This is a genomic window from Exiguobacterium sp. UBA7533 (assembly GCF_002479335.1).
GTDB lineage: Bacteria > Bacillota > Bacilli > Exiguobacteriales > Exiguobacteriaceae > Exiguobacterium_A.
Window position 1 is genome coordinate 1 of record NZ_DLMP01000014.1, and the last position, 57,671, is coordinate 57,671.

The 57,671-nt window shown below is 48.3% G+C and carries 55 protein-coding genes and 1 riboswitch (1 of these 56 running past the window's edge); of the genes, 38 read left to right on the forward strand and 17 right to left on the reverse strand.

All coding sequences use genetic code 11. The annotated features are described in order from the left end of the window. Window positions 1-219: 219 nt before the first annotated feature. From B2U10_RS13005 to dnaA, 7 genes are all read right to left on the reverse strand, one after another. On the reverse strand, window positions 220-1,263 hold the full coding sequence (locus B2U10_RS13005; protein WP_290788160.1) for an HD-GYP domain-containing protein: 1,044 nt from the start codon (window positions 1,261-1,263) through the stop codon (window positions 220-222). A gap of 88 nt (window positions 1,264-1,351) precedes the next feature. Beyond that, window positions 1,352-3,964, reverse strand: a complete 2,613-nt coding sequence (gyrA, locus tag B2U10_RS13010; RefSeq protein ID WP_290788163.1) for a DNA gyrase subunit A — start codon at window positions 3,962-3,964, stop codon at window positions 1,352-1,354. A gap of 27 nt (window positions 3,965-3,991) precedes the next feature. Further along, entirely contained in the window at window positions 3,992-5,905 is a 1,914-nt protein-coding gene (gene gyrB, locus B2U10_RS13015; RefSeq protein WP_200864062.1) for a DNA topoisomerase (ATP-hydrolyzing) subunit B, read from the reverse strand. A gap of 10 nt (window positions 5,906-5,915) precedes the next feature. Beyond that, window positions 5,916-7,070 carry a DNA replication/repair protein RecF gene (recF, locus tag B2U10_RS13020; protein WP_035411720.1) on the reverse strand — a complete coding sequence of 385 codons (1,155 nt, stop codon included), beginning with the start codon at window positions 7,068-7,070 and terminating at the stop codon, window positions 5,916-5,918. A 1-nt stretch (window position 7,071) separates the two neighbouring features. After that, the gene (gene yaaA, locus B2U10_RS13025) at window positions 7,072-7,293 is read right to left on the reverse strand and encodes a S4 domain-containing protein YaaA (protein WP_023469865.1); all 222 of its coding nucleotides are present in this window, start codon (window positions 7,291-7,293) and stop codon (window positions 7,072-7,074) included. A gap of 162 nt (window positions 7,294-7,455) precedes the next feature. Then, the gene (gene dnaN, locus B2U10_RS13030) at window positions 7,456-8,589 is read right to left on the reverse strand and encodes a DNA polymerase III subunit beta (RefSeq protein WP_023469864.1); all 1,134 of its coding nucleotides are present in this window, start codon (window positions 8,587-8,589) and stop codon (window positions 7,456-7,458) included. Window positions 8,590-8,780: 191 nt separating this feature from the next. Then, window positions 8,781-10,172: a chromosomal replication initiator protein DnaA gene (gene dnaA, locus B2U10_RS13035; protein ID WP_056064610.1), complete on the reverse strand. Its 1,392-nt coding sequence runs from the start codon at window positions 10,170-10,172 to the stop codon at window positions 8,781-8,783. A 736-nt stretch (window positions 10,173-10,908) separates the two neighbouring features. On the opposite strand from dnaA, the gene rpmH reads away from it, so the two are divergent. The 8 genes from rpmH to B2U10_RS13075 all read left to right on the forward strand — a co-directional run bounded on the left by rpmH (window position 10,909) and on the right by B2U10_RS13075 (window position 18,389). Further along, window positions 10,909-11,043, forward strand: coding sequence for a 50S ribosomal protein L34 (rpmH, locus tag B2U10_RS13040; RefSeq protein WP_012371910.1), 135 nt, complete (start codon window positions 10,909-10,911; stop codon window positions 11,041-11,043). A gap of 166 nt (window positions 11,044-11,209) precedes the next feature. Beyond that, a complete protein-coding gene (gene rnpA, locus B2U10_RS13045) occupies window positions 11,210-11,560 on the forward strand; it encodes a ribonuclease P protein component (RefSeq protein ID WP_023469862.1) in 351 nt (116 codons plus the stop codon). 104 nt (window positions 11,561-11,664) lie between these two features. Next, window positions 11,665-12,519 (forward strand): membrane protein insertase YidC, encoded by an 855-nt coding sequence (gene yidC, locus B2U10_RS13050; RefSeq protein WP_290788166.1) that lies wholly within the window; start codon window positions 11,665-11,667, stop codon window positions 12,517-12,519. Window positions 12,520-12,666: 147 nt separating this feature from the next. Then, a complete protein-coding gene (mnmE, locus tag B2U10_RS13055) occupies window positions 12,667-14,049 on the forward strand; it encodes a tRNA uridine-5-carboxymethylaminomethyl(34) synthesis GTPase MnmE (RefSeq protein ID WP_056064613.1) in 1,383 nt (460 codons plus the stop codon). A gap of 43 nt (window positions 14,050-14,092) precedes the next feature. After that, on the forward strand, window positions 14,093-15,982 hold the full coding sequence (gene mnmG, locus B2U10_RS13060) for a tRNA uridine-5-carboxymethylaminomethyl(34) synthesis enzyme MnmG (RefSeq protein WP_056064617.1): 1,890 nt from the start codon (window positions 14,093-14,095) through the stop codon (window positions 15,980-15,982). 5 nt (window positions 15,983-15,987) lie between these two features. Then, entirely contained in the window at window positions 15,988-16,704 is a 717-nt protein-coding gene (rsmG, locus tag B2U10_RS13065) for a 16S rRNA (guanine(527)-N(7))-methyltransferase RsmG (RefSeq protein ID WP_056064620.1), read from the forward strand. A 48-nt stretch (window positions 16,705-16,752) separates the two neighbouring features. Then, window positions 16,753-17,586: a nucleoid occlusion protein gene (noc, locus tag B2U10_RS13070; RefSeq protein WP_290788171.1), complete on the forward strand. Its 834-nt coding sequence runs from the start codon at window positions 16,753-16,755 to the stop codon at window positions 17,584-17,586. A 38-nt stretch (window positions 17,587-17,624) separates the two neighbouring features. After that, window positions 17,625-18,389: a ParB/RepB/Spo0J family partition protein gene (locus B2U10_RS13075; RefSeq protein ID WP_035411733.1), complete on the forward strand. Its 765-nt coding sequence runs from the start codon at window positions 17,625-17,627 to the stop codon at window positions 18,387-18,389. Window positions 18,390-18,426: 37 nt separating this feature from the next. On the opposite strand, the gene yyaC is transcribed toward B2U10_RS13075, so the two are convergent. Next, the gene (yyaC, locus tag B2U10_RS13080) at window positions 18,427-19,044 is read right to left on the reverse strand and encodes a spore protease YyaC (protein WP_035412220.1); all 618 of its coding nucleotides are present in this window, start codon (window positions 19,042-19,044) and stop codon (window positions 18,427-18,429) included. A gap of 182 nt (window positions 19,045-19,226) precedes the next feature. On the opposite strand from yyaC, the gene B2U10_RS13085 reads away from it, so the two are divergent. The 19 genes from B2U10_RS13085 (at window position 19,227) to B2U10_RS13175 (ending at window position 36,903) form a co-directional block, all read left to right on the forward strand. After that, on the forward strand, window positions 19,227-20,156 hold the full coding sequence (locus B2U10_RS13085; RefSeq protein ID WP_056064622.1) for a mechanosensitive ion channel family protein: 930 nt from the start codon (window positions 19,227-19,229) through the stop codon (window positions 20,154-20,156). Further along, entirely contained in the window at window positions 20,128-20,316 is a 189-nt protein-coding gene (locus B2U10_RS13090; RefSeq protein WP_023469853.1) for a DUF951 domain-containing protein, read from the forward strand. The genes B2U10_RS13085 and B2U10_RS13090 overlap by 29 nt, the downstream gene beginning before the upstream one ends. A 229-nt stretch (window positions 20,317-20,545) precedes the next feature. Continuing rightward, window positions 20,546-21,646, forward strand: coding sequence for a redox-regulated ATPase YchF (gene ychF, locus B2U10_RS13095; RefSeq protein WP_290788176.1), 1,101 nt, complete (start codon window positions 20,546-20,548; stop codon window positions 21,644-21,646). A gap of 120 nt (window positions 21,647-21,766) precedes the next feature. Then, the gene (gene rpsF, locus B2U10_RS13100) at window positions 21,767-22,054 is read left to right on the forward strand and encodes a 30S ribosomal protein S6 (RefSeq protein ID WP_035411738.1); all 288 of its coding nucleotides are present in this window, start codon (window positions 21,767-21,769) and stop codon (window positions 22,052-22,054) included. 23 nt (window positions 22,055-22,077) lie between these two features. Then, window positions 22,078-22,596, forward strand: coding sequence for a single-stranded DNA-binding protein (gene ssb, locus B2U10_RS13105; RefSeq protein WP_023469850.1), 519 nt, complete (start codon window positions 22,078-22,080; stop codon window positions 22,594-22,596). 44 nt (window positions 22,597-22,640) lie between these two features. After that, window positions 22,641-22,871: a 30S ribosomal protein S18 gene (gene rpsR, locus B2U10_RS13110; RefSeq protein ID WP_023469849.1), complete on the forward strand. Its 231-nt coding sequence runs from the start codon at window positions 22,641-22,643 to the stop codon at window positions 22,869-22,871. A gap of 134 nt (window positions 22,872-23,005) precedes the next feature. Continuing rightward, the gene (locus B2U10_RS13115; protein ID WP_035411741.1) at window positions 23,006-24,991 is read left to right on the forward strand and encodes a DHH family phosphoesterase; all 1,986 of its coding nucleotides are present in this window, start codon (window positions 23,006-23,008) and stop codon (window positions 24,989-24,991) included. Next, the gene (rplI, locus tag B2U10_RS13120) at window positions 24,988-25,431 is read left to right on the forward strand and encodes a 50S ribosomal protein L9 (protein WP_023469847.1); all 444 of its coding nucleotides are present in this window, start codon (window positions 24,988-24,990) and stop codon (window positions 25,429-25,431) included. Before B2U10_RS13115 ends, rplI begins: the two co-directional genes overlap by 4 nt. A 19-nt stretch (window positions 25,432-25,450) precedes the next feature. Continuing rightward, entirely contained in the window at window positions 25,451-26,803 is a 1,353-nt protein-coding gene (gene dnaB, locus B2U10_RS13125) for a replicative DNA helicase (RefSeq protein ID WP_023469846.1), read from the forward strand. A gap of 211 nt (window positions 26,804-27,014) precedes the next feature. Beyond that, entirely contained in the window at window positions 27,015-28,307 is a 1,293-nt protein-coding gene (locus tag B2U10_RS13130; RefSeq protein WP_056064628.1) for an adenylosuccinate synthase, read from the forward strand. 225 nt (window positions 28,308-28,532) lie between these two features. Beyond that, window positions 28,533-29,240, forward strand: a complete 708-nt coding sequence (yycF, locus tag B2U10_RS13135; protein WP_023469844.1) for a response regulator YycF — start codon at window positions 28,533-28,535, stop codon at window positions 29,238-29,240. 2 nt (window positions 29,241-29,242) lie between these two features. After that, complete coding sequence (walK, locus tag B2U10_RS13140) at window positions 29,243-31,093, forward strand: cell wall metabolism sensor histidine kinase WalK (RefSeq protein WP_035411745.1); 1,851 nt, start codon at window positions 29,243-29,245, stop codon at window positions 31,091-31,093. Next, a complete protein-coding gene (gene yycH, locus B2U10_RS13145; protein ID WP_035411747.1) occupies window positions 31,090-32,406 on the forward strand; it encodes a two-component system activity regulator YycH in 1,317 nt (438 codons plus the stop codon). Before walK ends, yycH begins: the two co-directional genes overlap by 4 nt. Window positions 32,407-32,412: 6 nt before the next feature. After that, window positions 32,413-33,249, forward strand: coding sequence for a two-component system regulatory protein YycI (locus B2U10_RS13150; RefSeq protein ID WP_035411749.1), 837 nt, complete (start codon window positions 32,413-32,415; stop codon window positions 33,247-33,249). A 10-nt stretch (window positions 33,250-33,259) separates the two neighbouring features. After that, window positions 33,260-34,051, forward strand: a complete 792-nt coding sequence (locus B2U10_RS13155; RefSeq protein ID WP_290753792.1) for an MBL fold metallo-hydrolase — start codon at window positions 33,260-33,262, stop codon at window positions 34,049-34,051. A 106-nt stretch (window positions 34,052-34,157) separates the two neighbouring features. Next, window positions 34,158-35,447 (forward strand): S1C family serine protease, encoded by a 1,290-nt coding sequence (locus B2U10_RS13160; RefSeq protein ID WP_290788179.1) that lies wholly within the window; start codon window positions 34,158-34,160, stop codon window positions 35,445-35,447. Window positions 35,448-35,592: 145 nt separating this feature from the next. Beyond that, window positions 35,593-35,754, forward strand: coding sequence for a CxxH/CxxC protein (locus tag B2U10_RS13165; protein WP_069201504.1), 162 nt, complete (start codon window positions 35,593-35,595; stop codon window positions 35,752-35,754). Between the two features lie 72 nt (window positions 35,755-35,826). Further along, window positions 35,827-36,306, forward strand: a complete 480-nt coding sequence (rlmH, locus tag B2U10_RS13170) for a 23S rRNA (pseudouridine(1915)-N(3))-methyltransferase RlmH (protein ID WP_290788182.1) — start codon at window positions 35,827-35,829, stop codon at window positions 36,304-36,306. A 198-nt stretch (window positions 36,307-36,504) separates the two neighbouring features. Continuing rightward, complete coding sequence (locus B2U10_RS13175; RefSeq protein ID WP_414655328.1) at window positions 36,505-36,903, forward strand: GNAT family N-acetyltransferase; 399 nt, start codon at window positions 36,505-36,507, stop codon at window positions 36,901-36,903. 1 nt (window position 36,904) lies between these two features. Here B2U10_RS13175 and B2U10_RS13180 read toward each other — a convergent pair whose 3' ends face one another. From B2U10_RS13180 to B2U10_RS13195, 4 genes are all read right to left on the reverse strand, one after another. Then, window positions 36,905-37,279, reverse strand: a complete 375-nt coding sequence (locus B2U10_RS13180) for a hypothetical protein (RefSeq protein WP_035411757.1) — start codon at window positions 37,277-37,279, stop codon at window positions 36,905-36,907. A 27-nt stretch (window positions 37,280-37,306) separates the two neighbouring features. After that, window positions 37,307-37,459: a hypothetical protein gene (locus B2U10_RS13185; protein ID WP_155960200.1), complete on the reverse strand. Its 153-nt coding sequence runs from the start codon at window positions 37,457-37,459 to the stop codon at window positions 37,307-37,309. Between the two features lie 157 nt (window positions 37,460-37,616). Then, on the reverse strand, window positions 37,617-37,856 hold the full coding sequence (locus tag B2U10_RS13190; protein WP_290788190.1) for a hypothetical protein: 240 nt from the start codon (window positions 37,854-37,856) through the stop codon (window positions 37,617-37,619). Window positions 37,857-37,871: 15 nt separating this feature from the next. After that, a complete protein-coding gene (locus tag B2U10_RS13195) occupies window positions 37,872-38,492 on the reverse strand; it encodes an HNH endonuclease family protein (protein WP_414655331.1) in 621 nt (206 codons plus the stop codon). Between the two features lie 192 nt (window positions 38,493-38,684). On the opposite strand from B2U10_RS13195, the gene B2U10_RS13200 reads away from it, so the two are divergent. The 5 genes from B2U10_RS13200 (at window position 38,685) to B2U10_RS13220 (ending at window position 44,728) form a co-directional block, all read left to right on the forward strand. Further along, window positions 38,685-38,882 (forward strand): hypothetical protein, encoded by a 198-nt coding sequence (locus B2U10_RS13200; RefSeq protein ID WP_023469832.1) that lies wholly within the window; start codon window positions 38,685-38,687, stop codon window positions 38,880-38,882. A gap of 82 nt (window positions 38,883-38,964) precedes the next feature. Then, window positions 38,965-40,152 (forward strand): DUF4317 domain-containing protein, encoded by a 1,188-nt coding sequence (locus tag B2U10_RS13205; RefSeq protein WP_290788195.1) that lies wholly within the window; start codon window positions 38,965-38,967, stop codon window positions 40,150-40,152. Window positions 40,153-40,329: 177 nt separating this feature from the next. Next, complete coding sequence (locus B2U10_RS13210) at window positions 40,330-41,409, forward strand: alpha/beta hydrolase (RefSeq protein ID WP_290788198.1); 1,080 nt, start codon at window positions 40,330-40,332, stop codon at window positions 41,407-41,409. 15 nt (window positions 41,410-41,424) lie between these two features. Beyond that, window positions 41,425-44,184, forward strand: coding sequence for a glycoside hydrolase family 3 protein (locus B2U10_RS13215; RefSeq protein WP_414655329.1), 2,760 nt, complete (start codon window positions 41,425-41,427; stop codon window positions 44,182-44,184). A 31-nt stretch (window positions 44,185-44,215) separates the two neighbouring features. Continuing rightward, window positions 44,216-44,728 carry an SF0329 family protein gene (locus tag B2U10_RS13220; protein WP_056064664.1) on the forward strand — a complete coding sequence of 171 codons (513 nt, stop codon included), beginning with the start codon at window positions 44,216-44,218 and terminating at the stop codon, window positions 44,726-44,728. 45 nt (window positions 44,729-44,773) lie between these two features. Here the strand turns inward: B2U10_RS13220 and B2U10_RS13225 are convergent, their stop codons facing one another. Both B2U10_RS13225 and B2U10_RS13230 read right to left on the reverse strand, forming a co-directional pair. After that, entirely contained in the window at window positions 44,774-45,769 is a 996-nt protein-coding gene (locus B2U10_RS13225) for a tRNA dihydrouridine synthase (RefSeq protein WP_056064667.1), read from the reverse strand. Between the two features lie 107 nt (window positions 45,770-45,876). Then, complete coding sequence (locus B2U10_RS13230; RefSeq protein WP_290788205.1) at window positions 45,877-47,484, reverse strand: FMN-binding glutamate synthase family protein; 1,608 nt, start codon at window positions 47,482-47,484, stop codon at window positions 45,877-45,879. 153 nt (window positions 47,485-47,637) lie between these two features. Between B2U10_RS13230 and B2U10_RS13235 the strand changes: the two genes are divergently transcribed. The 4 genes from B2U10_RS13235 (at window position 47,638) to B2U10_RS13250 (ending at window position 52,067) form a co-directional block, all read left to right on the forward strand. Beyond that, window positions 47,638-48,132 (forward strand): LURP-one-related/scramblase family protein, encoded by a 495-nt coding sequence (locus B2U10_RS13235; RefSeq protein ID WP_290788208.1) that lies wholly within the window; start codon window positions 47,638-47,640, stop codon window positions 48,130-48,132. An 18-nt stretch (window positions 48,133-48,150) separates the two neighbouring features. Continuing rightward, window positions 48,151-48,672, forward strand: a complete 522-nt coding sequence (locus B2U10_RS13240; RefSeq protein ID WP_290788211.1) for an NUDIX hydrolase — start codon at window positions 48,151-48,153, stop codon at window positions 48,670-48,672. Window positions 48,673-48,963: 291 nt separating this feature from the next. Further along, the gene (locus tag B2U10_RS13245) at window positions 48,964-50,280 is read left to right on the forward strand and encodes a calcium-binding protein (RefSeq protein WP_290788213.1); all 1,317 of its coding nucleotides are present in this window, start codon (window positions 48,964-48,966) and stop codon (window positions 50,278-50,280) included. A gap of 181 nt (window positions 50,281-50,461) precedes the next feature. Next, a riboswitch (glycine riboswitch) is annotated at window positions 50,462-50,539 on the forward strand. Between the two features lie 160 nt (window positions 50,540-50,699). Further along, window positions 50,700-52,067 (forward strand): amino acid permease, encoded by a 1,368-nt coding sequence (locus B2U10_RS13250; protein WP_290788215.1) that lies wholly within the window; start codon window positions 50,700-50,702, stop codon window positions 52,065-52,067. A gap of 40 nt (window positions 52,068-52,107) precedes the next feature. Here the strand turns inward: B2U10_RS13250 and B2U10_RS13255 are convergent, their stop codons facing one another. Then, window positions 52,108-53,637, reverse strand: a complete 1,530-nt coding sequence (locus B2U10_RS13255) for a cryptochrome/photolyase family protein (RefSeq protein WP_290788217.1) — start codon at window positions 53,635-53,637, stop codon at window positions 52,108-52,110. A gap of 245 nt (window positions 53,638-53,882) precedes the next feature. Here B2U10_RS13255 and B2U10_RS13260 point away from each other — a divergent pair, with 245 nt between their 5' ends. Continuing rightward, a complete protein-coding gene (locus tag B2U10_RS13260) occupies window positions 53,883-55,376 on the forward strand; it encodes a malate:quinone oxidoreductase (protein ID WP_290788219.1) in 1,494 nt (497 codons plus the stop codon). 45 nt (window positions 55,377-55,421) lie between these two features. On the opposite strand, the gene B2U10_RS13265 is transcribed toward B2U10_RS13260, so the two are convergent. Then, window positions 55,422-55,964 (reverse strand): ECF transporter S component, encoded by a 543-nt coding sequence (locus B2U10_RS13265; protein ID WP_050678560.1) that lies wholly within the window; start codon window positions 55,962-55,964, stop codon window positions 55,422-55,424. A gap of 251 nt (window positions 55,965-56,215) precedes the next feature. Here B2U10_RS13265 and B2U10_RS13270 point away from each other — a divergent pair, with 251 nt between their 5' ends. Beyond that, a complete protein-coding gene (locus B2U10_RS13270) occupies window positions 56,216-56,785 on the forward strand; it encodes a hypothetical protein (protein WP_290788221.1) in 570 nt (189 codons plus the stop codon). A gap of 43 nt (window positions 56,786-56,828) precedes the next feature. Here B2U10_RS13270 and ahpF read toward each other — a convergent pair whose 3' ends face one another. Then, a protein-coding gene (gene ahpF / locus B2U10_RS13275) for an alkyl hydroperoxide reductase subunit F (RefSeq protein ID WP_023469816.1) crosses the window boundary here: on the reverse strand, window positions 56,829-57,671 show its 3' portion. The gene runs 687 nt beyond the window's last position; 843 of the gene's 1,530 nt are visible here — the last part of the coding sequence; its start codon lies off the right edge, out of view; the stop codon is at window positions 56,829-56,831.

Below are 57,671 nucleotides of genomic sequence, written 5' to 3' on the forward strand. Positions count from 1 at the left end.
TTGGCGACTCAATTAGAATACCAAGTCTGAAACAAGAAGTCAACAACTTTTTTTGAAATTGTTTTTTCGTTTGTTTCAAGCGCTTGTCTTTGTTAAGGACATGTAATAATATATCATGTGTTTTATTATTGCGCAACACTTATTTTAAAATTATTTTTAAAATCATGAACAAACCTCTTGAACCTTACGAATTCGGCTCAAGAGGCTATTTATTCCTTATCAATCCATCAATTGAATGATGCTATGCTGTCGTTCTTCCATTAAATCAACGACGATCCTTCTTCCCTGGTCTTCATAAGAAATGACGGGGCGATCAAAGACTGGATTCTTTTGAGCGATTGTTGCAATCTTCCCATTACTCATCAATACGCGATCACCGACTTCAATCGGTAGAAGTAACTGTCCAAGCAACAATACATATTTTGAACAATATTGCATCGGTCGCGCTTTTAAATGACGATATGCGTCAAACGGCGTATACGCTTCCCGGTATGGGCGCCAACTTGTCATTGCAGCAAAAACATCTGCTACAATGAACAATCGAGCATGATCTGCAATCTTATCACCTTTTACCTTTAGAGGATAACCAGATCCATCTAAACGTTCATGATGTTGAACAATCAAACGATTTACCGTGTCGGAGATAATCGTCTCCTTTTGCAAGACTTGATATGCCATTGCCGGGTGACGTTGAAAAATTTCCTGTTGCATCGCTTCATAACGTTTCGTGTGACGCCATTCCATGATCCGCGCTAGTCCGTAATCCGCAAAATAAGATGCCGTCCACAGCTCATGGATCATTTTCCGTTCTTTTCTGACTGCTTCAGCGAGCATCTGGGCAACTGCTCCTCGATAAATGGCATGTCGCACAGTGTAAGCTTCCGTTCCCCGTTCAAGGAAGAATGGCAGAACATCTTGTCTCGTAATTTGTTCCGGGACGGACTGTTTGACCCAACTCAAAGCTTCATACACATTTGGCTTCATCCCCTGTTCCCATGACATGAAGACTTTATTATAGGAGCGAATGAACTCTTCAAAAGGATGTTCTATCTGCGCAGCCACTGTTTCAATCTGTATCTTTTCACCTTCGACAAGATCAGGACGATCCTCGATGGTGACTTCTTTAATCAAAAACCGTTGGATTCGTCGTAACTCGTCGGTTCCAATTTTTTTCCCTGCTTCTACGATCGGATGATCTGTATGTAAGTAGATCGATTCGGTTAAACGATCCCCGATGCGTAATTGGTCACTTGCCACTCGCATATCGCTTCGTTCCTTTCTCTTCTTTCTATATATGTAGATAAAAGCAGCAGAGTGGTATCACTCTGCTGCTTCCTTACTAACGTCTTGCTTACTCTTCCACTTCTTCTGAAGCATCCGATTCGATTACATTCTCTTCTGATACAAGATCCGTATCTTCTTCCGTTTCATCGGTTTCTTCTCGTTTCAGTTTCGCAACCGTTGCAACACGGTCACCTTCTTCAATTCGAATGACCTTCACCCCTTGGGTGTTGCGGCCGACACGTGAAATGTATTGCGAGTCTGTCCGAATAACGATACCGCTCTCTGTCATGATCATGATGTCATCATCGACATCAACGATTCGCATGGCAACGATTTGACCGACGCGATCTGTTACCTTACTCGCGATCAATCCTTTCCCACCACGCGATTGACTACGGAACTCGGTCATCGGTGTTCGTTTACCGAATCCTTTTTCCGTAATAACCAGAACATCTTGTGCATCACGTGCAAGTTCCATCCCGACGACGAAATCGTCTGGGCGTAACGTCATCGCTTTGACACCACGAGCACCACGTCCCATCGAGCGGACATTCGTGATTGGGAAACGAATCGCTTTCCCGCTTGTTGAAACAGCAAAGACTTCATCATCCGTCGATGCAAGACGAACGGATGTCAATTCATCGTCTTCAAACAACCGAATCGCAATCAAACCATTTTTGTTGATCCGGGCATATGCGGACAACGGTGAACGTTTGACGCGTCCTTTACGTGTCATGAAGATCAATGATTTTTGCTCATCTTGAACGACTTCTTCCGTTTCGAGCGCTTCTTCCGTCTCTTCAATCTCTCCTTCAACCACCTCGACAGGTGCTTCAGTTGCTTGTTGCTCCTCAAGATAACGTTTGAAGTTGACTGGAATCATCGTCTCGACCTTTTCATCGCGTTCAATTTGGATGAGGTTGATGATCGGCACACCTTTTGATGTCCGGCTCATCTCCGGTACTTCGTATCCACGAATCCGGTAGACTTTCCCGCGGTTCGTAAAGAATAGAATCGTATCATGCGTCGAACAAGACAAGAGACGCGTAACGTAATCCTCGTCGTTCGTTCCGATTCCTTGAACGCCACGTCCACCGCGGCGCTGTGTCCGGTACGAATCCGTCGTCATCCGTTTGATATAACCACTGCTTGTCAACGTGATGATGATATCTTGTTCTGGAATCAAGTCTTCATCTTCGAATTCGATATGATCCATCCGGATTTCCGTCCGACGCTCGTCGTTGAAACGTTCCTTCAACTCCTCGAGTTCTGTCCGGATCAAATCAAGCAAGACTTCTTCACTCGCAAGGATGCGGTTCAGTTCTGCGATCAATTGCATGATTTCGTCATATTCTGCTTCAATTTTTTCCCGCTCAAGACCTGTCAGGCGTTGTAAGCGCATATCGAGAATCGCTTGTGATTGTTTCTCAGATAACGCAAAACGCTCCATCAACTGTTCACGTGCTGCGTCTGCTGTCCGGTTACCGCGAATGATTTGAATGACTTCATCCAAATGATCAAGCGCAATCCGTAGACCAGCGAGCAAGTGTTCACGTGCTTCTGCTTTTTCGAGATCGAACTGTGTCCGACGACGAACGATTTCTTTTTGATGCTCGAGGTAATGATAGAGCATTTCTTTAAGCGTCAATGTTTTCGGACGCCCTCCGACGATCGCAAGCATGTTGACACCAAACGTCGTTTGCATCGACGTCTGTTTATACAAGTTGTTTAAGATGACACTTGCATTCGCATCACGACGGACTTCCATGACGATGCGCATACCGCGACGATCTGACTCATCCCGTAAATCCGTAATGCCTTCGATTTTTTTCTCGCGGACGAGATCGGCAATCTTTTCAACGAGGCGGGCTTTGTTGACCTGATAAGGCAACTCCGTCACGATGATCCGTTCCCGGTCTTTTTTCGTCTGTTCGATTTCTGCTTTCGCACGGACGATGATCGAGCCACGTCCTGTTTCATATGCGCGACGAATCCCGCTACGACCAAGAATTTCACCAGCCGTTGGGAAATCAGGTCCCGGAATGTGCTGCATCAATTCTTGAATCGTGATTTCGGGATCGTGAGACAGTGCTAAGACACCATCGATGACCTCACCTAACTGGTGCGGCGGAATGTTTGTTGCCATCCCGACCGCGATCCCGCTCGAACCGTTGACGAGTAAGTTCGGGAAGCGCGACGGTAAGACTTCCGGTTCGCGTTCCGAACCATCGTAGTTATCTTTGAAGTCAACTGTGTTTTTGTTGATATCGCGAACGATTTCCATTGCGATTTTTGACATACGAGCTTCCGTATATCGCATCGCAGCCGCCGAGTCTCCATCGACCGAACCGAAGTTTCCGTGTCCATCGACGAGTTCATAACGATAGCTGAAATCTTGCGCCATGCGGACCATCGTGTCATAGACGGCAGAATCCCCGTGCGGGTGATACTTACCAATGACTTCCCCGACGATACGGGCAGACTTTTTATGTGGTTTATCGGCACGAATACCGAGGTCGTTCATCGCATAGAGAATCCGGCGGTGTCCGGGTTTTAAACCGTCCCGTACGTCCGGAAGAGCACGTGCGACGATGACGCTCATCGCGTAGTCCATGAAGGACGTACGCATCTCTTGACTGATATTAATATCCTTGATGATTCCGTGATTTTGTTCGGACATGCTTCTGGCCACCCTCTCTGTTCAGCGTTAAATATCCAGGTTCTTGACGTAATGTGCGTGGGATTGAATGAAGTCGCGTCGTGGTTCGACCTGATCTCCCATCAAGATATCGAAGACTTCATCCGCTTCGATCGCATCTTGAAGCTCAACACGCAACATTTGACGACCACTTGGATCCATCGTCGTTTCCCAAAGCTGCTCTGGATCCATCTCTCCAAGACCTTTATAGCGCTGAATATCGTACCGTGCGTTTTCAGGAAGCGCTGCAAGCGCCTCTGTCAATTCACGTTCGTTATGCACGTACGTGATGTTCTTCCCTTGTTTGATTCCGTATAGCGGTGGCTGAGCGATATAGACGTATCCATGCTCGACAAGCGGACGCATGTAACGGTAGAAGAACGTCAACAAGAGTGTCCGGATGTGGGCACCATCGACATCGGCATCGGTCATGATGATGACTTTGTGGTAGCGTGCCTTCTCGATATTGAACTCAGAACCAATACTTGTCCCGAGAGCCGTGATGATCGTCCGGATCTCATTGCTTCCAAGAATCTTATCAAGACGTGCTTTCTCAACGTTCAAGATTTTACCGCGAATCGGTAAGATTGCTTGGAAATGACGATCACGTCCGGATTTCGCAGAACCACCCGCTGAGTCACCCTCAACGATATACAATTCGGAAATCGACGCATCACGTGACGAACAGTCGGCCAGTTTACCTGGAAGCGAGCTGACTTCAAGAACACCTTTACGGCGTGTCAATTCACGTGCGCGTTTCGCTGCCATCCGGGCGCGCGACGCCATCATCCCTTTTTCGACGATTGCGCGTGCGTTCGTCGGATTTTCAAGCATGAATTGCTCAAATGCACCAGAGAAGAGCGAATCCGTGACCGTACGTGCGTCGGAGTTCCCGAGTTTCGTCTTCGTCTGTCCTTCGAACTGCGGGTTCGGGTGCTTGACAGAAACGATCGCTGTCATCCCTTCCCGTACGTCTTCACCGGACAGTGTACCGTCTGCATCCTTCATCAGACCGAACTTTTTCGCGTAATCATTGATGACGCGTGTCAAAGCTGTCTTGAAGCCGGTCTCGTGCGTACCACCCTCATGCGTCGGGATGTTGTTCGTGAACGAGTAGATATTTGACGCAAATCCATCGTTGTACTGAAGTGCAACTTCGACTTCGATGCCGTCTTTTGTGCCGTGTACGTAGACAGGTTCTGCGTGAACGACTTCTTTTGAACGGTTTAAGTGTTCGACGTAAGATTTAATCCCACCTTCATAGTGGAAACTACGCGTCATCGGCTCATCCGCACGATCGTCCGTGATGATGATCTTCAAGCCTTTGTTTAAGAAAGCAAGTTCCCGCAGGCGTGTCGCTAGCAAATCGTAGTCATACTCGAGCGTTTCTTGGAAAATCTCACCGTCTGGGAAGAAACGAATCGTCGTTCCGGTCTCTTCTGATGTTCCAATCACTTCAAGATCTTGTGCTGGTACACCGCGATGATACGCTTGGTAATACAACTTTTCATTCCGTTTGACGAATACTTCAAGTTTCGTCGACAGGGCGTTAACGACCGAGGCCCCAACACCGTGTAATCCACCCGATACTTTATATCCGCCACCGCCGAATTTACCACCGGCGTGGAGGACTGTCAGGATGACCTCAACGGCAGGACGACCCATTTTCTCTTGAATGTCGACTGGAATACCGCGTCCGTTATCCTCGACTAAGATCGAGTTCCCCGGTTCGATCGTGACTTTGATCGTGTCACAGTATCCTGCGAGCGCCTCATCGATCGAGTTATCGACAATCTCCCATACGAGGTGATGGAGACCTTTTGATGCCGTCGAGCCGATATACATCCCTGGACGTTTACGTACTGCTTCTAATCCTTCAAGAACTTGAATCTGATCGGCACCGTATCCTTGTTCCAATTCCATATCTTCATGATTACTCATCGGTTTTCTCACCTACTGTTTCTTTATATGATGTCTCTTCCAAATCGACCGTCCCTTGTTTCACGTGGAACAACTTCGCTTGGTTGATCGTTTCATGCGCAATCCCATCGACGCTTGTCGTCGTCAGGATCGTCTGGACCTTTTGTTGCATCGTATCGAGCAAATGTGTTTGACGATGATCATCAAGCTCGGATAAGACATCGTCGAGTAGAAGAAGTGGATACTCTCCGACTTCCTCGTGAATCAATTCGATCTCTGCAAGCTTTAACGAGAGAGCTGCTGTTCGTTGTTGTCCTTGTGAACCATATGTTTGGACGTTTCGTCCGTTGACTTCCATCTCAAAGTCATCGCGATGTGGTCCAAACAACGTAACTCCTCTTCGGATTTCATTTTCTTTTATTTTACCAAACTTCTGCGTGTAGGACGCAGTCATTCCTTCGACATCGAGTAATTCAGTGCCAAATGTGTCCGAACGATAGATGAGCGCGAGTTCTTCCTGTCCACGACTAATTCCGTCATGAATCGGTCGTGCCCACTTTTCGAGTTGGGCCATGAAATGATGGCGGCGCTGAACGATTTTAACGGCTAGCGTAATCATTTGCTCCGTCAAGATATCAAGGAAGGTCTCGTCTCCTCCCTTCATGGACAGTTGTTTCAGCAATGCGTTGCGCTGCTTCAACACTTTCAGATACTGACTCAATTCATGCAAATAGACCGGGCTAACTTGACCGATCTCCATATCGAGAAACCGTCGGCGGACTTGTGGACTGCCTTTGACGATATGCAAATCTTCCGGGGCGAATAAAACGATGTTCAGTGCCCCGACATAATCACTCAAGCGTCGTTGCTCTAGATGATTTAGTTTTGCTTTTTTCCCGCGACCCGAGATGACGATCTCCTGGACATGAGAACCTGTTCGTTTGACGACACGTCCTTCGACGCGCGCTGTCTCCTGGTCCCAACCAATCAGTTCCTTATCATGCGTCGTCCGGTGAGACTTCGCGAGAGCGAGAACATAGATCGCTTCCAATAAGTTCGTCTTCCCTTGTGCATTTTCACCAATCAGAACATTCGTCTTTTCGGAGAATGACAGTTCGAGTGCGTCATAGTTGCGATAATGACTGAGTCGGACTGAATCCAGCCGCACGTTAGTTACCCTCGTTCTTGATGATGAACTGACCGTAGTCTTCTACATCAATGATGTCTCCATCCCGTAATTTACGACCACGTCGCTGATCGACTTCGCCGTTGACTAGAATTGGCACCTCTGCTAAAAACGGTTTAGCTTGCCCTCCGCTTGAGATGATATCCGACAGTTTCAGGAACTGCCCTAATGTGACATATTCCGTTGTAATTCTGATTTCTTGCATGGATTGACTCCTCCTACCTACATATTATAAATGACGTACTCTTTATTGTACTAAATATTGAACGATTTAGCAAAATTCCCGAACGTATATACGCTATACGAAAAAGACGGGTCCGATGTCGAAACGATCGAACCCGTCTTGTCACGTGTTTTATGTTGATGCTTACGCCGTCCGGACTGGAAGAATCAGTTGCAAGACGTTATCTTGATCAACTGGATGCAAGATGAATGGACGAATCGAACCCGTGAACTGGATTTCGATATCTGTCGCGTCAAGCGCCTTTAAGGCATCCATCATGTACTTCGAGTTGAACGAGATTTTCAGTTCTTCCCCTTCAAGCGAAAGGATGCTGACTTGCTCCGAGACTTTCCCGACTTCTGGTGAATGCGAAGAGATCTCGACCGCTGTCGTTCCTTCAGCTGCAAACTTGATGACGTTGTTACGGTCCTCACGTGCGAGCAGTGACGCGCGATCGATCGCTTGGAGCAATTCTTTCGCGTTCATGCGGACAGCTGTCCGATACTCTTCTGGAATCAAACGTGATGTATCCGGATAGTTTCCGTCAAGTAGACGCGAGAAGAAGAGGACGTGTTTCATCTTGAACAAGATTTGTTGGTTCGTGATCGTAATATCCACATGACCATCCCCAAGTAACTTCGATAATTCATTTAAGCTCTTACCAGGAACGATGACGTTCTGGAACGAGATGTCCGTATCTGTCTCAAACTGAGCACGACGCAGGGCTAAACGGTGACTATCCGTTGAGACACACGTCAAGATGCCTTTGTCGGCTGAGAAGTTCACACCTGTGAGAACAGGACGTGTTTCTTGAACAGCGACAGCAAAGCTTGTTTGACGAATCATCGACCGTAAGAGATCAGCCGGTAAACGGAAACGTTGTCCCCCATCGACTTGTGGAAGACGTGGGAACTCATCTGGATCAAGACCGTTTAAATGAAATTCCGCTGTTCCTGACTGAATCCGTGTCATAAAGTTCGGTGAGACTTCAAGTGTCACTTCGTCTTTTGGCATCTTTTTGACGATATCGCCGAAGAAGCGGGCATTCAAGACGACACTACCAGCACGGTGGACCGTGACATAAGACGTTCCGTTCTCTTCTGCATAGATTGTCCGTTCAATCGAGATTTCTGTATCGCTTCCTGTCAGCGTCATGCCATCTCCATGAGCTTCGAGTTTGATCCCTGTCAGAATCGGAATTGTCGTGCGGGATGAGACCGCTTTGGCTACATCTTGTACTGCTTGAATTAAAGCTTCGCGTTGAATGGTGATATGCATATCGTCGTTAGACTCCTCTCGAAAATAATGGGCATGCGCCCATCATAACATAATAATATATTTTTTTAATAATAGTCTTAGGGGCTGTGGATAGTGTGGATAAGTCGGTGGATAACTTGATATAGAGCCAAAAACGGTGTGGATAAGTTGTGGATAACCACCCTACTTTATCCACATGTTTATCCACAGTTTTACGAATGCTTCAATTCATGTTTGATTTGTTCGATGACTTTTCCTGTTTCACCGTCTGATTTGATCAACATACTGATCTTTTCATGGGCATGGATGACGGTGGTATGGTCGCGTCCTCCAAATTCCTCCCCAATCTTCGGTAATGAGCTTTCCGTCATCTCACGCGAAAGATACATCGCGATTTGACGTGGAAAGGCAATCGATTTCGTCCGTTTCTTCGCCTTAAGATCATCAAACGGCAAGTTGAAATGCTTACTGACCGACTCCTGGATGTCACGAATTGTGACTTTACGCGGTTCGGCGACTGGCATGATGTTATGCAAGGCTTCTGCAGCGACATTTGGATCAATCGGTCGTCCGACGAGATTCGCATAAGCGATGACACGCGTCAACGCTCCTTCGAGCTCACGGATATTCGTATCAATCTGACTTGCGATGTAGAGCATGACTTCGTTTGAGACATCAAGCTGTTCAGCATTCGCCTTTTTCCGTAAGATTGCAATCCGTGTCTCGAGATCCGGTGGCGTGATGTCGGTAATCAATCCCCATTCAAAACGAGAACGGAGCCGATCTTCAAGCGTTGGAATCTCTTTTGGCGGTCGGTCACTCGAAATGATGATTTGTTTTTGGTCGTTATGCAGTGCATTAAATGTGTGGAAAAACTCTTCTTGCGTCTGTTCTTTGCCCGCAAGGAACTGGATGTCATCAATTAAGAGGACATCGATGTTACGGTATTTATTTCGAAACTCAACCGTCTTATTATCACGGATGGAGTTAATAAAGTCATTTGTAAAGCGTTCAGAAGAGACATAGGCAATCCGTGTCCCAAGATTTTGATCTTGAACGTACTGTCCGATGGCATGCATCAGATGGGTTTTGCCAAGACCAACGCCACCGTAGATGAAAAGCGGATTATATGCTTTAGCAGGTGCTTCAGCAACAGCCAGTGAAGCGGCGTGTGCAAAACGGTTCCCCGATCCGATGACAAATGTATCGAACGTGTACTTCTCATTTAATTGTCCAAGTTCACTCATCGTCAGTTCATCTGTCGGTTTGCGCGTGTTCAATGGACGTGATTTTGGAGCTGGTGTTGCTTCGATCCGTTCCTCTTCTTGTCGATCGAGCATTTTCTTCGCTTGTCCCTCTTCAATGAACTGAATATCGAGTCGGCTTCCGGTTACTTCCTCAACTGTGTCTTCAAGTAAAGATAAGTACTGGCGCTCAAGCCACGTCACCGTAAATGCAGCCGGTGCTGAAACGAGTAAAGTCGTTCCATTTAGCGTAACGCCTTCTGTGGACTTCAACCACATATCATAACTGGCTTTCGGTGTTCGTTCCTCTTCCTCAATCACAGATAAGACATTATGCCAAAGTTCGGCAGCGTTTTTCATAAATACCCCCCTTTTTTTATCAAGATAGAAAAAATTTGTACACAGGCTTATACACAGACAAAGTTAATGAAGAAACTCGACTTATCCCCATAACGTAAAAACTGTGGATAACGTTATCCACAGGAAGTTGAATCTGTGTATAAAGTTATCCACAGGGTGTGTATAACTTGTTTTGTCCTAAGCGATCAGGATCATGTTATGCACAATTAGTGTATCAAAAGAAATGAGCTCTGGCAATGGTTGGAATGATTTATCCACAAGTAAATTCAATCGTCCACAGGTAGTTACCCACAAGCTGTGGATAGTGTGGATAAATTGTGGATAAGAGGTGGATAACTTTTTGAAAGAGGAAGCGTTAAAAAAGAGTTATTCACAAAATACAAAAGAAGTGGAAAAAGGAAATCCAAAATCGAGGATTGACGTCGATTTTAAAAAATACTATCGTAGACAAAGTGAAGAGTTATCCACGGAAAGTGTGGATAATGTGGATAAGTCTGTGGATAGGTGGATAAGTCTATCAATCTGTTCTTTGTGATCCAGTCGCATTCTATTGTGTAATAGAGTTTGCATGCTGGAATCCTATCGCCTGTTTTTAAGAAACAAACCTTTACGCAAGACGAGAAATCTTCCGAACTTTCATTGACAATGCCACAATCAGTTTATATAATGTACAAGACTGCCTTAAAGTAGAAAATAACAATTGGTTATAAAGATCTTTTAAAGGAGGTGCAGACGAATGAAACCAACTTTCAACCCAAACAACCGTAAGCGTAAAAAAGTTCACGGATTCCGTGCGCGTATGGCTACGAAGAGTGGCCGCCGTATCTTGGCTGCTCGCCGTCTTAAGGGCCGCAAAGCCTTGACTGTCTAATGCATTGATGCATCCATCACTTCGGGCATGATCCGAGGTGATTTTTTTTTATGTTTTTTAGTGTGTTCGTGCTTTTGTCACATGCGCCCTATCGCGTCGCATGTTTATTCTATGATATGATGAGAGACGACGAATTTTCGTAGTGTCAGGATGGAGTGTGAATAAGGTGAAGAAGGAATACCGCGTCAAGAAAGACAAGGAGTTCCAAGCGGTGTTTACTAAAGGAGCCTCTGTCGCAAATCGGCAATTTGTCGTGTATGCCTTGAAAAAGGAGCAACAGACTCACTTTCGGGTTGGTTTATCCGTCAGCAAGAAAATCGGGAATGCCGTCGTCCGGAATCAGGTGAAACGGTATCTTCGGGAAGCATGCCAGCAGCATGAAGCCTCGATTGCCCCGAATTATGATTTGGTGATCATCGCGCGCAATCCGGCCGCTAAGATGACCGCGCAAGAAGTGGCTGACAGTCTCCGTCACGTCCTCAAACGTTCCGGTGTCTGGATGCGATCAAAAAAATGAATCGTAGCAATGCATCCTGTTGATTTGTACGGCGCTCCCTTTCCTTGCCTTACTATAGAAGAAGATGGCGTTCGACAAAGCGTAAACAATTTCTAGGAGGAATTATGAACAAGAGAACTAAGATTTGGTTAACTCTCGGGCTCATGTCTGTGCTCGCGATCGTGTTATCAGGTTGTGCACCGACGAACTATGGCGCACACGAAGAGATCACAGCAAATACTGATGGTTTTTGGAAACATTATTTTGTTTGGCCGATGGCGTGGTTGATTCGCGAAATTTCGCATCTTGTCGGAAATGATTTCGGAATCGGAATCATCATCACGACACTTCTCGTTCGTCTTGTCATCCTTCCGTTGATGATCAAACAAACGAAGAGTATGGGTGGAATGCAAGTCATTCAGCCTGAAATGGTGAAACTTCGTGAGAAATACAGTTCAAAAGACCAAGAGACGCAACAGAAATTGCAACAGGAAATGATGAAGCTTTACCAAGAGCATAACGTCAATCCGCTTGCTGGCTGTTTACCGATCTTGATCCAAATGCCGATCTTGATTGCGTTCTATAACGCCATCATCTATACACCAAGAATTTTTGAACACACATTCCTTTGGTTTAACCTCGGAAAACCGGATCCATTCTTCATCTTGCCGATCATGTCTGCGGTACTAACGTATCTACAGCAAAAGATCTCGATGGCAGGTCAAGAAGACAATCCACAAATGAAAATCATGCTCTACGTCTTCCCGATCATGATCTTCATCATGGGGGTCACACTCCCATCTGCCCTTTCTCTTTACTGGGTCGTCGGTTACATCTTCTCGATCATCGTCACGGTCGTCATCATGAAGCCAATGCGTGAAAAGATCAAAGTGCAGACGGAAGCAACACTTGCAGCAAAACGCGATAAGGAAGCGGCGCAAGCAGCTCCGGCTCCTAAAAAATCGAAAAAGAAACGCTAATACGTGAAGAGCGACGCTTTGTTTTGACAGAGTGTCGCTCTTTTTCTTTTGCGTCATTTCGTGTATAGTTGTTTCGTTATACCCATTGCAACGATTAAGGATTGAACACGTATAAAAAGACAGAAGAAAAACGAGGTGGAAGAACGGATGATGGAATTTGATACGATTGCCGCGATTTCGACGCCGATGGGAGAAGGGGCGATTGCGATCGTGCGCTTATCGGGTCCTGATGCAGTCGCTGTAGCCGACCGCGTCTATAAAGGAACCAACCGCTTGACGGAAGTACCAACCCATACGATTCATTACGGGAAATTGGTCGATCACGAGGCGGATCGTGTTGTTGATGAAGTAATGGTGAGTGTCATGCGCGCACCAAAGACGTTCACACGTGAAGATGTCATCGAATTGAATTGTCATGGAGGAGTCGTCGCGGTCAATCGTGTCCTCGAACTCATCCTCGCACAACCGGAAGTCCGATTAGCGGAACCAGGTGAATTCACGAAACGCGCGTTCTTGAACGGACGAATCGATTTGTCGCAGGCGGAAGCTGTCATGGATCTCATCCGCGCGAAGACGGATCGAGCGATGCATGTCGCCGTCAGTCAAATTGAAGGGCGTCTCTCAAAACTCGTCCAAGACTTACGTCAACAACTGTTGCAGACGATTGCTGCGATCGAAGTCAACATCGATTACCCGGAATATGACGCAGAAGAGATGACACAACAGATCGTCGAACGTGACGCTGGAGCTGTCCGCGCGATTCTGGCAGAGTTATTAACAACGGCACGCCAAGGAAAAATCCTTCGTGAAGGGTTATCCACAGCGATCATCGGTCGTCCGAACGTCGGTAAATCGTCTTTGCTCAACACATTGGTGCAAGAAGCGAAGGCCATCGTCACGGATATCGCGGGAACGACACGCGATACGATCGAGGAGTACGTCAATGTTCGTGGTGTACCACTAAAGTTGATTGATACGGCAGGAATTCGGGAGACGGAAGATATCGTCGAACGGATGGGTGTCGAAAAGTCGCGTCAGGCTTTAAAGACGGCCGATTTGATCTTACTTGTCCTAAACGGGAACGATGTCCTAACGGATGAGGACGTTTTGCTGTTTGAAGCGATTAAAGGGATGAACGCGATCATCATCGTCAACAAGAGTGACTTGGCGCAACAGATTGATTTGGTACGTGTCACGGAACTTGCCGATGGTCGACCAATCGTTACGACGTCCTTGCTCGAAGAAGCAGGGGTCAACGATCTTGAAGCGGCGATTGCGAGTCTGTTCTTTGAACAGGGTGTCGAGAGTCAAGATATGACGTACGTCTCGAATGCACGACATATCCAACTGATCAAACGCGCGAGTCAAATGATTGAAGATGCCCTCGGTGCAGCAGAAGCAGCGATGCCGATTGACATGGTACAGATCGATTTACGACGGGCATGGGACACGCTCGGCGAAATCAATGGAGATACAGCACAGGATAGTTTATTGGATCAGTTGTTTTCGCAGTTCTGTCTCGGGAAATAATTCGAGACGACTGCGTGTGGAATAAGAAGGAGGAACCAGTACTATGGCTTATCAAGCAGGTGAATTCGACGTCATCGTCGTCGGAGCCGGACATGCCGGCATCGAAGCCTCTCTTGCTGCGGCACGAATGGGCTCGAAAACGGTCATGTTGACAATGAATCCCGATATGGTCGGATTCATGTATTGCAACCCGTCGATCGGTGGTCCTGCAAAAGGGATCGTCGTCCGGGAAATCGATGCGCTCGGTGGTGAAATGGCACGCGCAATCGATGCAACGTATATTCAAATGAAAATGTTAAACACGTCAAAAGGACCTGCCGTGCGAGCATTACGGGCGCAGGCGGATAAATTCGAATACCAAAACCGGATGAAAAAAGCGCTTGAGGATGAGCCGAATTTGCTCTTACGTCAAGCGCTCGTCGAACGGTTATTGATTGACGATGAAGGACGTTGCGTTGGTGTCGTCACGAATACTGGAGCGGAATACCGAGCGAAAGCGGTCATCATCACGACAGGAACGTTCATGCGTGGGAAAATCATCATCGGTGAATTGTCGTACGAGAGTGGTCCGAACAATCAGATGCCATCGATCAATCTATCGAAACATCTTGAAGAACTTGGATTTGAGCTCGCACGTTTCAAGACAGGTACACCACCGCGAATCGACGGGAAAACGATCGATTACTCGAAGACGGAGATCCAACCAGGTGACGAAGTAGCGCTTCCGTTTAGTCATGAAACGACACAGATGATCACGGAACAAATTCCATGCTGGTTGACGTATACGACGGAGTATACGCATCAGTTGATCGATGCGAATCTACACCGTTCACCGATGTTCTCTGGGATGATTAAAGGGACAGGTCCCCGTTATTGCCCATCGATCGAAGATAAGGTCGTCCGGTTCAACGATAAACCGCGTCACCAAATCTTCCTTGAGCCAGAAGGTCGCGATACGGAAGAAGTCTACGTGCAAGGGTTATCGACAAGTTTACCGGAAGACGTTCAACACGATATTCTCCGCTCGATTCCTGGGCTTGAGAATTCAGAAATGATGCGTCCTGGTTATGCGATTGAATACGATGCTGTCGTTCCGACACAACTCTGGCCAACGCTCGAAACAAAACGTGTTCCTGGTTTATTCACAGCGGGTCAAATCAACGGAACAAGTGGTTATGAGGAAGCAGCGGGACAAGGGATCATGGCAGGAATCAATGCTGGACTACAAGTCCAAGGCAAAGAACCACTCATCTTGTCACGTTCACAAGGCTATATCGGTGTCATGATCGATGATCTCGTCACGAAAGGTACGAACGAACCGTACCGCCTCTTGACGTCACGTGCCGAGTACCGCTTGTTGCTCCGTCATGATAATGCGGATCTTCGTCTGTCGGAAATCGGACATGAACTCGGTTTGATCTCGGAAGAACGCCAAGCGAAGTTGCTCGACAAACAAGAGCAAATCCGTCTTGAGATGAAACGTCTTGAGAAGGTCGTCATCAAAGCGACACCGGCCGTGAATGCACAGCTAGAAGCGATTGGTGCATCGCCACTTAAGGAAGCCTTGCATGCGATCACGTTGCTGAAACGCCCGGAAATCACATATGCGATGATTGCGCAGATGACACCACCGGAAACACCATTGTCTGCAGAAGCAGCAGAACAAGTCGAAATCCAAGTCAAATATGCCGGCTACATCGATAAACAACTCGATCAAGTCGAAAAAATGATGCGGATGGAGCAAAAACGGATTCCGGATCGTCTCGATTACGATGCGATCAGTGGATTAGCGATTGAAGCGAAACAAAAACTAAACCAAGTGCGTCCGCTCTCGATCGGACAAGCATCCCGGATTTCAGGGGTTAATCCGTCTGATATCTCGATCTTGCTTGTCTATATCGAACAAGGCCAATACGCATTGACTGCGGAGTGAACGAGATGAACCAACAGCAATTCGTAACAGCATTGGCAGCACAGGGACTTGAGGTCTCAGAACATCAGTTGCATCAATTCAAGCGGTATTATGAACTGCTCGTCGAGTGGAATGAAAAGATGAACCTGACGGCGATTACCGATGAAGAAGATGTCTATTTAAAGCACTTCTATGACTCGATCACAGCAGCGTTCTATTTTGATTTCACGGCAGTCACGACGGTTTGTGATGTCGGAGCAGGTGCTGGGTTCCCGAGTCTGCCGATCAAAATCATGTTCCCGCACCTTCAAGTGACGATCGTCGATTCACTGAACAAACGAATCGGCTTCCTGAATCATTTAGCGACGGAACTTGGACTCGAAGGTGTCGCGTTCCATCATGGACGCGCAGAAGAGTTCGGTAAAAATAAACAATTCCGCGAACGATTTGACGTCGTGACCGCACGTGCGGTTGCCCGGATGTCCGTTCTCGCGGAATATTGCCTACCACTTGCGAAAGTCGGAGGACAATTCGTTGCCTTGAAGGCGGCGAAAGTCAGTGAAGAGCTTGAGGATGGTGCGATTGCCTTAAAAGTACTCGGTGGGAATTTACGGGAAAGTTTCCAGTTCCAATTGCCAGGCGAGGAAAGTGAGCGTAATATCGTTATTGTAGATAAAAAACGAACAACACCCGGGAAATATCCGCGTAAAGCGGGAACGCCTGCGAAAGATCCATTAAGCTAAACACCGTTTCACGTGAAACGATGACTGATAAAGGTGAGGTGCGCCAACGTGAGAAATGCAATTGCCAAACTGCTCGGTAAACCTGCTACGATCGAGCTTGACCCCCAAGAGACGGTTCAGGAATTACCATTGACAGAACTTGTCGCGAATCAGTTCCAACCACGGACTGTGTTTGACGGGGACCGAATTGAAGAACTAGCGGTTACGATCGAAGAGCACGGGTTACTCCAGCCGATCGTCGTTCGAAAACAAGGAACAGGGTACGAAATCATTGCCGGAGAACGACGGTACCGAGCAGTGCGCTCGCTTGGCTGGGAAACGATTCCTGCCATCGTCAAAGAGATGACGGACGAGACGACTGCTTCCCTGGCATTGATTGAAAATCTGCAACGCGAAGACTTGACACCAATCGAAGAAGCGGAAGCTTATGAGCGTTTGCTTGCATTACAAGACATCACGCAAGAAGTGTTAGCCCGTAAGCTCGGACGTAGTCAGTCGACGATTGCCAACAAATTACGTTTGCTCCGATTGCCAATGGATGTCCGGGAAGCATTGAAGCAACGGACAATCACGGAACGTCACGCCCGAGCGTTATTGCCACTTAAGGATGAAGCGTTACAAGTAACGGTACTCGCTGAAATTCTGGAACGGGAATGGAACGTCAAGGAGACGGAGCGCCGGGTGGAACGATTGATGACACCAAAGCCACCGAAGAAAAAACGTCATAAAAGCTTTGCACGAGATACACGAATCGCGTTAAACACCTTGCGGGATTCCGTCGATATGATCGAGCAGACTGGATTGACGATCGAAAAAGAAGAAGTCGATTGCGAAGAATATGTAGAGGTGCGAATTCGCATCGTGAAGGCACGTCCGGAATAAGCGGTCGTGCCTTCCGCTACGTTTAGGAGAGAAAGCACGTGAATGAATTACCTGTTCGGGCGATTCGCCCGAATCCGACTCAACCTCGGAAACGATTCAATGAAAAAGCATTAGAAGAGTTAGCCCAATCGCTCGTTCGTCACGGGATGATCCAACCGATCGTCGTCCGACCACGAGATGGCTATTACGAAATCATCGCCGGTGAACGGCGCTATCAGGCGGCGAGTCGCGCAGGATTCGAACGTGTACCGGTCCTTGTGATTGAAGCAGACGAGACACGCGTCATGGAGCTCGCCTTGATCGAAAACATCCAACGAGCAGACTTATCTGCAATTGAAGAAGCGATGGCATATGCGGAGATGATCGAGGAATTCGGCATTACGCAAGCAGAGCTTGCACAGCGTGTCGGGAAAAGTCGTTCGCACATTACGAACAGCCTTCGACTGTTACAGTTGCCATTGCTCGTTCAACAAGCGGTCATGGACGAACGGTTGTCGATGGGACATGCCCGCGCGCTCCTGTCGCTGAAACATCCAAAGAAGATCGAACAGATGGCAGAACGGGTCATGGCGGAGAACTGGAACGTCCGTCGGTTAGAGCAGGCGCTTCGGGAACGTAAGGAAGCCGCCCGTCCGCAACAAGCGACCGCTGTTCAATTCGTCGAGGAATCACTTCGCGAAAAATACGGGGCGACCGTTCGGATTAAACAAGGAAAACAAGCAGGGAAACTCGAGATCGATTTTATAGACGAAGACGACCTCAATCGGTTGCTCGACTTGTTGTTACCTGAATCGGATCACTAAAAAGAAGCGATCCGGGCGACGGTTCGCTTCTTTTTGCTTACATTGAACGCGGCGTGAAAGAAATCGTCGTCCGTGTGGATTCAGCGGAGAGTTTCGCATCAAGTAAGTGGAAGCTGTTCGCGACGAGTTCCGCTAGTTCATAAACAAGGTGTAACCGTGTGTTCTGGAGAATCATCATCTCCATAAATCCACTGACGTTGACGACAGCCTTAATGTTGAAGTCACCGACCGCAGGCAATTCTTTTTGGACGCCGGCGCCGGGTGCGAGTGGACCTTCCGAGAAAAAGACATGTCCGACACTTGAAAGGCGACCGAGACACGCATCGATCGCGATGACGAGTGGACGGTAATGGGTCGTTTGGATCGAGTGAATGGTTTCTGCGAGATTCAGTGCATGGACGGGTTTAGCGAGTGTACCGTAAACGTGAAGATGAGCAGGCGCTTGTTTCTCGAGGAATGTCCCAACGAGTGGACCGAGTGAGTCACCTGTCGAACGATCAGAACCAATGCAGACGAGTACGATCGGACGTTTTTCTTGGACGGCAGAGACTTGTTCGAATAATTGTTCAGCTAAGCGTTCTTTCGCGAACGGTTCCGTATATTCTAAAAAGAAAGAATAGGGCTTGGGCTCGTGCGAATGAAAGCGGAAGTTCATCGAAATCATCCTTTCTTCTCTTGATGTCGGTGTCGTGGTGGATTGGCAAGAGTGAAGGGTTCTTAGATGATTTTCCTTTCCCGGTTTTTCCAGAAATCTAACGTCAAAATCGGCTCTTTGGTTGAAACTCGATTAAAATCACGTATACTGTCGTAATAGAGAGAATAGGAAAGGATGAGAGAATGGCTACCAATCAAGATGTACAAGAATCCGTCGCCCAAGTCGATAAATTGATCAATCAAGTAATGGATGCGGATATGTGGATTCGTTTTGGGATGAAACTACTGATTGCGCTCATCATCATCGCGGCGTTCTATGTGTTGACGCGCGTTTTGACTGGGGCAGTCTCACGTCTCTTTACGATCAGGAAAATCAATGAACATGACTACTTGGCACAACGACAGAACGAGACGCTGTTGAAGTTGCTCCAAAATGCGATTCGTTACGTACTTGGAATCATCATGTTGTTGACAGTGCTTAGTCAGTTCGGAATCAACATCACCGGTCTCGTCGCCAGTGCCGGAATCGCTGGTCTCGCGATTTCGTTTGGTGCGAAGAACTTGGTGCAAGATATCATTACAGGAGCGTTCATCATCTTCGAACGTCAGTTTAAAGTCGGAGATTATGTACGCGTCGGTGTAATCGAAGGCGTCGTGACGGAACTTGGTATCCGGACGACAAAACTCAAAGGACTCAACGGGGAAATCCACATCATCCCGAACGGTCAGATTTTGCAAGTCACGAACTATTCGGTCGACAACAGTTTCGCACTCGTCGATGTCCAAGTCTCCTATGATGAGGATCTTGAACGCGTCGAACAAGTTCTGCATGAGATTGCAGACCGGACGACGAAGAAGTATGTCGATATGTTCGTCGAGCCGATTCAGATGCTCGGTGTTCAGACACTTGGTCCTTCAGAAGTCGTCTATCGTTTGATGGCAGAAGTACCACCGATGCAACATTTCCAAGCTGGTCGTCTGATCCGGAAGGAATTGAAGCAAGGACTCGAAGAAGAAAACATCAAGATCCCGTATCCACGGATGGTCATGATGAATCCAGAACAAAAGAATGGTGGACAGACGGATGATTCCAAAAACGTATCAACTCCATGATTATGTTGAGATGAAGAAGCAGCATCCATGTGGAACGAACCGATGGCAGATCATTCGGGTCGGCATGGATATCCGAATCAAATGCCAAGGTTGCGGGGCGAGCATTTTAATGCCACGTCGTGATTTTGATAAACGATTGAAAAAAGTCTTACCAGAGTGACGAAAAAGCGGATGTGATTCTCGTGATCACATCCGCTTTTTCGTTGTCTTTCATAAGCGAAGTGATTGTGTTCGATTAGAGCGTGATTAAAAAAGACGGTCGAGCTCCTTGCTTAAAAAAAATGAACTATCTATAATTGTGAAAGATGTGCTGACGTGGTGTAATCATTCTACCCACTGCGGCCGCTAGCACGGATTTCCTAGGAAATACCGAAAAGGAGGAATTCCAAGTGGGATTAACAGCAGGAATCGTTGGCTTACCAAACGTAGGAAAATCAACACTTTTTAACGCCATCACACAAGCAGGTGTCGAGGCAGCGAACTATCCGTTCGCAACGATCGACCCGAACGTCGGTGTCGTTGAAGTACCAGATGCACGTCTTCGGAAATTGACAGAACTCGTCAACCCGAAAAAGACGATCCCGACAGCATTCGAATTCACGGATATCGCCGGTATCGTAAAAGGTGCGTCTAAAGGGGAAGGGCTCGGAAATAAATTCCTCGCGAACATTCGTGAAGTAGATGCGATCTGTCAGGTCGTGCGTTGTTTCGTAGATGAAAACATCACACACGTGGCCGGAAAAGTCTCACCGATCGATGATATCGAGACGATCAACCTCGAATTGATCCTCGCAGATCTTGAGCAGGTCGAAAAACGGATGCAGCGTGTCCAAAAACAAGTCAAGTCGCGCGATAAAAACGCAGCGGCTGAGCTTGAAGCACTTGAAATCGTGCAAGCGTTGCTCGAAGATGAGAAACCAGCACGTCTCGCTGAATTGAACGAAGATCAAGCAGCACTCGTCAAACACTTCCAATTGTTGACGATGAAACCGATGCTTTACGTCGCGAATGTCGGCGAAGATGAAGTCGCAGATGCAGACAGCAATGAGAACGTGCGTCTCGTCCGTGAATTCGCAGCAAAAGAAGGCGCAGAAGTCATCGTCATCTGTGCTCGGATCGAAGAAGAAATTGCAGAGCTTGAGCCGGAAGAGCGTCAAGAGTTCCTCGTCGATCTCGGAATCGAAGAGTCGGGTCTTGATCAATTGATCCATGCGGCGTACAGCACGCTTGGTCTTGCGACATACTTCACAGCAGGTGAAAAAGAAGTACGCGCTTGGACGTTTAAAAAAGGCATGAAAGCTCCACAATGTGCGGGTGTCATCCACTCGGACTTCGAACGCGGATTCATCCGTGCAGAAGTCGTTTCGTACGAAGATCTAGCAGCTGCAGGTAACATGGCGACAGTCAAGGAACAAGGTCGTTACCGTTCAGAAGGTAAGGAATATGTCTTCCAAGACGGCGATGTCGTCACATTCCGCTTCAACGTCTAATCGAAAACGAATCGTTATTGCATAAAGCAAAATACTTTGGTAGTATTAACGAATGTGAGTAATGAATTATTGCTCCTTGCTCGAACATTCGAGCCGCCAGTCCAAGAGGAGGTGACAGATATGCGTAAATACGAAGTACTTTACATCATCCGTCCGGAACTTGATGAGGAAACACGCAAAGCAACAGTGGAGCGTTTTAACAAAGTCCTCACTGATAACGGTGGTACAGTTGATAAAACAACTGAAATGGGTAAACGTCGTTTCGCTTACGAAATCAATGATATGCGTGAAGGGTTCTACGTTCTTCTTAACGTGACTGCTGAACCAGCAGCTACAAAAGAACTTGACCGTCTCATGAAGATCAGTGACGATATCGTTCGCTTAATGATCACAAAAGACGAGAAATAAGCTGAAACAGGAGAGTGATTCTGATGATTAACCGCGTCGTTTTAGTCGGTCGGTTAACTCGTGACCCGGAAATGCGTTATACGCAGAGCGGGATTGCGGTAACGCGATTCACACTCGCATGTGACCGTCCTTTCACAGGGCAAGATGGGAAGCGAGAAGCTGATTTCATCGATTGCGTCGTTTGGCGCAAGCAAGCAGAGAACGTTGCTCAGTATTTGAAGAAAGGTAGTCTTGCTGGTGTAGAGGGTCGCCTCCAGATTAGCAGCTACGACGATAAAGAAGGGCAACGCCGTTACCGTGCGGAAGTCGTCGCTGATAGCGTCCGCTTCCTTGAGTCACGTAACGCGAGCCGTTCTTCGGATGGTAGCGAAGGCTACGCTTCATCAACTGGTGGAAACGGGAATGCTGCAGGATGGGGTTCACAGCAACAGCAGAACAACTCTTCCTCGCCAGCACCCGCTTCATCGAATTCGGGCTTCGGCGCTGATCCGTTCAGCGGCGGTAGTTCGATCGACCTTTCAGACGACGATCTCCCGTTCTAAGGAAATCGTCCTGAAAAATCCAAGTTAAAAAGGAGGTTAATCACATGGCACGTCGTCCAGGTGGAAAACGTCGTCGTAAAGTATGTTACTTCACGTCGAACCACATCACTCATATCGATTATAAAGACGTAGAACTTCTCAAACGTTTCATTTCGGAACGCGGTAAGATTCTTCCACGTCGTGTGACTGGTACTTCAGCGAAATACCAACGTCCACTTACAATCGCAATCAAACGCGCACGTCAAATGGCTTTAATTCCATACGTGGCTGACTGATTTCGTAGCACCATCCTCAAGCGTGAGGGTGGTGCTTTTTTTCGCTTCTCTTTCATCCCCTCCTGCTTTTCGGTTATAATAAACAAGTTACTAAAAATTTTAATTAACCCTATAGAGCATATAAGGAGGACACGATGGAGTCAGGTCAACAAGTATCACCGGAACGCGAACGACGTATCGTTCGCTTCATTCCGTATCTATTAATCGTCGGTCTGCTTCTCGTCGTCGCTGTCCGCGAACCGGTCATCTCTGCCATCGGAGCCGTCGTGACTGCCCTCCTCTTCGGATTGCACCTATTTGAAGAACGTCGTGCACGCAGGGCATGGGAGACGTACGTCGCCGGAATCTCGATGCAAGTCGAGGAGACAGGACAAGATGCGTTGACGAACATGCCAATCGGGATTTTGTTATACGATGAGGAAACGCTTGTCACCTGGTTCAATGATCCGATGCGGGATATCTTTGATGATGTAGCAATGGGACAGACGCTCAATGAGCTCGATCCCTTATTCATCGAAATGGTCGCGACGAATGAGGATCAAGCGACGCTTGAAATCGGCGATGCCGTGTATCGTGTCTTTTCGAATCATGAGAACCGGACCTTTTACCTGTTCGATATGACGGAAGAAGCACAAGTTGAACAACAACTCGTCGATAATCAGACGGTCATCGGTGTCATCTATCTCGATAACTACGATGAGATGACACAAGGCATCGAGGATCAGTTACGCAGTGAACTGAACAGCCGGGTCACGCAGTTGTTGAATCACTGGGCAGCGGAACACGGGACGTATATCAAGCGGACCGCGTCCGATCGGTATTTCATCGTTACGACAGAAGAGAATCTACGGATTCTCGAACGATCGAAGTTTACGATTCTGGATACGGTTCGGGAAGAGACGAGTCAACGCGGCGTCCAGTTGACGTTATCCATCGGAATTGGTTGCGGAAGTGACCCGATTCCGGCGCTTGGTCAGATGGCTCAGTCGAGTCTCGATCTTGCGCTGGGACGAGGAGGCGACCAAGTCGTCATCAAGCGGGACGGGAAGGTCCGCTTTTACGGCGGCAAGACGAATCCGACGGAAAAACGGACGCGCGTCCGGGCCCGGGTCATCGCTAACTCGCTTCGTGACTTAATGCAGGAATCGAGCCGTGTCCTGATCATGGGTCACAAAAATCCAGACATGGATGCACTCGGATCAGCAATTGGCATTTTGAAGCTTGCGGAAATGAACGATAAGGAAGCACATATCGTCTTACCACCGGAAGAAATCGGACGCGGGATTCGCCGGATGATGGATGAGATTGCCGAAGTACCACAACTCGAGACACGATTCGTCAATGCGTTTCAAGCTGATCAATTGATCGACGATCAGACGTTACTCGTCGTCGTCGATACACACAAACCATCGCTTGTTGTCGTACCGGCCTTGCTCGATCGATTCGAGCATATGGTCGTGATTGATCATCATCGTCGGGGCGAAGATTTCATCGAAGATGCGGTTCTCGTGTATCTTGAGCCGTATGCTTCTTCGACATCAGAGCTCGTCACCGAGCTGATCGAGTACCAACCGACGAATCAGAAACTGGCGATGCTTGAAGCGACGGCGTTACTCGCTGGGATCATCGTCGATACGAAAGGCTTTGCCCTGCGGACCGGTTCTCGGACGTTCGATGCCGCATCCTATTTACGCTCACAAGGTGCTGACACAGTACTCGTACAAGAGTTTCTCAGTCAGGATCTTGAGACGTACGTCGAGCAGTCACATATCCTCGAGCGATCCGAAGTCTATACGGAAGGGATGGCGATTGCGACAGCAGAGCCAGGCGTCATTCACGATCAAGTCTTGATCGCGCAAGCAGCCGATCAATTGTTATCGCTTCGAGGCATTCGCGCCGCTTTCGTCATCGCGGAACTTCAAGATGGACGAACGGCGATTAGCGCCCGTTCGCTTGGGGATGTCAACGTTCAGTTGATCATGGAGACGCTCGGTGGCGGCGGTCACTTGACGAACGCGGCGACACAGATGTCAGAATCAGTCGTCACCGTGGCGGATGCGTTGCGTAAAGCAATCGATCAATATTTAGAAGATGAGACAAAAGGAGAGGAATCAGAATGAAGGTTATTTTCTTACAGGATGTAAAAGGACAAGGGAAAGCAGGAGACGTCAAAGACGTGGCCGATGCTTATGCAAATAACGTACTCTTCAAGAAAAAGTTGGCGCGCCCTGCGACGACTGGCAACTTGAAGCAACATGAAGCACACGAACGTAAAGCAGCAGAAGAAGCGAAACAAAACTTGCTTGACGCGCAAGCGTTAAAAGAAAAAATCGAAAAAGAGACGATCGTCGTCTCGACGAAAGCCGGTGAAGGCGGTCGTGTCTTCGGATCAGTCACAAGTAAACAGATTGCAGAAGCACTTAAAAGCATGGGTTACAAGATCGATAAACGCAAAATCGAGCTCGAGCACCCGATCAAGGCACTTGGCTTTACGAAGGTACCATTGAAGTTACACAACGAAGTGACAGCGACACTGAACGTTCAGGTCAAAGAGGCGTGAGTAGAAAAGGGGACCGGTGATGAGTGAAGTCATGCAAAATATGCCTCCCCAAAGCATCGAGGCAGAACAAGCCGTCCTAGGGGCGATCATGATTGATGCGGATCGTTTGATCAGTGCATCGGAACGTCTGTTACCGCAGGACTTTTACCGTGCCTCTCACCAACGGATCTTTGAAGCGATGCTCGTGCTGTCCGACCGAGGCGAAGCGATCGACCTCGTTACGGTGACAGCCGAGCTCAGTACGCTCGGGATTCTAGATGAGATTGGTGGTCTACCCTATCTAGCGGAACTGGCAGAAGGGGTACCAACTGCAGCCAACATCAATTATTACGTCAACGTCGTTGACCAGAAGTCGACGCTCCGGCGTCTCATTCGGACGGCAGGCGAGATCGTCACTGATGGATACGAACGGCAAAATGAGGTCGATGTCCTGCTGAACGAGGCAGAACGGAAGATTCTCGAAGTATCACAAGGAAAAGGAAGCGCGAGCTTCATCCCGATCTCGGACGTCTTGACGAGTGCCTATGCAACGATTGATAAATTGCATAAGCAAAGCGGCGAGACGACGGGGATTCCGACCGGTTTCCAAGATCTCGATAAGATGACGGCCGGCTTCCAGCGCAACGATTTAATCATCGTCGCAGCACGTCCGTCGGTCGGGAAGACCGCGTTCGCCTTGAACATCTCGCAAAACGTCGCGACACGCGCTGATGAGAACGTCGCCATCTTCAGTCTTGAGATGGGTGCCGAACAGCTCGTCATGCGGATGCTCTGTGCCGAAGGAAACGTCGACGCGCAGCGTCTGCGGACGGGTCAACTCGAAGAAGAGGACTGGGGGAAGTTATCGCTTGCGATGAGTAACTTGTCTCAAGCCGGTATCTACATCGACGATACACCAGGTATTCGGGTCAATGATATCCGGGCGAAATGCCGTCGTTTGAAGCAAGAGCATGGTCTTGGGATGATCATGATCGATTACTTGCAGTTGATTCAAGGGAATGGTCGCTCTAGCGACAACCGTCAACAAGAGGTTTCGGAAATTTCCCGTTCCTTGAAATCACTCGCGCGTGAACTTGAAGTCCCCGTCATCGCCTTATCGCAGCTCTCGCGTGGGGTGGAGAGTCGTCAAGATAAGCGACCGATGATGTCGGATATCCGGGAATCGGGAGCGATCGAGCAAGATGCCGATATCGTCGCCTTCTTGTACCGTGATGATTACTACAATAAAGAAACGGAAGATGCGAATACGATTGAGATCATCATCGCGAAACAGCGGAATGGTCCAACCGGTACCGTCAAGCTCGCCTTCCGAAAAGAATTCAACAAGTTCGTGGATCTCGAGCCAAGCAACTCGTACGCGCCACCTGCTTAATCCAAGCTACGTCTTGCCCTCGATGAATCGGAGGCAAAACGTAGCTTTTTTTATTTTCACCTAAAGATTCTCAGTTTATTCACTAAAAACGATAATTAAACGAACGAAAGAGAATTGTAACAATTAATTGTTCGGTATTTGGTTGACTTCTTTTTTTTATCGCGTTACACTTAGTCGTGGTTTTGAATCGTACGTGGAGGTGGATGATAAGATGTCATCAGTAGTAGTAGTCGGAACACAGTGGGGCGACGAAGGAAAAGGGAAAATCACCGATTTTCTTTCAAAACAAGCTGACGTCGTAGCACGTTATCAAGGTGGAGACAATGCAGGACATACGATCGTATTCAATAACGAGACGTACAAATTGCACTTGATCCCATCAGGTATTTTTTACTCGGATAAGAAATGTGTCATCGGGAACGGTCTTGTCGTCAACCCGAAATCACTCGTCAAGGAATTGAAGTATCTGCACGATCGTGGTGTTTCAACGGATAACTTGTTAATTTCGAATCGGGCGCATGTCATCTTGCCGTATCATCAGTTGCAGGATCAGTTAGAAGAAGAAGCGAAGGGCGACGCAAAAGTCGGAACGACGCTAAAAGGGATTGGACCGTGCTACATGGATAAAGCCGCACGAATCGGAATCCGGATGGCAGACTTACTCGACAAAGAAACGTTTGCTGAGAAGTTAAAGATCGTTCTCGACCAAAAGAACCGCATGTTCACGAAGATGTATGACGCTGAACCAATCGCGTTCGACGATATCTTCGAAGAGTACTATGCATATGGACAAGAGTTCGCGAAATATGTCTGTGATACATCCGTCGTCGTCAACGATAGCCTTGATCACGGTGAAAAAGTGTTGTTTGAAGGCGCACAAGGTGTCTTACTCGACCTTGACCACGGAACGTATCCGTTCGTTACATCATCGAACGCATCAGCTGGCGGTGTTGCATCAGGTGTTGGTGTCGGTCCAGCCCGAATTGACCACGTCGTCGGTGTTTGTAAAGCGTACACGTCACGTGTCGGTGACGGTCCGTTCCCAACGGAATTGTTTGATGATATCGGTCATCAAATCCGTGAAGTCGGTCGTGAATACGGGACGACGACAGGACGTCCGCGTCGTGTTGGTTGGTTCGACTCTGTCGTCGTTCGCCACTCGCGCCGTACAAGTGGGTTGACGGATCTTTCGCTCAACTCGATCGACGTTCTGACAGGACTCGAAACGTTGAAGATCTGTACATCGTACGAATTCAATGGTAAACAGATCGATGAGTACCCAGCAAGCTTCCGTGATCTTGAAGCATGTGTCCCAGTTTACGAAGAGCTTCCAGGCTGGAAAGAGGACATCACAGGTGTCCGTCGCTTTGAAGATCTACCGTTGAACGCACAGAACTACGTCAAGCGGATCGCGGATCTGACAGGTATCTCGCTCGTCACGTTCTCGGTCGGACCGGGTCGTGAACAGACCGTCGTCTTGCGTGATCTCTACGAAGAAGCATAAGTCTCAATAGCCTCTTGCCTCCTGCAAGAGGCTGTTTTTTGTGCGAAATGGTTCACAAACGGAAGCAAAAACAGGTATACTGAATACAGTGTTTCACGTGGAACCTCTCCCGTGAGACGACGAACAGTAGAGCGAGTGGCGCCGGGAGTTTCCGTCGCCACCTTTCTATATGCCGAAAAAACAGGTAAAATAGATTGAATAGAAATTTTTAAGGGGGCACACCCAGTGACGGAACGTAAAATTCTAGTCGTCGATGACGAGTTACCGATTGCAGATATACTCAAGTTTAAATTAGAAAAAGAAGGCTACCAGGTCGCGATCGCAAACGACGGCGTGGAGGCATTAGAAAAATTCGAGGAGTTCAAACCGGATTTGATGTTACTTGATATCATGCTCCCGTTGATGGACGGGATGGAGGTCTGCCGGGAAGTCCGGAAGACGTCGAAGATTCCAATCATCATGCTGACAGCAAAGGATTCTGAAATTGATACGGTACTTGGTCTTGAGCTTGGTGCGAATGATTACGTGACGAAGCCATTCAGCTCACGTGAGTTACTCGCCCGCGTTAAAGTCCACTTGCGTAATACGAGTCCGGAAGCTACACCACAACCGGTTGGACCAGGTCCACTCAAAGTCGGAGAACTGTATATCGATACGAATTCGCATACAGTGACGCGTAAGGATCAAAAGATCGAGCTGACGCAACGTGAGTTCGAATTGTTGCATTACCTCGCGAAAAACATTGGTCAAGTCATGACGCGTGAGCATTTGTTGCAGACGGTCTGGGGCTATGACTACTTTGGTGACGTCCGGACAGTCGACGTGACAGTGCGCCGTCTTCGTGAAAAAGTCGAAGATAACCCAAGTACGCCGGTCTATATCATGACGCGTCGTGGGGTCGGCTACTATCTCCAAGACGGGGAGAATGAATAACGATGTTAAAAGGAACGAACTTCTTTAAATCCATCCAATGGAAGCTTGTCGTCATCTATGCCTTATTGATTTTAGTGGCGATGCAGGTCATTGGTGTCTACTTCGTTCGTTCCCTTGAAAAGCAGTACATTACGAACTTCTCGAAGTCGGTCGAGGACCGGGCAGGTCTTGTCGCCTATAACGTCGGGAAGGAATTCGATAAAACAGGCGATGATGAAGCCTCCAAACGGCAGTTGTCCCAATCATTAGGGCAACTGCTGTCTGAGTTTAGTAATGGCTCCACCTCAAGGAACGACATCCTCGAAGTCCAGATTATCGATCAGGACTCGATCATCCAAGCGACATCGGATGACGAGAACCAGTCGGCGGTCGGTCAACGGGCGACGAATTCACTGATTAAAAAAGCGCAGGCAACGAGCTCGACCCGGACGGACACCGTACTCGATCCGGAATCAGAAGATAAGATCCGGATCTTTGCCGTACCCGTCACCTCGGAACGAGACGGTGTGACGACCGGGATGATTTATGTCCGTGCCTCGATGGAGTCGATCTATTCGCAGATGCAACAGGTCACGCGGATTTTGGCGACCGGAACAGTCATCGCCCTCGTCATCACGTCGATTCTCGGAGTCTTGCTGTCGCGGACGATCACGCGTCCGATTTCGGATATGCGGCGTCAAGCGATCGAGATGCGACGCGGGAACTTCTCGCGGAAGGTTAAAGTCTATTCGGATGATGAGATCGGGCAACTCGCTCGTTCGTTCAATGAATTGACGGATGAGCTGCTCGAAGCGAACGCGACGACGGAAGCCGAACGGCGGAAGTTGACGAGTGTCCTTGAGAACATGACCGACGGCGTGATTGCGACGGACCGGACGCTGCGCGTCATTTTGATGAATGATCAAGCGAAGGATATCGTCGGCGCTGACGATGCGAGCGTCGTCGGAACGAACTTGAAGGACCTACTGGCACTCGGTGACGATTTCATGATTCCGGAAGACGGCACGATGCCACCGCGTCTGCTCGATTTCAGTAGTGAGGACGAACTGTTCCTCGTCCGGGCATTCTTCTCGCCCGTCAAGAAACACAGTGGACCGATTACCGGGATGATCGTCGTCCTACATGACGTCACGGAACAGGAGCAGGTCGAACAGGATCGACGTGAATTCGTCGCGAACGTCAGTCACGAGCTCCGGACACCACTGACGACGATGCGCAGCTACCTCGAAGCCTTGGCAGAAGGCGCCTATCAGGATGAGGAACTCGCACCGCGTTTCCTTGAGACGACACAAAATGAGACGGAGCGGATGATCCGCCTCGTCACCGATCTTTTACAGCTGTCGAAGATGGACAGTAAGGAATACAAGATGAACAAGGTCCGCTTCGATTACATTCAGTTCTTGAATGAGATTCTCGATCGCCATGACATGACGAAGCCGGAACGGATTCGTTTCCGTCGTAAGATCATGAAGCGGAAAGTCTATATCCGTGGGGATCAGGATAAATTGATTCAGGTCGCAGATAACATCCTGACGAACGCGATCAAATACTCACCGGAAGGCGGAACAATAACCGTCCGGACGATGCTCCGGGCAAAACGGATCGTCATCAGCATCAAGGATGAAGGTGTCGGAATCCCGAAAGCGAATCTCCAAAAAATCTTCGAACGCTTCTATCGTGTCGATAAAGCCCGTGCCCGTAAAATCGGCGGAACCGGTCTTGGTCTGTCGATTGCGAAAGACGTCGTTTCGGCTCACGGTGGCGACATCTGGGCAGAAAGCGAATGGGGACGCGGTACGACGATTTACTTCACGCTTCCGTATGAGGTGATCGAAGAGGTGGATGCCGGATGAAGAAACAACACTGGAGTTCGCTGTTACTCGTCCTGCTCGTCGCCGGTTCGATCGCTCAGACAGCGATGCTCTGGACCTATCATCCAAGCAGTGAATCGATCGAGCGGGAACAAGTCTCGTTCAACGAGATCGATGCCTCAAAGACGATTGAAAGCAACCAGCTGATTAATCCGGAATTACTTGTCTATTCGGATCAGGAAGGGACGTACCAAACGCAAATCATCGGGCGGACCTTCCTCAACCGGATCGGTGCATCGTTCAATATCGGGGTCCTTGTCCTGACGGATAAAGCAAAGAACATCCCGGTCGGCGAGCGGAGCGTCGAGATGATTTTTCCGACACCGATCAGCGCAACGATGCTTGAGGAGTTACTCGGAGAAAAACAGATCGCGTTCTCAGAACCGATCAAACGGCTCTATCTCCTCGATTACGATGGTCCGATTCTCCGTCTTGAGTCGGCGACGGGGCGCCTAAAGGACTTTAAACTCGTCGGCGATGAGACGGTTCTGAAACGACTGTTCGCGTACGATAAGAAAAAACCGATGACGCGCGTCGAACTCAAAGGGGGCGATTATACGTATGTCGCGAGTGGTACGACACGGCTGGAACAAGTCTTCGTCTATGACGAGGTCGGGCAATCGCCGCAACCACTCGATCGCATCCGGAGTGCCTTCTTTGCCGAAAATTCGAACGTCCAGCAAATCAAGAGTCGCGATGATCTCGACGTCTTGACGGATGGCGTCAGCGTCTCGACGTACGACCGAAACTACAATGTCTATCGCTTCAACACGTTATCGCCGAACACCCAAAGCTCGACCGTTGATTACAGCACGCTCGTTAGCTACGTCAACATTCATGGAGGCTGGCTTGATCAAGAGACACAACGGAGTGGTTTCCGCTATTACTTCGATCAGATGAGTAAGAAGGGCGAGGAACAGACGGCGACGTTCCGGTTGTACTTGAACCGGTATCCGGTGTTCGGGGAGAGCGGTCCGTTGCTCGAACAGACGAAGTTCGATCTCGCGACACTGAAAATCATGTATGAAGAAAATCAAGTCCGGTCGCTCAGCCGCAGCATGCTTCGAGCAAAGCGGAAGTTGATCCTTCGGGAAGAGACGGTGCCGGCTGTCGAAACGGTTCTTGAACGTCTAAGACGCGCCGATCTCTTAAAAGAAATCAGTGGGATCCGGGTCGGATATGAGATGACGTATAAAATTTCAACGAGCCGCTACGCTGTCTTTGAGCCGACGTGGTTCATCAAGGTCGATGGGGTTTGGCAATCGATCAATCAAGCTGTCGGGAATGAGGGGTGAGGACGAATGGACTGGAGTAAAGCGAAGACCTTATTGATGCTGACCTTTTTGATCCTGAACGTCTACCTTGCCATTCAATTGATGGACCGGATGGTCGAGCCGCGGATCGTCGCGACGAGTGCGACCGGGAAATCGATCTTGAAGGATCGTCACATCGATGAGAAGAAACTGCAACCGGTCACGCGAGACATTGGTTATTTGACGGCTGAAGTCGATGCGCGGACGCTGGCACCACTTGCGAGTTCACCGATTCAAGATGCAGTCGCCTCCGTCAAGAATGATGTCGAGTGGTCGGTCCGGTTGACGAAACCGTATCGACTCGAAACGAAGACGATGCGGGATTCCGCTTCATCGTTCGTTCAAGCGTCAGTTCGGTATGGTGCCGAATATACATTTTGGAAGTATGATAGTAAGTATCAGGAGATGACATTCGTTCAGACGTATAAGGGACAGCCGCTCTATTCGACACCACAGCAGTCGCGTGAGGACGATGCGATGATCGGACCATCCCTGCTCGTCTTGCAACTCAACGATGCGAAGGAAATCGTCAGCTATAAGCAACGCCACTTGAACAAGGTCGTCCGGCAAGCACAGGATGTGACGTTGTTATCGGCAAGTGAAGCGATCGTCCAGTTGTCGGAGCAAGGTTTGTTCCCGGCATCGAAGCGATTGACGAGTCATAAACTCGGGTATTTCTGTCTCGTCACGGAAGGCACGGAATCCGTTCAAATCCTGCCGCCGACGTGGCAAATCGAACTCGACAACGAGGAAGTCTACTTTGTCAATGCAATTGATGGCGGTGTCCAAACCGTTGAACGATTGGATACAGTCTCAGAGAAATGAGGAATGCACGATGAGCCTACACTACAGCGTCATGGCCAGTGGCTCGACGGGGAACGCCCTCTATATCGAAAGTGAACAGACCCGTTTGCTCGTCGACGCCGGACTGACCGGCAAGGCGATGCTCGCCTTGTTCGACCAGATCGACCGGTCGCCGCAAGGCATCGATGGTCTGTTCGTCACCCATGAACACTCCGACCATATCAAAGGCGTCGGCATCATGGCACGCAAGTACAATATCCCGCTCTATGCGAATGAAAAGACGTGGGCGGCGATGGAAGCGAAGATTGGTAAGATCGACCCGGCGCTGAAGTTCCTCTGGGAAGTCGGCGAGGTCAAGCAGTTCGGTGACATCGAAGTCGAATCATTCAACGTCAGTCATGATGCAGCGGATCCGATGTTCTTCCAGTTCGCGCATGAAGGAAAACGATTGGCACACATCACCGATACCGGATACGTCTCGGACCGGATGAAAGGTGTCATTCGGGGCGCCGATGCCTATATCTTCGAAGCGAACCACGATATCGGTATGCTCCAGATGGGACATTACCCGTGGAGCGTCAAACGACGGATCCTCGGGGATTACGGACACGTCTCGAACGAGGACGCCGCAATCGCGATGAGTGAGGTCCTTGATGACCGGACGAAACGCATCCACATGGCCCACTTGAGCAAGGACAACAACATGAAGGAACTCGCCCGGATGAGTGTCTCCCAGACGCTCGCGAGCCGTGACGTCGATCTGAGTAAGATTCAGCTTCTCGACACGGATCCGGTCATTCCGACACCGCTCCTAAAGCTTTGATTATGGGAAATTACTGAATATGCTCAAAAGACCCCCACATTTGGCTCACTTGCCACGTGATGGGGGTATACTTGTGTAAAGAGAGTCATAAAGGAGGCGTATGTCGATGGATCGACCCGAAGAACCACGGAACGAATCCGAACGATACGAACAGTCATCCGATGAGAGCGGCTTCCCGCCCCGTCAACCGGCAACGAGCGAACCGGTCAGCCCTTATCGTGAACCATATGAAGAACAACCAGAACCACCGCGTCGTCGTGGTGCCGGAAAAGCCTTTTTCGTCGGTCTGATCGGCGGAATCGTCGGAGCCTTATTGATCGCCCTCGTCGCGTGGCCGTTCGTCCGCGATGAGATGACGAGTCCGACTCCGGTTTCGTCGACGACAGCGGAACAGACTGCGACACAGACGACAGAGGATGAAGCCGACATCGTCGGTGCGGTCGGTAAGACGAAGGAAGCCGTCGTGAGCGTGACGAACCTTCAGAGCTCGTTCCAAGGAACCGATCAGGAAACGGGTGCAGGGTCCGGCGTCATCTATAAAAAAGACGGCAATAAAGCCTACGTCGTTACGAACTACCACGTCGTTGAAGGCGCGAGCCGCTTGTCTGTGACGTTATCCGACGGAACAGCACTCGAGGCAAAAGTCCTCGGCGAAGATCCGACGTACGATTTAGCGGTCCTGTCGATTGATTCATCGAAAGTGACACAAGTCGCAAAACTGGGGGATTCGGATACGTTACGTGCCGGTGAAACGGTGCTTGCGATCGGAAACCCACTCGGAATCTTCGCGAACTCCGTCACGCGCGGTGTCATCAGTGCGCAGGAACGGACGGTTCCAGTTGATACGAACAAAGATGGACAGCAAGACTTCAATACGGAAGTCATCCAAACCGATGCAGCGATCAACCCGGGGAACTCGGGTGGAGCGCTCATCAATACAGCCGGTCAATTGATCGGGATCAACTCGATGAAGATTGCGGAAGCAAGTGTCGAAGGAGTCGGATTTGCGATTCCAATCAACGAAGCGTTACCAATCATGCGTGATCTCGAGCAAAACGGTGAAGTCGTTCGTCCACAGCTCGGTATTCAGATCCGTGACGTGCAGGAATTCCCAAGCGGATACCGCGAAGATCGGTTGAAATTGCCGAATGATGTCACGAAAGGAATCGTCGTCGTTGGTCTAACACGTAACAGCGGAGCCGAAAAAGCGGGAATGAAGGCAAACGATGTCATCGTCGAGATCAACGGAAAAGCAATCGCATCGTTCGCTGATCTGAAAAGTGTTCTCTACCGGGATGCAAAAGTTGGTGAAACGGTCAAAGTCACGTTCTACCGGGGCGGTGAAAAACAGACAGCAGATGTGAAGTTGTCGGCCCAGTCACAAACCGTTCAGTAAGGTATAACCTGAAAAAACCATCCACAGGTCCGACCTGTGGATGGTTTTTTTAAGTAAGGAACCTGCGGCTTTTCCGGTCAGGAAGGTTGATATTTGTTATACTGGAAGCGGATAAATGTGGATAAGTGAAAGGAGGAGACCACCTGTGGATAAGTACGTCTGCTTAGAACATGTCGAGCTCGCACTTGACGAAATCGTAGATGAAACAGAACAATACCCGATTCTCGATCAGCTAAATCCAGAAAAAAACATCACCTGTGAATACTGCGAGGCACCGGCAACATATCTTGTGTCAAGCAAAAAATAAATATCAACATGTGGATTTGTGGATAACTCTGTGGATAACTCCTGAATTTTCTGTCAGAAAGCGAGAAAAAAGATGCAAATTACCATCATTACGGTCGGAAAGCTAAAAGAGAAGTATTTGAAGCAAGGCATCGCCGAATATACGAAGCGTCTCGGCGCCTACTGTTCGATCCAAGAAATCGAGGTCGCGGACGAAAAGGCACCGGAGCAGTTGAGTGAAGCGGAGATGGCGCAAGTAAAGAAAAAAGAGGGCGAACGGATTTTAGCGAAGATTGGACCGGACGTTCATGTCCTTGCACTTGCTATTGAAGGAAAACAACGGACGAGTGAACAGTTCGCAAAAGAACTCGATCAACTCGCGACATACGGCAAGAGCAAAATTGCTTTCGTCATTGGTGGATCACTCGGTCTTACACCAGAAGTGATGCAGCGTGCGAACGATACAATCTCCTTCTCAAAGATGACATTTCCGCATCAATTGATGAAGATGATCCTTTGTGAACAGATTTATCGCGCGTACCGGATTAATCGGAATGAGCCTTATCATAAATAAACAGTATTTAGATGACCGCCTTAAGTGTAGTAACTGATACTCGAGGTGGTCTTTTTTAAATAATAAGATTAACCCTTATATCACAATTAACATAATAAATATAAATGAAAGGTATACATAATGGTTATTCAGATTATAGAACAGAAAACACGTAGTCAGATTAAAGACTTTTTTACTGTGCACTGGGGCAGTTCACAAATGGTAACGTCAACAGGTGTTCATGATTGCAGTCTGTTGGATGGATTTTATGTTACGAATGATGATTATGAAATCATTGGACTAATCACCTATCATATTACTTCACAGACGTGCGAAATCATTTCACTGGATAGTCTTGAAGAAAATAAAGGAATCGGTTCACAATTGATGCAAATGGTAGAAGAAAAGGCAACACAGCAACAATGCAACTTGCTGACACTCGTTACGACAAACGACAATGAACGTGCGATACGTTTCTATCAACATCGGAAATACACAGTATCGCAGGTGATTCCAAATGCCGTGGGCCTTGCACGCAAAATAAAACCGGAAATCCCGTTATACAATGAAAAGGGAATTCCGATTAAAGACGAAATCGTCTTCATAAAACAGCTATAAGTTATCCATTCGTTGTTGATGTTAGAACTTCTAAATAATCCTTTTCGCTCTTGAATTGATCGTTCACAATCAAATCTGGTGAAATCAAATAGTTTCCGGCATATTCCTCATGCTTAATTTTGAAATAGTATGTCTTAGGTGCGAGTATACTTTTTGATCGATGAATCTGCTCTCGTGATAGTGGCGTCCAATCTGATTGATCTTGTGAATTAGTGAAAGAGACAATAATCGATTGATCAGCTTGAATCAATACCACGAGGTCTTTTTCTTGTAAACGCGATGGATTGACGTGGGCTAGGATCGGGTCGGCAGACTTGGCGATAAAACCTCCAATAATGGAGTGTGACTGCTGTTCCTTGATGAACTGTTGAATCATAGTTGTCCTCCTAACTAGATTTATGGATTACTCTGACTTTGCTTTCGTGATGATACCGATACCACAACCAAATAGCATGATGATGCCCGTAACGAGTAATGCAGGCACGTGACCCTCTAATGCCATGTATAGACCTGCACCACTTAAAATGACGCCAGTTGGAATCAAAACGTTTCGCATGACTTATGCCTCCCGAAAGAATAATGATGTTGTTTTCACTATACCGGATAAGTAGTCAGATAAGTGCATACGATTTAGTAAATAATGACAATCTGATTTTGAATATGCAAAACGAAAACAGACGCCGCCCACTAACTTGGACAGCGTCTGTTTTTCATTATGTTCGCTCTAGTACATTGACGAGCATCTGATGGATGACGTCATGATCCCGAACGTCATGGACACGATAACTTCCGGGTAACGTATAGACGTCTATCGCTCCGACATAAGCAATCTTCAGTTCCAACGTTCCATCCTCCTGACAGGTCGTCCGGAGTTCGAGTTCACCGCTGATGACACCGACTTCTTGCGTCATCACGCCATGCATGGCGGTAAAGGTAGAGGTTTTCGTTTCCATCGAATCGACTCCTTTTTAGTATGTACATGTGTTCAACATCGTTTGTAAGGCTGTTTTTTCACTCGACTGTAAGCTGAGGTTCCAGCGGCTCTTCGTATTGATCCACATTTTTGAGTAAGCACAGCTCGCACCTGCCCGTGTCGGCTTCCATGTCGACGGATCCTGGTCCCCTTTTGAACGGTTCGAGCTTGCGGAGACAGCGATCAATTGCGGACCTGTCAAATCGTTTGCGAATGCTTGACGTGTCGTCGTCGTCCAACTGCTTGCTCCTGAGCGCCATGCTTCGGCAAGCGGTACGACGTGATCGATGTCGAGGTCAGATGGATTCGTGAATGTCAGTCCGTCATAGTAACTATACCAAGAACCGGATGTGACGGGGCACGATCCGACATATGAATCGGCGTCACGTTTTAAGACGACTTGTCGTGTATCACAGCCGCCTCCTTGACTGCTCCAGTGCGGGAACAAATCACGCGAATAACCGGTCATGCTGCCTTCTGTTTTAACAGTTAGGGCATCGAGTTGAGACTGGGCCGTCGCTTTCGAAGAGATACCTGAGGGGAGTGCAGAAACGGATGTCGTATCGAACTGGAAAGCGGTCAGGTAGACGAGTGCAGTGATGACGATGGACTTGATGGCTTTGAACACGTGTCATTCCTCCTATGTATGAGACGAGATGATGTGAAGACACCCTTCACAATTTTTAGTATGGCATCACTCATTTAGGAAAAAATGAATATCGTGTAAATGTTATTAAAATTAAACTTTTGTCATTATATAGAAGGGTCTGATGTTAGGATTTAGGTGGAGAAGAAAGGAGACTACATCATGAACGAACGAATTAGAGGATGGTTGATCGTGTTCGGCGTATTTTTAGTCGTAAGTGGCACGTTGACGGAAGCGCAACGTTATTTCAACACAAAAGAACTAGATAATTGCATCGCGCAAGCTCGCGCTGCCCACCAAGAATATGAATATGAGATCGTTAATCCTGTCACACGCGCGTATTCATTCCGTGCGCATTGATTTTCTAAAAGATGTCTGGTCATCTCGCATATGGTACGCTTTTCAGGAAGCAGGATTTTAATGATTCGAGGAGCTGGTATGCATGAATAAAAAAGACATCGCCGACATCCGTCGTCACTTCAAGATGGATGCCGATTTACTAAAAATCCATGAAATCTACAACGTCTATATCCGAAAAGAGACGAGCGAAATCTATCATGAGGAAGCCCGACCGTTTCCGTTGCTTGATCCGGAACAACAGGAGCTGTTCCTTGCGAACTTCAAGAAGGTACTAGGTGGAAAACTCGACGTCAAGCTGTTCGAGGTCAAGTTCACGCATCCGGAAGAAGGGGAGACGGGTCATACGCAACAGCTGCTCTACGAAGGACTGTATGCGGAAGAGCCGGAGGACTGGGTCGAGCAGATGCAGACGATGGCGCTGAAGATGGTTCAGGACGTCCAGTACGAGAACGACCTCGTCGTCACGTTCATTCGCGGACAATACTATAAAACGACGAAGCGCCAAGCGGATGAGACGGAGATCGATCCGAATGACGACGTTTATACGACGCCGTTCATCCTCGGTAGCCTTAATTTAACGGAGTTACCGAAACAATCACTCGTCTTTGATTTCGTCGAACGGGAATTCAAGTCGAACTTATTCATCAATCCGGTCATCAAACTGGCGTCGCCAATCGGTGGATTCCTCTTCCCGACCTTCACCGACAATGCAGCAGACGTCAATCATGTCTTGTATGCGGCGGGCAAACCGAATAAACCAGATTTCGGCTTCCTTGAACACGTCTTGAACGGTCAACCAATCGTTACGGCAGATGAGGATAAAGCGATCTTCGAGGAAATCGTCAAATCGGTCGTCGGTGAATCGATGGATACGAAGACGTTAGCCGGTGTCTATGAAAACATCAACCAGTTGATCGTCGTCGAAGAGGATCAGGGTGAGGAAGAAGTACCAATGCTCGACGTTCAGGAAGTCGAACGTGTCCTCAAGGCAAGTGGTGTAGAAGACGTCAGCACGGAGCAGGTCGAACGGGCGTTCAAGACGGTCGTCGACGACCCGACATACGAGATGAAGGCGAGTAACATCGTCCCGAACTATGAAGCGAAATCGATTAAAATCAATACGAAGGTCGCGAACATCGCAATCAGTCCGCAAGACTTGAAGTACGTCAAACAAGTCAACTATCAAGGGAAACGATGCCTGTTGATCGAGGTCGAGGAAGACACGGTCATCGATGGCTTTACGATCGTTTCACAAGAACAATTACGATGAGGATCAGCGCAGGCGACTGCGCTGATTTTTTTTAGATGAAACATTTGCTTCTCCTGTCAAAGACAGGTATATTGTGATGTAAGCGGTCTCTTTTTTGAAAAAGAGGCATTCGAAATTTTTTTAGCGGTTATCGAAAGCGCTTTCGATAACGGTTTAACCAGAAAGGAAGCGATCCATTTGTCTACCGCCTCGATGCAAGATTTACTGCGAACGTTACGAAATCGTTCATCCATCCATCAAGACGGACTCGAAATCGTCGATAAGCCGATTCCCGACGTCTCGACTCCAGGGACACTCGATCCGCGTGTCCGTGAGGTCGTCCTCACGCAGCGTCCATCGGTCTCGATTCCAGAAGGGGCGTCGCCAGTCGAACTGGCACGTGCCGGCATGGGCTGGGACAACGAAGACGTGTCGACACGGCAGATTTCAACGGACGTCCTCGCGATCCCAAGACCCGGTACCACGATCGAAGCACGGCTGTATCGTCCGGAAGCGGCGCGTCCGCTCCCGCTCGTCGTCTATTTCCATGGCGGTGGTTTTTTCGGTGGCACGCTCGAGACGGTCGAGAACCCCTGTAAGGCATTAGCCGATAAAGGGAACGTCGCCGTCTTGTCGGTCGGCTACCGATTGGCGCCAGAGCATCCGTTTCCGACAGGACTTGAAGATTGTCATGCATCGATCGATTGGGCAGTCGAACACGCTGATCGACTTGGGATTGATCCAGGCGCAATCGCGGTTGCCGGTGATAGTGCCGGTGGGAACTTGGCGACGGTCTGTTGTTTGCTCGACCGCGAGCGTCCGACGCCGTATATCCGCTATCAAGTCTTGTATTATCCAGTCGTCAATGTCGGTGAACATCCGAATCCGGAATATGACTGGACGCTTGAAGCGTATGATCGACAAACGGAATCGCAGTTACTCGAAAGGATCATTCTCTCACTTCAAGATGAAGAAGGTATCCTCGAGCAATGGTACGTTCAAGCAAGTGATTCGACGGATCGACGAATCTCACCGTTGTTCGCGACGCTCGACGATCTACCAGAGGCACTCGTCATTACGGGAGAGTTTGATTACTTACGTCTCGAAGGAGAAGCGTACGCGAAAAAGCTCGCGCGCGCTGGCGTCAAGACCCGTTATCTCCACTACCGCGGGATGGAACATGCCTTTCTTGATAAACTCGGTCTGTATCCGCAAGCCGAAGACAGCTTAGACGAAATCGCGAAGGACTTAAAACGACTCTTTTCTCAAACTAACTAACAAAGGTGGATGACGATGACATACACACTCGATTGGCAAGCCTATACAAAACTCGCACGACAAACCGTCGCGGAAGGGGCGGTCCTCTTACACAATGATGGTGTGCTCCCGTTGCAACCTGCATCGACGGTCGCTGTCTTCGGACGTAATCAGTTCAACTACTATAAAAGTGGTACAGGATCAGGCGGAATGGTCAACGTTACGAACGTCGTCAGTCCGCTCGATATGCTACGCGAAGACGTGACGCTGAATGCGGACGTCCTCAAGGCGTACGAGACATGGCTTGAAGACCATCCGTTTGACCAAGGTGAAGGCTGGGCAGCCGAACCGTGGTCGCAAGAAGAGATGCCGCTTGACGCGACACTCGTTCAGCAAGCAGCGCTTGACTCCGATGTTGCCTTGATCATGATTGGTCGTACGGCTGGGGAAGACCGCGACAATACAGCGGATCCAGGGAGTTATTTTTTAACGGAGACGGAACAGGAGATGCTCCGACTCGTGACGACACACTTCAAACAGACCGTCGTCGTCTTGAACGTCGGGAATATCATCGATATGCGCTGGGTCGAAGAGACGACGCCAAGTGCTGTCCTCTACGCGTGGCAAGGAGGAATGGAAGGCGGAACTGGACTGAGTGATCTTTTGCTCGGCCGCGTCTCGCCGTCTGGGAAACTACCGGATACGATTGTTCGTTCACTCGATGATTATCCGTCGACACCATACTTCGGTCATGCTGATCGCGCGTTGTATCAAGAAGACATCTATGTCGGGTACCGTTACTTCGAGACGTTCGCACCGGAAGCGGTCTTGTATCCGTTCGGGTACGGATTATCGTACACGTCGTTCGACCTGACGACAGACGTGACGACGTCAGCTGACGCCTGGACGGTGACGGCGACGGTGACGAATACCGGTCAGACGAGCGGGAAGGAAGTCGTACAAGGTTATCTCGAGAAACCACAAGGACAACTTGGAAACCCGACGCGTCAACTCGTTACGTTCGGCAAGACAAAAGAACTTGCACCAGGCGAGCAAGAATCTCTCACACTCGTCGTACCGTTCGCCTCGTTCGCGAGTTATGACGATAGTGGCGTTACCGGGCATAAGTCGTCTTATGTCGTCGAACCTGGCACGTATCAGCTCTATCTCGGAACGGACGTCCGGTCGGCGGTTCCAGTCGCAAGCCATTCCGTCGAGACGCTTGACGTCACGGACGTCTTAACGGAGAACATGGCACCGGTGACGGCGTTTGAACGCATCAAACCGCAAGCGACCGAAACGGGATATACGGTGACGTATGAAGCAACACCACTGCGGACGATCGATCCGGAACAGCGCCGTCAACAGGAGCGTCCTGTTGAACGGACGCAGACGGAAGATGCCGGTTGGAAGTTACGCGACGTCAAAGAAGAGCGTGTCACGCTTGAGACGTTCCTCGATCAATTGACGGATGCGGATCTCGCGGCAATCGTCCGGGGGGAAGGGATGAACTCACCGCGCGTCACACCGGGAACGGCGGGCGCCTTCGGTGGCGTGACGACAGAACTCGAAGCACTCGGCATTCCAGCAGGCTGCTGCGCGGATGGTCCGTCCGGAATCCGGATGGACATCGGGACGAAAGCCTTCTCGTTACCGAACGGAACATTGATTGCCTCGACGTTCAACACAACATTGATTGCCGATCTATTTGAGATGACAGGTCTTGAGTTACGGAAGAACGAGATTGATACGTTGCTTGGACCCGGGATGAACCTCCACCGTCATCCACTCAACGGACGGAACTTCGAGTATTTCTCAGAAGATTCGTATCTGAGTGGAAAAATGGCCGTGGCACAGCTCGACGGGATGCAACGGGTTGGTGTGACGGGAACGTTGAAGCACTTCAGTGCCAACAACCAAGAGTTCCACCGGCATGATCTGGATTCGATCGTATCAGAACGGGCGTTACGTGAGTTGTACTTGAAAGGGTTCGAGATGGCAGTTAAGGAAGGGAAAGCATACTCGATCATGACGACGTACGGTGCCGTCAATGGCATCTGGACTGCCGGCTTATATGATCAGAACACACGCATCTTGCGCGATGAGTGGGGCTTTGATGGAATCGTCATGACCGACTGGTGGGCGAAAATCAACGCCGAAGGAACGGAAGCAAACCGGCAGCAAACGGCGACGATGGTCCGTTCGCAAAACGATCTCTATATGGTCGTCGGCGAACCGGGAACGAATCCGTTCGAGGATGATACATTGACGGCTCTCGCAGACGGAACACTTCGACGTTCCGAGTTACTGCGGAGTGTTGCGAACATCTGTCAATTCTTACTCCGGTCACCGGTCATGGATCGCGTGATGGGAACGGCGTCACCTGTCGAGGTCCTCGGGGCACCGATCGAAGAAGAGACGCTCGAAGATCAAGCCGTCTCGCACCAACGCCTCGTCAGTGGGGATGCCTTCCCGTTAACGGACGTCACGACGACGACAGGAAGTAGTCATGTCTTCGCTGTCACGGCGGAAGAGACAGGGGTGTATCAGGTCACGTTGACGGCACGTTCGAATGCTGGTGAACTGGCGCAGATGCCAGTGACGTTGTTTGCGAACAACATGCCGGTCGCGACCTTTACCTTCAATGGAACGAACGGCGAGTGGGTCAGCCAGACGAAGGACGTCTTCGTCTTCAACCCACACAACTATTTAAAACTCTACTTTGCACTCGGTGGTCTCGAGTTAAAAGAGTTGACGTTTACGCTTGCGGAATCGTTTCATATGAAGAACGGCTGATTAGATTAGCCGGACGGAAAGGACGGATTGTGTGCAGTTTTCTATCATCAAAAAACGGGTCGAGCAACTGCTTTCCCCGTCGTTACAGGGACGGATTGCTTTTCATGCAGCTGTCTACCGGATTCAAGACAGTCCTAGTCGTGTCTGGGTGACGTTTGACGGAGAAGAGATTCTTGGAGCAGACGATTTTCGCTTCGAACGGGAAGTCGATCGGCGTTACGCGTTACGGGCTGCACAGTTACCGGAAAAACCTGACGGAGCGTTATGGCAGTCCGACTGGTTGGAACAGTCGCATGCGTTATCGGCTGAGATCGAACGACAAGTCAAACAAGACGGGTATCTAGAGAACTATGAGATGCAACAAGATTTGTTAGAGTATCCGAATCTTGCGTTTGAACAAGCACTCGTTCATCCACATCCTTTCATCCGTGGTATCGCACGGCTCGATCGGCGACTCGGCAAACGACGTTTCCTATCGCTGACGCATCAGTCTGATTTTGAACAATGGTGTGCAGATACGCGGCAAACCGTCGAACGCTGGTGACACGAAAAAGCACGCTTCCTCAAGCCGAGGAGGCGTGCTTTGCTGTTAGATTGAAAACGAGTTGACCTCGTGAATGCCTTCTTCTTCAACGAAGGCGTCGAGTAAAGCACGGACTTCGTCCGTTGAGTTCGTCTCCATCAATTTGACCCGAAGTTCACTCGCGCCGCGGAATCCGCGGACGTAAATCTTGAAGAACCGACGTAATGGCTTGAAGAGACGTGGCTCGAATTGAGCCGAGTAATGATCGTGTAGATCGAGTTGTAGACGTAACAAGTCAAGGAGTTCTTGGCTCGAATGGTCTCTTTTCTCGACTTCGAACGCGAACGGGTTGTGGAAGATCCCGCGACCGATCATGACGCCGTCGACACCATATTTCTCGACGAGTTCAAGACCGTGTTGGCGATCGTTGATATCCCCATTGATCGTCAGTAACGTCTGTGGTGCGATCTCATCACGTAACTTCTTGATTTCCGGAATCAATTCGAAGTGCGCTGGAACGGCACTCATCTCTTTACGTGTCCGGAGGTGAATCGAGAGGTTCGCGATATCTTGTTCGAGGATGTGACGCAACCAATCGTGCCATTCTTCGACCTTCGTGTAGCCGAGACGTGTTTTGACGCTGACTGGGAGACCGCCTGCTTTTGCAGCTTGGATCAGTTCAGCCGCCACTTCCGGACGATTGATCAAGCCAGAGCCTTTTCCGTTAACAGCAACGTTATGGACGGGACAGCCCATGTTGATGTCGATCCCGCTAAAGCCCATCTCTGCCATACCGATACTCATTTCGCGGAAATATTCCGGTTTGTCGCCCCAAATGTGAGCGACCATGGGTTGTTCATCTTCCGTGAACTCGAGACGTCCGCGGACGCTCTGCTTGCCTTTCGGATGACAATAGCTTTCTGTATTCGTGAATTCCGTGAAGAAGACGTCCGGACGCGCCGCTTTTGCGACGACGTGGCGGAAGACAACGTCAGTGACGTCTTCCATCGGTGCTAAGACGAAAAATGGTCGTGGTAAGTCCTGCCAAAAGTTCTTTTTCATAGTATATTAAACCCTTTCCTTAAGGTAATGCACATGTGTGGTTAAAGAATTTCATCAACTATACACTTTAAGCGCTCTCGTTAAAAAGTGCAAGTGAGTGCTATTCGTTACCGTGAGGAAAGAGATTGGTGTACCATATGCTGCTTCATCCAGTCCGGACCCGGAATCAGGTGTCCGGCTTCGTCCTTATAGATGACGTGTTCTGGGCGAAGTTCCGTCGGTGAGACGAGTCCTGCTGCCGCCGTCAGATTGTAGAGTCCTTCTCGTAACGAGATGATGTAGTTCGTCACGCGGAAACTTTTTTCGTCGACGATCAGCGCCTTCTGCAGTTTCGGATCAGTCGTCGCGACGCCGACTGGACAGTGATTCGTATGACAGACTTGGGCTTGAATACAGCCGACATTAAACATTAAACCACGCGCGATGTTGACGAAGTCAGCGCCGAGGGCGAGAGCGATCGCAATCTTATCAGCACTGATCAGCTTACCAGATGCGAACACTTTGACCTTGTCGCGTAAACCGGCTTCTGTCAAAAGTTGATGGACGAACGGTAATGCGGAAAAGAGTGGTAGGCCGGCAGCATCCGCAAGTTCTTGGAACGTCGCGCCTGTCCCTCCTTCGCCACCGTCGACCGTCATGAAGTCTGGATGACGACCGGATTCTTTCATGTAAGCAATCAACTGACGCATGTCTTCAAGATTACCGACGACGACTTTGATCCCGACTGGTTTTCCGCCAATCTCACGTAGACGTTCGACCCAGTCGAGCATCGTCTCTGGTGTCGTGAATTCGTTAAACCGGTTCGGACTATCGATGCCGACACCGACTTTGACCTTCCGGACAGCGGCAATCTCTTCCGTGACCTTTGCGCCTTCTAAATGTCCGCCGCGCGTTTTAGCCCCTTGGGCAAGCTTTAGTTCGAAGGCTTTGACTTGCGGTAACTCACTTTTTTTCTGGAATTCGTCGAACGAAAAATCACCGTCCTCCGTCCGGACACCGAACAGACCGGGACCAATCTGACAGATGATGTCGACGTCACCTTTGAGATGAAAATCGGACAAACCACCTTCACCGGTATTCATCCAGCTTCCTTTAGCGCGACCAAGTCCGATCGAGAGAGCGGTAATGGCCCGGTCACCGAGTGCACCAAAACTCATTGCCGATTGACCGATCAGTCCTTGGATTTGATAAGGCTGACGACATGTCTTCGCCCCGATGATCGGTGCATCCTCCATTTTCAAGAGATAGGGTGAGATTTGCTTGGCAACAAGATGTTCTTTCCGCGTAAACAGTTCATCGCGATCAATTTGATAAATGTGCGTATCGACACGTTCTGATTGATCGATCCGTAATTCCTGTCGATTCGTTGGAAAGAGGGCGTTTTGTACATAAAAACCAGCTTCTTCAAAATTACGTTCCGAGCCAAAACCAAGAATCCGACTTTGGTATTTGCCAGAAAGGACAGCTGTCTTGTATTCATTGCGGGAGAAGGGTTTGCCTTCGTTATTGTTGAGAAATAAGTATTGGCGGAGTTCCGGTCCCATGTTTTCGAGGATATAGCGCATCTTTCCGAGGACGGGGAAGTTGCGCAGAACCGCATGTTCTTGCTGGCGACGATCGGCGCGCCAGACGTGCCAAAAGAGGATGGTTGGGACAAGGATGATCAACAGGGCGATGGCGAGTAAAATGAAGAGCACAATCGTATCGATAGACATCAAAATTCCTTCTTTCCCGTAGATTTCGTGTTATGTAAGTTGATACCACTGAAGCTTCTGTTACAAACTGCACCAACTGGCTATTTCCAGATTTTGAATCTTTTCTGTCAGTAATGTCGTAAATAAGACTATACATTAAAGGAGGAGACCGGTATGCATACACTTTATATGAAACAAAAAGCATTCAGTTTGCGTGGGCGATTTGCGATTCAGGACGAAGAAGGACACGATGCGTATCACATTGAGGGTAGTTTTATGAAATTACCGAAGACCTTCACCGTAACGAACCGAAATGGAGAAGTCGTCGCTGAAATCGAGAAAAAAACGCTTAGTTTCCGTCCAGTCTTTTATGTCGAAGCAGCAGGACAATCGTTTGAAATCATCAAAGAGTTCACGTTCTTCAAGGACCGTTATACAATCAACTCGGATCAGTTCGAAGTCACAGGCGACTGGTGGGATGTCGATTTTGAAGTCCTGCAACAGGGACAACGGATTGGTCGCGTGCAGAAAAAGTGGATTTCTTGGACCGATCAGTACATGATCGAAGTCGAAGATGAAGCGATGGAAGAATTATTGATCGCCCTCGTCGTCGCGATTGATTGCGTCAAAGCGGAGGAAAGCTCGAATAACTCGTCTTTCATCAATTAAAAAGGGGAATGATGCAAGATGGAACAGTGGGATGTATATACAGCAGATCGCAAGAAAACAGGACGGCTCTGGACACGGGGAACGCCACATACAGCCGGCGATTATCATATGACGATTCACGTCTGTGTCTTTAACGCCAAGGGAGAGATGCTCGTCCAACAACGACAGCCGTTTAAATCCGGTTGGCCGAACATGTGGGATTTGACGGTCGGGGGCAGTGCGATCAGCGGGGATACGAGTCAGATGGCAGCGCAACGGGAACTGTCGGAAGAGCTTGGACTCGATATTGATTTCACGGGTGTCCGCCCCCATCTGACGATTCCGTTTAAAATCGGTTTTGATGATTATTATCTCGTCGAACAAGAAGTGGATCTGACGACTTTGACACTGCAGGAAGAAGAAGTTCAGCGTGTCGCTTGGATGACAGAAGAAGCCATTGTCAACGGGATCGAAGAAGGATGGTTCATCGGTTATCATGAATCATTGATTCGACTGTTATTTGTCCTTCGCCATAGCTATGGTGCTCATAATGAAGTATAAAGACAGCCCTTCCGGTGATCCGGAAGGGCTTGTTGATTGATTAAGCAGATTTTCGAAGTTCCGCTTCATACATGAATCTAAAACTACTTAACTTTTTAACTTCATTATTAATACTTTTGATACAAAGCCGTTTCGAAGGGAAGTAAAATACATAATTTTTATAGTGAGTATAAGAAAATACAATAAAAGAGCATCTATAAAAACTAATAAATTACATAATTAGTTAATATTTTTGAATAATTTACCGATAAAGGTATGCACAAATAATTTTTTTAGATAGGGGAATTAAAGATGGGATTAGCTAAAACATTTATAACTGGATTATTACTTGCAATTTTAGTACTCGTTGTAAATGAAAATTTAGTAACAGCAAGTACAAAAAATTTAAAAGCAAGCGATGGGAAAAAATGTACGATTATCGGTACAAAAGGAAACGATACCTTAAAAGGTACTAACAAAGTTGATGTAATTTGCGGTTTAGGCGGAAATGATAAAATTCAGGGTCTTGGAGGAAACGATACAATTGATGGTGGAAGTGGTAATGATTCAATTGTTGCGGGGTCAGGAGACGATAAGCTATATGGAGGAACAGGAAACGATACACTCAAAGGGGAAAGTGGATCAGATTATTTTAAAGGAAACGAAGGAATCGATACCGTTTCATACAGCGAGAAGAAAAAAGATTTGAATATCAGCTTAAACAATAAAAAAGATGATGGAGAAAAAAACGAAAGGGATTTAATTAGTAGTGATGTTGAAAACTTAACTGGCGGAACAGGAAACGATAAAATCCAAGGGAACGATCATAAAAATACGCTCGTTGGACTCGCTGGAAATGATAAAATCGAAGGTAATAAAGGGAATGACGAAATCGTCGGAAAAGAAGGTAGTGATATCTTGAAAGGCAATCAAGGCGACGATCATATTGATGGAGGACAAGGTAGTAATACATGCTATCTAGATCAAGAAGATAGTGAGAGCTCGAGTTGCCAATTGTTAAAAGACCTAGGTGATTTAGTGGTCCATGTAAAAGGAACTATTCATAACAGTGACTTGAAAGGCTGCTACTTTTTCATGAACAGTCTCATTGGGGAAGAGCCTGCTGCATCCGGTTTAATCGATAAAAACGGTCATTTTGAATTTGATGCTTTTACTGGAAAATACTATAACTGGCAGGTTGGGAAACTATTTGATAGTGGCTATACAGATTATCCTGGAGTGAATCCGGATTGTATGTCAAATGTCACTTTAGGTGGAAATATGTTCAGTCTTAAAATCGTAAAAAATATGCCTGATTTTTCAATCACATTACCTGACGTCATTGAATCTACAATTAGTGTGAAAAACGCTGCTGGAAAAAGAGTAGCAGGATTGAATTCGAGTTATGTTAGCGGTGGTCAACGTCAGATTCCTTCTTCATGGGATAAGGATAGTTATTATAATTTATCAATTCCACCGTTCACAACACAGGCAAACCAAGACCAAAAAGTAAAAGTATTAGAAGGTAACGACTACGATATTCGATTAAGCGGGAAAATTTATGGAATGAAAATCTCTAGAGAATTTGAAGGTAAATGGTCTAAAAAAGTTAATCTAGTCATCCAATAATTATTTAAAATAAGTAAGCGGATACAATGTTTTTTGAAATTAATCCCTTAAAATTAATATCAAAATTAATTTGACAAATGCTGTCGAGATTACTAGAATTAGAAACAATTCATCGATGCAGCGACGCATCGGATAATCAAATAAAGAGAAAGCTATGATTGTCATGGGTCACACTATGGCAGGAGCAGCTTCTGGAGAGACCGTGTCGACACGGCGCCGAAGGGTTCACAATCTCAGGCAAACGGACAGAAGAGTAATCAGATGCAGCGACGGGCATTCGTGGAATGTCGTAGTGGCGTGTATGGGTTATTCCTTTGATTTTGTTGAGATTGGACATTCGTCCAGTCTCTTTTTTTCTTTTTCAGGACCGACAGAACGGTCTGAAGCTTAGAGAAACCATCACAAGGAGGAGTTCAGGTTTGGAACAGCAAGGATTAAAACGAGATTTATCGAATCGTCATGTACAGTTGATTGCCATTGGTGGAACGATCGGAACGGGTTTGTTTTTAGGATCAGGTAAAGCGATCCAACTCGCCGGACCATCGATCATTTTTGCCTACTTACTCGTCGGGATCGCGATCTTCTTCGTCATGCGGGCACTTGGGGAATTGTTATTGTCAAAAGCAGGTTATCAGTCACTTACGGATATCGCAGAAGATTATCTCGGACCACGTGCCGCATTCGTGACCGGTTGGACGTACTGGTTCTGTTGGATCATGACAGCGATGGCGGACATCATCGCTGTCGGTGTGTACGTCAAGTATTGGTTTGATATCCCGCAATGGATTCCAGCCGTACTCGCGCTCTTGATTTTACTTGGCTTTAACTTATTGACCGTTAAATTGTTCGGTGAACTTGAGTTTTGGTTCGCCTTGATCAAAGTCGTGACGATCCTTGCCTTGATTGGTGTCGGAATCGTCTTGCTCGTCATTGGTTTTAAAACGGATGCCGGTCCCGTCACAGTGTCGAATCTCTGGTCACATAATGGATGGATGCCAAACGGGATTTCTGGATTCCTGCTCTCGTTCCAGATGGTCGTCTTCGCTTATGTCGGTGTCGAGCTCGTTGGGGTATCAGCAGCCGAGACAGCAGATCCGAAGAAGAACATCCCATCCGCGATCAATAAGATTCCGCTCCGAATTCTGTTCTTCTATGTCGGTGCCTTGCTGATTCTCTTGATGATCAACCCATGGACAGGATTAAGTGCAACAGAAAGTCCGTTCGTCAAGACGTTCAGTCTGATCGGGATTCCGCTCGCAGCAGGAATCATCAACTTTGTCGTTCTGACGTCCGCTGCTTCGGCGTGTAACAGCGGGATGTTCTCGACGAGTCGGATTTTATATAACCTGGGAAATCAACAGCAAGCGTCGAACAAGTTCTCGAAGTTGAACAAAAATCATGTTCCAGCAAACGCCTTGTTCGTCTCGACGATCGTCGTCTCAGTCGGTGCTTTGCTCAGTAAGCTGTTACCGGGACAAGCGTTCAGTATCGTCACGACGATCAGTGCAATCTGCTTCATCTGGGTCTGGGGTGTCATCCTCGTCTGCCATCTCCGGTACAAGAAACAAAATCCGGAATTACATGCAGCATCGACATTCAAAGCACCATTGACACCACTCGTCAATTACCTCGTGCTCGGGTTGTTTGCCGTCATTCTCGTCGTCATGTTATTTGCTGACGATACACGTCCAGCCTTGTTGCTGACACCGGTCTGGTTCCTCGGACTATTTGGACTATATCACCTCCGGAAAAAGAAACAACAAGCAGCTAATCAAAAAAGTGCGTAAGCCAAAACAAGCCGGTCGGACCTAATCCGACCGGCTTGTTTCATGGTGTATCGAAAGCACCATCCTGTAGTTGTTTCCGAAGTGCTTTCGCTTTCTTTCGAATATCGCGTTTGCTGTCCGCATCGCGCTTTCCCCATTGCCGATACATCATCGACATCCGCGGGTTGTCAGCAAAGCGCTTTTCGTGCCGGTCGATGAAGTCCCAGTACAAGGCGTTGAACGGACAGGCATCTTCGCCAAGCATGTCCTTTTGATGGAACGGACATTCTTTGCAATAATCACTCATCTTATGGATGTAATTTGCCGAAGCAATGTACGGTTTAGTCGATAACGTTCCCCCGTCGGCATGTAGCGCCATCCCGAGAACGTTCGGTAAAACGACCCAGTCGTAGGCATCGATGTAAAGCTCATTAAACCAGTCTGCCGTCTGTTGCGGTGAAATCGCAAACAGATTAGCGAAGTTCCCGAGCACCATCAAGCGCTGGATGTGGTGATTATGGGCATGCTCGACGACGGGACGTAACGATTCAGCGACACAGTTCATGTTCGTCTTCCCGGTCCAGAAAAAGTCCGGTAGATCCGCTTCATGCCGCAGCACATTGACGAAAGCGTAATCCGGCATCTCAGCTAGATAGACGGCACGCATGTATTCGCGCCAGCCGAGGATTTGTCGAATGAAACCTTCGACCGCATTGAGTGGAGCATCCTGTTCTTCAAGTGCTGCCTCGACTTGACGAATGACCTCTTCCGGTGTCAGTAAGCCGAGATTGATTGCTGCTGACAAGAGCGAATGCGATAACGTATCTTCACCGGTCAGCATGGCGTCTTGATACGTCCCGAACGTCTCGAGTCGTTCTTCGATGAAACGATGGAGAGCCTGCATCGCTTCCTTTCGCGTAACCGGCCAATGAAAGGAATCAAGTGCTCCTGGATGATCGGAAAAATCACGCTCGACCTTATCGATGACATCCCTTGTGATGTGATCGGGACGAAACTGAATTGGACCCTTAAACGTCGTCCCGGACTTCGCCGGTTTCCGGTTATCAGCGTCAAACGACCACTTTCCACCAATCGGTTTAGAGCCGTTCATGAGAACGTTTCGTTCCTTGCGCAGTTTGCGATAAAACCGATCCATCTTGTATGGCTTGTCGCCAATTGCTTCGACCGCTTCTTCCTGTGTCAGTAAAAACAACGGCACGTCGGAACAAACCTCGACCGTGATTTTCTTCGGTAAAGCGTCTTGCCACTTATGCATCGCCTTGCGCATTGGTTCGTCCGTGATCGCCGTATAAAATACATGATCCGGATCATGATCTTTTCGGTGCGCCTGGAATGCCTGATCGAACGAATCGGCTTCCCGGTAATCGACAGTGAAACCCTTCTCGCGCAGTTCTTCCGCAAAATGTCGCATCGCTGAGAAGACGAGGACGAGCTTTTGTTTATGGTACGTCTTCCACTTGGAGCGCGAGGTCGCTTCGACCATCAGGATGACATCGTCTTGTTTGTTTGCTTCCTGTAATAAAGGGAGATCGTGATTTAATTGATTGCCGAATATCCAGCGTGTCGCCATGAGTGTTCCTCCTTTTACTTTCGTTATATGATTACCGTTTTTCGTCGAAGTCATGCCTGATTGTGTGCCGGCTAACGAACATCTTCTTATTCTGAATCATCGCTTTTGCACATTTCTTAATGTAAAAGAAGTTCCTTTCTGTACAAGCTATGATAGGGTTATAATGGAAAGGTAAGTTGTCGTCATGAGGGGGAAGTTTTTCATGACAGGTAGTCCATAATATCAACGGGGATAGGAAGGATATCATGAGCAGTATGCCTAAAAAAACAGACGTTATTTTAATTGGTGCCGGAGTCATGAGCGCGACGTTAGGGGTCTTGTTAAAAGAACTCGCGCCTGAGATGAACATCAAGGTATTCGAGAAACTCGCGAGTGCCGGGGAAGAGAGCTCGAATGAGTGGAACAATGCAGGAACAGGTCACGCCGCACTATGCGAACTGAACTATACGACGGAAAACGCCGATGGTTCAATCGACATCAGTAAAGCGATCAAAGTAAACGAACAGTTCCAACTGTCGCGTCAATTCTGGTCGCATCTCGTCAAGGAAGGTGTCTTGCCGAATCCAAAAGAATTCATCATGCCGATTCCACATATGAGTATGGTCGAAGGAACGGAAAACGTCGAATTCCTGAAAAAACGATTGGAAGCGTTATCAGCGAATCCGTTGTTCGCAGGGATGGAATATTCAGAGGATCCAGCGAAATTAGCCGAGTGGATTCCACTCATCATGAACGGTCGGACGTCACCAGAGCCGATCGCCGCGACAAAAATCGATTCAGGAACGGACGTCAACTTCGGTGCGTTGACACGAATCTTGTTTGAATATCTCGCACAACACGATGTAGCGATCAACTATCAGCACGGTGTCGAGGATTTGAAGCGTGTTGACGGTGGTTGGGAAGTCAAAGTGAAGAATGAGCGCGATCACCGGATTGAGCATCATACGGCGCAGTTCGTCTTCATCGGGGGTGGCGGTGGTAGTCTACCGTTGCTCCAAAAAACAGGCATCGAGGAATCGAAGCAAATCGGTGGTTTCCCGGTCAGTGGTTTATTCCTCGTCTGTAAAAATCCTGAAATCATCGAACAGCACCATGCGAAAGTTTACGGAAAAGCGAAAGTCGGAGCACCACCGATGTCAGTACCGCACTTGGATACACGATACATCGATGGGAAGAAATCACTTCTCTTCGGACCGTTTGCTGGCTTCTCACCGAAGTTCCTTAAGACAGGATCGAATCTTGATTTGATCGCGTCTGTCAAACCGAACAACGTCTTGACGATGCTTGCTGCGGGAGCAAAAGAGATGGGATTGACGAAGTATCTGATCGAACAAGTCCTCTTGTCGACGGAACAACGGATGAACGAATTACGTGAGTTCATCCCGAATGCGAAGACAGAAGACTGGGATGTCGTCGTCGCTGGTCAACGTGTCCAAGTCATCAAGGACACACCACAAGGAAAAGGGACACTCCAGTTCGGAACAGAGGTCGTTAGTGCAGCAGATGGGTCTGTCGCTGCCTTACTCGGTGCGTCTCCAGGTGCTTCAACAGCGGTACCGGTCATGCTCGAAGTACTCGCGAAATGTTTCCCGTCCGAACTACCGACGTGGGAAGCAAAAATCAAGGAGATGATTCCGTCTTACGGAATCTCACTCGTTGAAAATCCGGAGCTGTTCGAACAGATCCATGCCGAAACAGCTAAAACGCTTGAGCTTGAACAAGGTCAACCGATTCGCTAAACGAAAAACCGTCCGACTCCACGAGGAGCCGGACGGTTTTTTGATTTAGCGGAAGTTACGGAAGAAACGTGTTTTCTTCAGTGCAATCCCGACTGGAATCGCAACGAGGATGCCGATGACGTTTTGTGTGATGTTTCCTGGAATTGAAGTGGCTGGTGCGACCCAGTTGCTGAACATAATCCCTTCATGCACGAAGTAGACGAGTAGCATGACAGGAACGGAAGCAATCATCCCGATCAAGTTGAACGTGACATTCGTTCCGTTACGACCACCTGACCACGCGATGTAACCAACGATCAATCCTTGAAGTCCACGTGCGATGATCGTACCAGGTGCCCAAATCGCATAACCCGTTAGAAGATCGAATAACCCCATTCCAACAGCACCGGCAATCAATGCTGTCCGTGGACCGAATAAAATCGCGATGAGAAAGAGCATTGCTGTTCCCATATGAATGAGACCACCGTTTAGTGCGATTGGTAATTGAATCTTGATTAACATCGTTGCTACAAGAACAAGTGCGATTGACATCGCAGTGATGACGAGCTGGCGGGTACGAGTGCTAGAATACGGTGCTGCTTTTTGCATGTGACTAACCTTCTTTATGATAGATTTTAAGATATCTTCAATCTATCAGATGCCTGGACTAGTCAAAAGTGTCAACTTTGAATTATTTATAGGGGTCAGATTGACTAAAAAATCGTCATTCGTTCTTAATTCCAAAAGAGTTTAATCTATTCATACAGTCTTAAATGAAAAAATCTCCAAAACGGTTGTCGTTTTTGAATCTACTCTTTGTTTTTTCTGTACAATGAACAGCGAAAGGAAGGGGGAAGTTAATGAAATATCAGATCGCGACAGCTGTTTTTTTATTCGCTTCATTGTCACCAGTCATATCGGAGGCGAAGGATCAGACGACACAACATCAACGTTATTACGCAGCATATGAAAAAATCGTGCAAGAATTGAATCGGACACATGAAAATGCGGACGTCACATTGCTTGCAGCAAATCAATTTGCAGACGAGGACTGGGTTTCGCCAAAACGTTTTCAGAAACGAGTAGTCAAACGGTTAAAGCCGTTGCATGTTCAATTGAGTATTTATGGAGATGGTCAACGAGCACTTGAACGAACACAAGGTAAAAAAGAAGTTCGGATCACAGGGAATTTCGAAACGGAACTTTTGGAGCAAAGTGAGCGACAGTGGTTCTCTGATGTCTTTTCGATGACGTCTCAAGCCATCAATGATGGCATTTGGACACAGAAAGGATTCGATGGTACCCGAATCGATGCAGGACAAACGATGGTCGTAACGGTCAGTGGTACATACGCGAAGCAAGGCATCTTAACAAAACACCACATCACGAAAGAATTTCATTGTTCATCCGTTGGTGAAATCTACTATTGAAATAGAAAAAGAGCGAAACTCGTCTGAGTTCCGCTCTTTTGAATTAATTCCGGATCAAGTGATCGAAAGCACCGAGTGCAGCTGTTGCACCAGAGCCCATCGAGATGATGATCTGTTTATACGCGCTATCTGTGCAGTCGCCTGCAGCGAAAACGCCTGGTACGTTCGTTGCGCCGTGGCGATCGACTTGGACTTCACCGAACTTGTTACGGTTCACTGTTTCACCGAGCCAGTCCGTGTTCGGTACGAGACCGATCTGGACGAAGACACCTTCGAGCTCGACGTGACGTTCGACGTTCGTTTCGCGCTCGATGTACGTGATCCCGTTCACTTTGTCCGTTCCTGTGATTTCCTTCGTCTGTGCGTTGACGACGACCGTGACGTTCGGAAGAGAAGCGAGGCGTTCTTGAAGAACAGCGTCTGCTTTTAGTTCCGGTGCGAATTCAAGGACCGTGACATGCTTGACGATTCCCGCGAGATCGATGGCTGCTTCGATCCCTGAGTTTCCGCCACCGATGACTGCGACACGTTTTCCTTCGAACAATGGACCATCACAGTGTGGGCAGTAGGCGACGCCTTTGTTCTTGAATTCGAGTTCGCCTGGAACACCAACGTTCCGCCAGCGTGCGCCTGTTGAAAGGATCAAACTCTTCGTTTTCAAGACAGCACCATTCTCAAGCTCGAGCTCGAGGAGGTCCTTCTTCTCAAGACGAGTTGCTCGTTGCAGGTTCATGACGTCGATGCCATATTCCTTGACGTGCTCCTCAAGACTTGCGACGAGTTTTGGTCCTTCTGTGTACTTCATGCTGATGAAGTTTTCGATGCTCATCGTATCCATGACTTGTCCACCGAAGCGCTCTGCGACGATACCTGTCCGGATGCCTTT

What these genes read in the sequence shown, in the direction of transcription:
- B2U10_RS13190 (WP_290788190.1), bottom strand. Translation starts at nt 37,856, where the DNA reads ATGGAAACGAAAACCTCTACCTTTACCGCCATGCATGGCGTGATGACG.
- dnaN (WP_023469864.1), bottom strand. Translation starts at nt 8,589, where the DNA reads ATGCATATCACCATTCAACGCGAAGCTTTAATTCAAGCAGTACAAGAT.
- rpsF (WP_035411738.1), top strand. Translation starts at nt 21,767, where the DNA reads ATGCGTAAATACGAAGTACTTTACATCATCCGTCCGGAACTTGATGAG.
- B2U10_RS13005 (WP_290788160.1), bottom strand. Translation starts at nt 1,263, where the DNA reads ATGCGAGTGGCAAGTGACCAATTACGCATCGGGGATCGTTTAACCGAA.
- B2U10_RS13150 (WP_035411749.1), top strand. Translation starts at nt 32,413, where the DNA reads ATGGACTGGAGTAAAGCGAAGACCTTATTGATGCTGACCTTTTTGATC.
- gyrB (WP_200864062.1), bottom strand. Translation starts at nt 5,905, where the DNA reads ATGGAATTGGAACAAGGATACGGTGCCGATCAGATTCAAGTTCTTGAA.
- walK (WP_035411745.1), top strand. Translation starts at nt 29,243, where the DNA reads ATGTTAAAAGGAACGAACTTCTTTAAATCCATCCAATGGAAGCTTGTC.
- gyrA (WP_290788163.1), bottom strand. Translation starts at nt 3,964, where the DNA reads ATGTCCGAACAAAATCACGGAATCATCAAGGATATTAATATCAGTCAA.
- B2U10_RS13085 (WP_056064622.1), top strand. Translation starts at nt 19,227, where the DNA reads ATGGCTACCAATCAAGATGTACAAGAATCCGTCGCCCAAGTCGATAAA.
- rlmH (WP_290788182.1), top strand. Translation starts at nt 35,827, where the DNA reads ATGCAAATTACCATCATTACGGTCGGAAAGCTAAAAGAGAAGTATTTG.
- B2U10_RS13230 (WP_290788205.1), bottom strand. Translation starts at nt 47,484, where the DNA reads ATGTCTATCGATACGATTGTGCTCTTCATTTTACTCGCCATCGCCCTG.
- yycH (WP_035411747.1), top strand. Translation starts at nt 31,090, where the DNA reads ATGAAGAAACAACACTGGAGTTCGCTGTTACTCGTCCTGCTCGTCGCC.
- B2U10_RS13255 (WP_290788217.1), bottom strand. Translation starts at nt 53,637, where the DNA reads ATGGCGACACGCTGGATATTCGGCAATCAATTAAATCACGATCTCCCT.
- B2U10_RS13235 (WP_290788208.1), top strand. Translation starts at nt 47,638, where the DNA reads ATGCATACACTTTATATGAAACAAAAAGCATTCAGTTTGCGTGGGCGA.
- B2U10_RS13180 (WP_035411757.1), bottom strand. Translation starts at nt 37,279, where the DNA reads ATGATTCAACAGTTCATCAAGGAACAGCAGTCACACTCCATTATTGGA.
- B2U10_RS13175 (WP_414655328.1), top strand. Translation starts at nt 36,505, where the DNA reads ATGGTAACGTCAACAGGTGTTCATGATTGCAGTCTGTTGGATGGATTT.
- B2U10_RS13130 (WP_056064628.1), top strand. Translation starts at nt 27,015, where the DNA reads ATGTCATCAGTAGTAGTAGTCGGAACACAGTGGGGCGACGAAGGAAAA.
- mnmE (WP_056064613.1), top strand. Translation starts at nt 12,667, where the DNA reads ATGATGGAATTTGATACGATTGCCGCGATTTCGACGCCGATGGGAGAA.
- B2U10_RS13185 (WP_155960200.1), bottom strand. Translation starts at nt 37,459, where the DNA reads ATGCGAAACGTTTTGATTCCAACTGGCGTCATTTTAAGTGGTGCAGGT.
- rplI (WP_023469847.1), top strand. Translation starts at nt 24,988, where the DNA reads ATGAAGGTTATTTTCTTACAGGATGTAAAAGGACAAGGGAAAGCAGGA.
- B2U10_RS13160 (WP_290788179.1), top strand. Translation starts at nt 34,158, where the DNA reads ATGGATCGACCCGAAGAACCACGGAACGAATCCGAACGATACGAACAG.
- B2U10_RS13265 (WP_050678560.1), bottom strand. Translation starts at nt 55,964, where the DNA reads ATGCAAAAAGCAGCACCGTATTCTAGCACTCGTACCCGCCAGCTCGTC.
- B2U10_RS13240 (WP_290788211.1), top strand. Translation starts at nt 48,151, where the DNA reads ATGGAACAGTGGGATGTATATACAGCAGATCGCAAGAAAACAGGACGG.
- rpmH (WP_012371910.1), top strand. Translation starts at nt 10,909, where the DNA reads ATGAAACCAACTTTCAACCCAAACAACCGTAAGCGTAAAAAAGTTCAC.
- B2U10_RS13090 (WP_023469853.1), top strand. Translation starts at nt 20,128, where the DNA reads ATGATTCCAAAAACGTATCAACTCCATGATTATGTTGAGATGAAGAAG.
- B2U10_RS13200 (WP_023469832.1), top strand. Translation starts at nt 38,685, where the DNA reads ATGAACGAACGAATTAGAGGATGGTTGATCGTGTTCGGCGTATTTTTA.
- B2U10_RS13260 (WP_290788219.1), top strand. Translation starts at nt 53,883, where the DNA reads ATGAGCAGTATGCCTAAAAAAACAGACGTTATTTTAATTGGTGCCGGA.
- B2U10_RS13245 (WP_290788213.1), top strand. Translation starts at nt 48,964, where the DNA reads ATGGGATTAGCTAAAACATTTATAACTGGATTATTACTTGCAATTTTA.
- B2U10_RS13115 (WP_035411741.1), top strand. Translation starts at nt 23,006, where the DNA reads ATGGAGTCAGGTCAACAAGTATCACCGGAACGCGAACGACGTATCGTT.
- B2U10_RS13225 (WP_056064667.1), bottom strand. Translation starts at nt 45,769, where the DNA reads ATGAAAAAGAACTTTTGGCAGGACTTACCACGACCATTTTTCGTCTTA.
- B2U10_RS13155 (WP_290753792.1), top strand. Translation starts at nt 33,260, where the DNA reads ATGAGCCTACACTACAGCGTCATGGCCAGTGGCTCGACGGGGAACGCC.
- dnaB (WP_023469846.1), top strand. Translation starts at nt 25,451, where the DNA reads ATGAGTGAAGTCATGCAAAATATGCCTCCCCAAAGCATCGAGGCAGAA.
- mnmG (WP_056064617.1), top strand. Translation starts at nt 14,093, where the DNA reads ATGGCTTATCAAGCAGGTGAATTCGACGTCATCGTCGTCGGAGCCGGA.
- yidC (WP_290788166.1), top strand. Translation starts at nt 11,665, where the DNA reads ATGAACAAGAGAACTAAGATTTGGTTAACTCTCGGGCTCATGTCTGTG.
- dnaA (WP_056064610.1), bottom strand. Translation starts at nt 10,172, where the DNA reads ATGAAAAACGCTGCCGAACTTTGGCATAATGTCTTATCTGTGATTGAG.
- yaaA (WP_023469865.1), bottom strand. Translation starts at nt 7,293, where the DNA reads ATGCAAGAAATCAGAATTACAACGGAATATGTCACATTAGGGCAGTTC.
- rpsR (WP_023469849.1), top strand. Translation starts at nt 22,641, where the DNA reads ATGGCACGTCGTCCAGGTGGAAAACGTCGTCGTAAAGTATGTTACTTC.
- yyaC (WP_035412220.1), bottom strand. Translation starts at nt 19,044, where the DNA reads ATGAACTTCCGCTTTCATTCGCACGAGCCCAAGCCCTATTCTTTCTTT.
- B2U10_RS13215 (WP_414655329.1), top strand. Translation starts at nt 41,425, where the DNA reads ATGACATACACACTCGATTGGCAAGCCTATACAAAACTCGCACGACAA.
- B2U10_RS13205 (WP_290788195.1), top strand. Translation starts at nt 38,965, where the DNA reads ATGAATAAAAAAGACATCGCCGACATCCGTCGTCACTTCAAGATGGAT.
- rsmG (WP_056064620.1), top strand. Translation starts at nt 15,988, where the DNA reads ATGAACCAACAGCAATTCGTAACAGCATTGGCAGCACAGGGACTTGAG.
- B2U10_RS13270 (WP_290788221.1), top strand. Translation starts at nt 56,216, where the DNA reads ATGAAATATCAGATCGCGACAGCTGTTTTTTTATTCGCTTCATTGTCA.
- ssb (WP_023469850.1), top strand. Translation starts at nt 22,078, where the DNA reads ATGATTAACCGCGTCGTTTTAGTCGGTCGGTTAACTCGTGACCCGGAA.